General features: G+C 65.9%; 55 protein-coding genes and 1 pseudogene (1 of these 56 running past the window's edge). 23 read left to right on the top strand and 33 right to left on the bottom strand.

The genetic code is table 11. The annotated features are described in order from the left end of the window. Positions 1-132 precede the first annotated feature (132 nt). On the top strand, positions 133-768 hold the full coding sequence (locus tag GOPIP_RS26690) for a GPR1/FUN34/YaaH family transporter (protein ID WP_244421238.1): 636 nt from the start codon (positions 133-135) through the stop codon (positions 766-768). A gap of 111 nt (positions 769-879) precedes the next feature. Here GOPIP_RS26690 and GOPIP_RS26695 read toward each other — a convergent pair. The 3 genes and pseudogenes from GOPIP_RS26695 to GOPIP_RS26705 all read right to left on the bottom strand — a co-directional run. Continuing rightward, a pseudogene (locus GOPIP_RS26695) lies at positions 880-2,550 on the bottom strand (MFS transporter); the annotation flags it as partial. Next, a complete protein-coding gene (locus GOPIP_RS26700) occupies positions 2,547-2,981 on the bottom strand; it encodes a MarR family winged helix-turn-helix transcriptional regulator (RefSeq protein ID WP_006373008.1) in 435 nt (144 codons plus the stop codon). The pseudogene GOPIP_RS26695 and the gene GOPIP_RS26700, both read right to left, overlap by 4 nt. 99 nt (positions 2,982-3,080) lie before the next feature. Further along, positions 3,081-4,538 carry a dihydrolipoyl dehydrogenase family protein gene (locus GOPIP_RS26705; protein WP_006373009.1) on the bottom strand — a complete coding sequence of 486 codons (1,458 nt, stop codon included), beginning with the start codon at positions 4,536-4,538 and terminating at the stop codon, positions 3,081-3,083. A gap of 219 nt (positions 4,539-4,757) precedes the next feature. Here GOPIP_RS26705 and GOPIP_RS26710 point away from each other — a divergent pair, with 219 nt between their 5' ends. The 5 genes from GOPIP_RS26710 (at position 4,758) to GOPIP_RS26730 (ending at position 11,463) form a co-directional block, all read left to right on the top strand. Then, positions 4,758-6,281: an alkaline phosphatase family protein gene (locus GOPIP_RS26710; protein WP_006373010.1), complete on the top strand. Its 1,524-nt coding sequence runs from the start codon at positions 4,758-4,760 to the stop codon at positions 6,279-6,281. A 35-nt stretch (positions 6,282-6,316) separates the two neighbouring features. Further along, positions 6,317-6,553: a hypothetical protein gene (locus GOPIP_RS26715; protein ID WP_006373011.1), complete on the top strand. Its 237-nt coding sequence runs from the start codon at positions 6,317-6,319 to the stop codon at positions 6,551-6,553. A 280-nt stretch (positions 6,554-6,833) separates the two neighbouring features. After that, on the top strand, positions 6,834-8,360 hold the full coding sequence (locus GOPIP_RS26720) for a DEAD/DEAH box helicase (protein ID WP_006373012.1): 1,527 nt from the start codon (positions 6,834-6,836) through the stop codon (positions 8,358-8,360). Positions 8,361-8,468: 108 nt separating this feature from the next. Beyond that, a complete protein-coding gene (locus tag GOPIP_RS26725; RefSeq protein WP_006373013.1) occupies positions 8,469-9,104 on the top strand; it encodes a TetR/AcrR family transcriptional regulator in 636 nt (211 codons plus the stop codon). Positions 9,105-9,117: 13 nt separating this feature from the next. Next, on the top strand, positions 9,118-11,463 hold the full coding sequence (locus GOPIP_RS26730) for an MMPL family transporter (RefSeq protein ID WP_006373014.1): 2,346 nt from the start codon (positions 9,118-9,120) through the stop codon (positions 11,461-11,463). Here GOPIP_RS26730 and GOPIP_RS26735 read toward each other — a convergent pair. The 3 genes from GOPIP_RS26735 to GOPIP_RS26745 all read right to left on the bottom strand — a co-directional run bounded on the left by GOPIP_RS26735 (position 11,455) and on the right by GOPIP_RS26745 (position 13,058). Continuing rightward, a complete protein-coding gene (locus GOPIP_RS26735; protein ID WP_006373015.1) occupies positions 11,455-11,904 on the bottom strand; it encodes an Imm63 family immunity protein in 450 nt (149 codons plus the stop codon). The two genes, GOPIP_RS26730 and GOPIP_RS26735, sit on opposite strands and share 9 nt — an antisense overlap. Before the next feature lie 2 nt (positions 11,905-11,906). Further along, the gene (locus GOPIP_RS26740) at positions 11,907-12,611 is read right to left on the bottom strand and encodes a TNT domain-containing protein (RefSeq protein ID WP_006373016.1); all 705 of its coding nucleotides are present in this window, start codon (positions 12,609-12,611) and stop codon (positions 11,907-11,909) included. 126 nt (positions 12,612-12,737) lie between these two features. Further along, positions 12,738-13,058: a putative quinol monooxygenase gene (locus tag GOPIP_RS26745; protein ID WP_006373017.1), complete on the bottom strand. Its 321-nt coding sequence runs from the start codon at positions 13,056-13,058 to the stop codon at positions 12,738-12,740. A gap of 158 nt (positions 13,059-13,216) precedes the next feature. On the opposite strand from GOPIP_RS26745, the gene GOPIP_RS26750 reads away from it, so the two are divergent. Together GOPIP_RS26750 and GOPIP_RS26755 are read left to right on the top strand one after the other, a co-directional pair. Continuing rightward, positions 13,217-14,644 (top strand): aldehyde dehydrogenase family protein, encoded by a 1,428-nt coding sequence (locus tag GOPIP_RS26750; protein WP_006373018.1) that lies wholly within the window; start codon positions 13,217-13,219, stop codon positions 14,642-14,644. A 159-nt stretch (positions 14,645-14,803) separates the two neighbouring features. Next, positions 14,804-16,054 (top strand): SAM-dependent methyltransferase, encoded by a 1,251-nt coding sequence (locus tag GOPIP_RS26755; RefSeq protein WP_006373019.1) that lies wholly within the window; start codon positions 14,804-14,806, stop codon positions 16,052-16,054. Here the strand turns inward: GOPIP_RS26755 and GOPIP_RS26760 are convergent. The 3 genes from GOPIP_RS26760 to GOPIP_RS26770 are packed head-to-tail and all read right to left on the bottom strand — an operon-like array spanning position 16,017 to position 18,261. Next, a complete protein-coding gene (locus GOPIP_RS26760; RefSeq protein WP_006373020.1) occupies positions 16,017-16,859 on the bottom strand; it encodes an alpha/beta hydrolase in 843 nt (280 codons plus the stop codon). The genes GOPIP_RS26755 and GOPIP_RS26760 overlap by 38 nt on opposite strands. A 2-nt stretch (positions 16,860-16,861) precedes the next feature. Continuing rightward, positions 16,862-17,254, bottom strand: a complete 393-nt coding sequence (locus GOPIP_RS26765; RefSeq protein ID WP_006373021.1) for a hypothetical protein — start codon at positions 17,252-17,254, stop codon at positions 16,862-16,864. A 56-nt stretch (positions 17,255-17,310) separates the two neighbouring features. Then, complete coding sequence (locus GOPIP_RS26770; RefSeq protein WP_006373022.1) at positions 17,311-18,261, bottom strand: helix-turn-helix transcriptional regulator; 951 nt, start codon at positions 18,259-18,261, stop codon at positions 17,311-17,313. Positions 18,262-18,366: 105 nt separating this feature from the next. Between GOPIP_RS26770 and GOPIP_RS26775 the strand changes: the two genes are divergently transcribed. The 4 genes from GOPIP_RS26775 to GOPIP_RS26785 are packed head-to-tail and all read left to right on the top strand — an operon-like array spanning position 18,367 to position 20,089. Next, positions 18,367-18,597 carry a DUF433 domain-containing protein gene (locus GOPIP_RS26775; protein WP_006373023.1) on the top strand — a complete coding sequence of 77 codons (231 nt, stop codon included), beginning with the start codon at positions 18,367-18,369 and terminating at the stop codon, positions 18,595-18,597. Then, positions 18,594-19,001 carry a DUF5615 family PIN-like protein gene (locus GOPIP_RS28535; protein ID WP_081482573.1) on the top strand — a complete coding sequence of 136 codons (408 nt, stop codon included), beginning with the start codon at positions 18,594-18,596 and terminating at the stop codon, positions 18,999-19,001. Before GOPIP_RS26775 ends, GOPIP_RS28535 begins: the two co-directional genes overlap by 4 nt. Then, positions 18,998-19,591 (top strand): TIGR03086 family metal-binding protein, encoded by a 594-nt coding sequence (locus tag GOPIP_RS26780; protein WP_006373025.1) that lies wholly within the window; start codon positions 18,998-19,000, stop codon positions 19,589-19,591. Before GOPIP_RS28535 ends, GOPIP_RS26780 begins: the two co-directional genes overlap by 4 nt. Positions 19,592-19,651: 60 nt before the next feature. Further along, entirely contained in the window at positions 19,652-20,089 is a 438-nt protein-coding gene (locus GOPIP_RS26785; RefSeq protein WP_006373026.1) for a TIGR03668 family PPOX class F420-dependent oxidoreductase, read from the top strand. Here GOPIP_RS26785 and GOPIP_RS26790 read toward each other — a convergent pair. Continuing rightward, positions 20,076-21,065: an LLM class flavin-dependent oxidoreductase gene (locus GOPIP_RS26790; RefSeq protein WP_006373027.1), complete on the bottom strand. Its 990-nt coding sequence runs from the start codon at positions 21,063-21,065 to the stop codon at positions 20,076-20,078. The two genes, GOPIP_RS26785 and GOPIP_RS26790, sit on opposite strands and share 14 nt — an antisense overlap. Positions 21,066-21,222: 157 nt before the next feature. Between GOPIP_RS26790 and GOPIP_RS26795 the strand changes: the two genes are divergently transcribed. Continuing rightward, positions 21,223-22,611 carry an AMP-binding protein gene (locus GOPIP_RS26795; RefSeq protein WP_006373028.1) on the top strand — a complete coding sequence of 463 codons (1,389 nt, stop codon included), beginning with the start codon at positions 21,223-21,225 and terminating at the stop codon, positions 22,609-22,611. 25 nt (positions 22,612-22,636) lie between these two features. Then, positions 22,637-23,245, top strand: a complete 609-nt coding sequence (locus GOPIP_RS29660) for an AMP-binding enzyme (RefSeq protein ID WP_006373029.1) — start codon at positions 22,637-22,639, stop codon at positions 23,243-23,245. On the opposite strand, the gene GOPIP_RS26800 is transcribed toward GOPIP_RS29660, so the two are convergent. The 11 genes from GOPIP_RS26800 to GOPIP_RS26850 form a co-directional block, all read right to left on the bottom strand. Then, the gene (locus GOPIP_RS26800) at positions 23,145-24,908 is read right to left on the bottom strand and encodes a sensor histidine kinase (RefSeq protein WP_006373031.1); all 1,764 of its coding nucleotides are present in this window, start codon (positions 24,906-24,908) and stop codon (positions 23,145-23,147) included. The genes GOPIP_RS29660 and GOPIP_RS26800 overlap by 101 nt on opposite strands. Before the next feature lie 3 nt (positions 24,909-24,911). Further along, a complete protein-coding gene (locus tag GOPIP_RS26805) occupies positions 24,912-25,670 on the bottom strand; it encodes a response regulator transcription factor (protein WP_244421234.1) in 759 nt (252 codons plus the stop codon). 310 nt (positions 25,671-25,980) lie between these two features. Beyond that, entirely contained in the window at positions 25,981-26,529 is a 549-nt protein-coding gene (locus tag GOPIP_RS26810) for a TetR/AcrR family transcriptional regulator (RefSeq protein WP_085949138.1), read from the bottom strand. Positions 26,530-26,618: 89 nt separating this feature from the next. Continuing rightward, positions 26,619-27,296: a TetR/AcrR family transcriptional regulator gene (locus GOPIP_RS26815; protein WP_006373035.1), complete on the bottom strand. Its 678-nt coding sequence runs from the start codon at positions 27,294-27,296 to the stop codon at positions 26,619-26,621. Positions 27,297-27,401: 105 nt separating this feature from the next. After that, positions 27,402-28,922 (bottom strand): class I adenylate-forming enzyme family protein, encoded by a 1,521-nt coding sequence (locus tag GOPIP_RS26820; protein WP_006373036.1) that lies wholly within the window; start codon positions 28,920-28,922, stop codon positions 27,402-27,404. Between the two features lie 109 nt (positions 28,923-29,031). Beyond that, a complete protein-coding gene (locus tag GOPIP_RS26825) occupies positions 29,032-29,964 on the bottom strand; it encodes an N-acetyltransferase (RefSeq protein ID WP_006373037.1) in 933 nt (310 codons plus the stop codon). Positions 29,965-29,979: 15 nt separating this feature from the next. Next, entirely contained in the window at positions 29,980-31,161 is a 1,182-nt protein-coding gene (locus GOPIP_RS26830) for an aromatic ring-hydroxylating oxygenase subunit alpha (RefSeq protein WP_006373038.1), read from the bottom strand. Positions 31,162-31,376: 215 nt separating this feature from the next. Then, positions 31,377-32,606 (bottom strand): cytochrome P450, encoded by a 1,230-nt coding sequence (locus GOPIP_RS26835; protein ID WP_006373039.1) that lies wholly within the window; start codon positions 32,604-32,606, stop codon positions 31,377-31,379. After that, positions 32,603-32,857 (bottom strand): ferredoxin, encoded by a 255-nt coding sequence (locus GOPIP_RS26840; RefSeq protein WP_006373040.1) that lies wholly within the window; start codon positions 32,855-32,857, stop codon positions 32,603-32,605. Before GOPIP_RS26840 ends, GOPIP_RS26835 begins: the two co-directional genes overlap by 4 nt. A gap of 1 nt (position 32,858) precedes the next feature. Beyond that, complete coding sequence (locus GOPIP_RS26845) at positions 32,859-33,728, bottom strand: SDR family NAD(P)-dependent oxidoreductase (protein ID WP_006373041.1); 870 nt, start codon at positions 33,726-33,728, stop codon at positions 32,859-32,861. Between the two features lie 319 nt (positions 33,729-34,047). Further along, the gene (locus tag GOPIP_RS26850) at positions 34,048-35,544 is read right to left on the bottom strand and encodes an aldehyde dehydrogenase (protein WP_006373042.1); all 1,497 of its coding nucleotides are present in this window, start codon (positions 35,542-35,544) and stop codon (positions 34,048-34,050) included. Between the two features lie 241 nt (positions 35,545-35,785). Between GOPIP_RS26850 and GOPIP_RS26855 the strand changes: the two genes are divergently transcribed. Then, on the top strand, positions 35,786-36,550 hold the full coding sequence (locus GOPIP_RS26855) for an enoyl-CoA hydratase/isomerase family protein (RefSeq protein ID WP_050955332.1): 765 nt from the start codon (positions 35,786-35,788) through the stop codon (positions 36,548-36,550). A 180-nt stretch (positions 36,551-36,730) separates the two neighbouring features. Continuing rightward, positions 36,731-37,384: a TetR family transcriptional regulator gene (locus GOPIP_RS26860; RefSeq protein WP_006373044.1), complete on the top strand. Its 654-nt coding sequence runs from the start codon at positions 36,731-36,733 to the stop codon at positions 37,382-37,384. Positions 37,385-37,441: 57 nt separating this feature from the next. Here GOPIP_RS26860 and GOPIP_RS26865 read toward each other — a convergent pair whose 3' ends face one another. From GOPIP_RS26865 to GOPIP_RS26885, 5 genes are read right to left on the bottom strand one after another with little or no spacing between them, the layout of a single operon-like run. Further along, complete coding sequence (locus GOPIP_RS26865) at positions 37,442-38,482, bottom strand: PDR/VanB family oxidoreductase (protein WP_035728914.1); 1,041 nt, start codon at positions 38,480-38,482, stop codon at positions 37,442-37,444. A 40-nt stretch (positions 38,483-38,522) separates the two neighbouring features. Further along, positions 38,523-39,992, bottom strand: coding sequence for an aldehyde dehydrogenase (locus tag GOPIP_RS26870; RefSeq protein WP_006373046.1), 1,470 nt, complete (start codon positions 39,990-39,992; stop codon positions 38,523-38,525). After that, entirely contained in the window at positions 39,989-41,173 is a 1,185-nt protein-coding gene (locus tag GOPIP_RS26875; protein WP_006373047.1) for a thiolase C-terminal domain-containing protein, read from the bottom strand. Before GOPIP_RS26875 ends, GOPIP_RS26870 begins: the two co-directional genes overlap by 4 nt. Further along, positions 41,170-41,613, bottom strand: a complete 444-nt coding sequence (locus GOPIP_RS26880; RefSeq protein ID WP_006373048.1) for a Zn-ribbon domain-containing OB-fold protein — start codon at positions 41,611-41,613, stop codon at positions 41,170-41,172. The genes GOPIP_RS26875 and GOPIP_RS26880 overlap by 4 nt, the downstream gene beginning before the upstream one ends. Beyond that, on the bottom strand, positions 41,610-41,990 hold the full coding sequence (locus GOPIP_RS26885) for a hypothetical protein (RefSeq protein WP_006373049.1): 381 nt from the start codon (positions 41,988-41,990) through the stop codon (positions 41,610-41,612). The genes GOPIP_RS26880 and GOPIP_RS26885 overlap by 4 nt, the downstream gene beginning before the upstream one ends. A gap of 292 nt (positions 41,991-42,282) precedes the next feature. On the opposite strand from GOPIP_RS26885, the gene GOPIP_RS26890 reads away from it, so the two are divergent. From GOPIP_RS26890 to GOPIP_RS26920, 7 genes are all read left to right on the top strand, one after another. Next, positions 42,283-43,458, top strand: coding sequence for an aromatic ring-hydroxylating oxygenase subunit alpha (locus GOPIP_RS26890; protein ID WP_035728915.1), 1,176 nt, complete (start codon positions 42,283-42,285; stop codon positions 43,456-43,458). Then, a complete protein-coding gene (locus GOPIP_RS26895) occupies positions 43,455-44,102 on the top strand; it encodes a PaaI family thioesterase (RefSeq protein ID WP_006373051.1) in 648 nt (215 codons plus the stop codon). The genes GOPIP_RS26890 and GOPIP_RS26895 overlap by 4 nt, the downstream gene beginning before the upstream one ends. Then, positions 44,099-45,289: a CaiB/BaiF CoA transferase family protein gene (locus GOPIP_RS26900; protein ID WP_006373052.1), complete on the top strand. Its 1,191-nt coding sequence runs from the start codon at positions 44,099-44,101 to the stop codon at positions 45,287-45,289. The genes GOPIP_RS26895 and GOPIP_RS26900 overlap by 4 nt, the downstream gene beginning before the upstream one ends. Before the next feature lie 127 nt (positions 45,290-45,416). After that, entirely contained in the window at positions 45,417-47,018 is a 1,602-nt protein-coding gene (locus tag GOPIP_RS26905) for a class I adenylate-forming enzyme family protein (RefSeq protein WP_006373053.1), read from the top strand. Then, entirely contained in the window at positions 47,015-47,857 is an 843-nt protein-coding gene (locus GOPIP_RS26910) for an alpha/beta fold hydrolase (protein WP_006373054.1), read from the top strand. The genes GOPIP_RS26905 and GOPIP_RS26910 overlap by 4 nt, the downstream gene beginning before the upstream one ends. A gap of 100 nt (positions 47,858-47,957) precedes the next feature. Continuing rightward, positions 47,958-48,782: a mycofactocin-coupled SDR family oxidoreductase gene (locus GOPIP_RS26915; protein WP_006373055.1), complete on the top strand. Its 825-nt coding sequence runs from the start codon at positions 47,958-47,960 to the stop codon at positions 48,780-48,782. A 185-nt stretch (positions 48,783-48,967) separates the two neighbouring features. Then, positions 48,968-49,849 carry an esterase/lipase family protein gene (locus GOPIP_RS26920; RefSeq protein WP_244421235.1) on the top strand — a complete coding sequence of 294 codons (882 nt, stop codon included), beginning with the start codon at positions 48,968-48,970 and terminating at the stop codon, positions 49,847-49,849. Between the two features lie 122 nt (positions 49,850-49,971). Here the strand turns inward: GOPIP_RS26920 and GOPIP_RS26925 are convergent, their stop codons facing one another. From GOPIP_RS26925 to GOPIP_RS26955, 7 genes are all read right to left on the bottom strand, one after another. Beyond that, positions 49,972-51,030: an ABC transporter ATP-binding protein gene (locus GOPIP_RS26925; RefSeq protein WP_006373057.1), complete on the bottom strand. Its 1,059-nt coding sequence runs from the start codon at positions 51,028-51,030 to the stop codon at positions 49,972-49,974. A gap of 22 nt (positions 51,031-51,052) precedes the next feature. Continuing rightward, positions 51,053-51,907: a hypothetical protein gene (locus GOPIP_RS26930; RefSeq protein ID WP_006373058.1), complete on the bottom strand. Its 855-nt coding sequence runs from the start codon at positions 51,905-51,907 to the stop codon at positions 51,053-51,055. Positions 51,908-51,972: 65 nt separating this feature from the next. Then, positions 51,973-52,932, bottom strand: coding sequence for an MlaD family protein (locus GOPIP_RS26935; protein WP_006373059.1), 960 nt, complete (start codon positions 52,930-52,932; stop codon positions 51,973-51,975). After that, positions 52,929-53,939, bottom strand: a complete 1,011-nt coding sequence (locus GOPIP_RS26940; protein ID WP_006373060.1) for an MlaD family protein — start codon at positions 53,937-53,939, stop codon at positions 52,929-52,931. The genes GOPIP_RS26935 and GOPIP_RS26940 overlap by 4 nt, the downstream gene beginning before the upstream one ends. Beyond that, a complete protein-coding gene (locus GOPIP_RS26945; RefSeq protein WP_006373061.1) occupies positions 53,939-55,012 on the bottom strand; it encodes an MlaD family protein in 1,074 nt (357 codons plus the stop codon). Before GOPIP_RS26945 ends, GOPIP_RS26940 begins: the two co-directional genes overlap by 1 nt. Next, a complete protein-coding gene (locus GOPIP_RS26950) occupies positions 55,012-56,025 on the bottom strand; it encodes an MlaD family protein (RefSeq protein WP_006373062.1) in 1,014 nt (337 codons plus the stop codon). The genes GOPIP_RS26945 and GOPIP_RS26950 overlap by 1 nt, the downstream gene beginning before the upstream one ends. After that, a protein-coding gene (locus tag GOPIP_RS26955) for an MlaD family protein (RefSeq protein WP_035728916.1) crosses the window boundary here: on the bottom strand, positions 56,013-56,951 show its 3' portion. 60 nt of this gene lie beyond the right edge of the window; the window shows 939 of its 999 coding nt (coding positions 61-999); its start codon lies off the right edge, out of view — the gene reads right to left on this strand; it ends in the stop codon at positions 56,013-56,015. The genes GOPIP_RS26950 and GOPIP_RS26955 overlap by 13 nt, the downstream gene beginning before the upstream one ends.

A 56,951-nucleotide genomic window follows, 5' to 3' on the forward strand; every position in this document is an offset into this window, starting at 1 on the left:
ACTGACCCGCTGACCTGATGGCCAGTCGCGGAACAGGATTGTCGACCAATCATTGTGACCCCGGACACAACGCGCCTACGTTGACGATCGGCATCGCCGATGAATGCCATTCTCTCCGCGAAGGACACCCCCATGACCGACGTTGCACTTGCCCCACCCGATGTGAACACCACCGCCGATACCGCACCGCCGGCGCCCGTGGGCAATCCGGCGACCATCGGCGTCCCGACCTTCATCGTCGGATCGGTGGCACTCGGGATGGTGCTGATCGGATTCGTCCCGGCGACCGCAGTCGGCGCGTCGATTCCGATCATCCTGGCCGCCACCGGAATCGGACAACTCGTCGCCGCCGTGTGGGCATTGTCGCTCGCGCAGAACGCCGTGGCCGCGGTCTTCGGCATCTTCGCCGGATTCTGGCTCAGCTACGCAGCACTCGTGCTCGGTCTCGCCCACAACTGGTACGGCGTCGGAGCCGACAACGCCGTGGCCACGCAGGAGGTGTTCCTCACCTCGTGGGTGGTGGTGATCGTGATGCTGACCTTGGCCACCTTGCGCCTTCCGTTCGCGTTCACCCTGCTCTTCGTCCTCATCGACGTCGCACTGATTCTGGTCCTGGTGGCCACCGCGCACGGTAGTAGCACCATTCAGACGGCCGCAGGTTGGGTGGTGTTCGCCTTCGCCGCGGTCGGCGCCTATCTGTTCTTCGACGCGATGTCGAGTTCCACCGGCGGCTCGGCGCTGCCACTGGGACGTCCACTGCTGTCGTGAGCTCTGGTGTCGTGACCCCCTGCTGTCGTGAGCTCTGGTGTCGTGACCCCTGCTGTCGTCGTCTCCTGTGCGCACGACCTCCGGCGTCGACGTCAGCGTCGGCGCCGTGGGGGCACCGCGTAGCAGTGAGGCGACGGCCGCACAGATCGACAACCCGATCGAGGCGACGAAGACGATGACGAGTCCGTCGTGGAACGGTCCGGACAACAGATCAGGGAAGAACTCGTGACCGGTGAGTGCCTGCTGCTGGGCCGTACTCAGGTGACCGAGCACTCCGGTGCCGGCGAGGAGATGTTCAATCGGATTGACGCCCAACAGCGCCGAGAACAGCGAAGCCACCGGAGGCAGATTGGCGACCTCACCGGCGACCCCGGCGGGCACACCCTGCTGCTGCAATCCCGCTGACATGGTCTCGGGCAGATGCGCGGCGAGGCCCACGATCATCAACGAGAAGAAGACACCGATCGACAGTGCGGTCCCGGAGTTCTGGAAGGTGGCCCGCATCCCGGACGCCACCCCTCGATACCGGGCGGGAACGCTTCCCATGATCGAGGAGGTGTTGGGTGCGGCGAACATGCCGGTGCCGATTCCGTTCAGCGCGATCAACAACGCAAACGCCCAGTACGGGAACACGATCGGCAGGAACAACAGGCCGACGAAACTCGATCCGAAGAGCACCATGCCGACCGTGGCGAAGCCGCGGGCACCGAACCGATCCGAAAGCGCACCGGTCAGCGGGCCGGCGACGAAGAACCCGCATGTCAACGGCAGCATGAAGATTCCCGCCCACAGCGGGGTGTCGGCGAAATCGTAGCCGTGCAGCGGCAACCAGATGCCCTGCAGCCAGATGATCAACACGAACTGGAGTCCGCCCTGCGCCAGCGACGCACACAGTGCCGCCAGGTTTCCGGCGGTGAAAGCCCGAATCCGGAAGAGCGTCAGCTCGATCATCGGTTCGGCCACCCGACTCTCGATGAGACCGAAGGCGATCAACGACACCACGCCCCCGACCAGCAGCGCCACCACGACCGGATTCTCCCAGCCCATGGTGTGATCGCCGTAGGGCTGCAGTCCGATGGTGATGGCGATGAGTATCGCCGAGAGACCGAACGCGAACGACCCGTTGCCCCACCAATCGATCCGCCCCGGATGGCGTTCGCCGTTGTCGCGGAGTTTCCGGTAGGCCCACACCGTGAAGAAGACGCCGACCGGGACATTCACCCAGAACACCGCCCGCCAATCCCATGCGGCCAGCAGACCACCGAGGACCAGTCCGCTCAACTGTCCGGCGAGCGCGGCAACCTGATTGAGCCCCAACGCGAATCCCCGGCGATCCGAGGCGAACGCGTCGGTGAGGATGGCAGCCGAATTGCCGGTGAGCATCGATCCGCCGAGCGCCTGCAGCAACCGCCACGCGATCAGCCAGATCGCCGCGCCGGACGCGTGAAAAGGGTCGAACGACAACAGGATCGACGCGACGGTGAAGACCGCGAATCCCGCGTTGTAGATCCGCACGCGACCGAACATGTCGCCGAGCCGGCCCAGCGTGGTGACGGCCACCGCCTGCACCAGCCGATAACCCATGATCATCCAGAGCAGGAAACCGATGTTCTGTGACGCCAACGGGTCCAGCCCGATACCGCGGAAAATCGCGGGCAACGAGATGATGACGATCGACCCGTCGAGCGCCGACATGAACACCGCGGCAGTCGTGTTCGACAGTGCCACCCACCGATAGCCGGGGTCGTCGGTGACCGTTTTCTCGTCCGTCGGCGCGCTCACAGGGCCTCGGCCACCCGGTCGAGCAGGGGCAAAGCGGCAGCGACGACTCGGATCTCGTCGGCGTCGAGGACCGAGGTCATGGCGGTCGCGATGGCCTGGGTGCGATGGTTGCGCCGATCACCGAGCACCGCACGGCCTTTGGCGGTCAGTCGCAGCACCGCACGCCGACCGTCGGCGGGGTCGGGAGCCTTGGCGACGAGTCCCCCGGAGAGCAACGACGAGATCGTGACCCCCATCGACTGCGGCGTGATCTGTTCGCGGCGGGCGAGTTCGGCTGCGGTGCTCTCACCGTCGCGGTCCAGTCGTGCCAGCACCGTCGTCTCCGGGACACTCGGATCGTCGGGATTGCGATGTGCCCGGAGCCGTCGCAACAGCACGCCGAGCGTGAGCCTCAGTCCCGCCGCGACGTCGAGGATGTCGTCATCGGTCATGATCGACAGCCTAGGCTTATCAGTTTTGGTTGATCAAATGTCTCGTACCGCGCAAACGGGGTATTTCCGACAGCATCCGCGATCGGCGCGTCGAAACCTTCAGTGCACCTGCTCCAGGAGCCGCAGCCATACCTCACTGACCGTCGGATACGACGGCACCGCATGCCAGAGCTGTTGCAGCCGAACCCTTCCCACGACGGCCACGGTTGCCGAGTGCAGTAGTTCGGCGACCTCGGGACCGACGAAGGTGACCCCGACGAGCAGATCGCGGGACCGGTCGATCACCAGTTGCGCATGACCGCGGTAATTGTCGCGTTCGAGCGATGATCCGGCGACCGCGATGTCGAGCGCCGAGATCTGCACATCGATGCCCGCCTCGCGCGCGGCGCGTTCGGTGAGTCCGACGCTGCCGACCTGCGGGCGGGTGAAGACCACCTGGGGCACGGCCCCGTGATCGGCCGAGGCGCGGTAACGGGGGTCGACGAGATCGGTGCCGTCGGCACGGGCCGCGATCACCTCACCGGCCACCCTGGCCTGGTACTTGCCCATGTGGGTCAAGGGCGCACGTGAATTCACGTCGCCGACCGCATAGAGCCATGAGTGCTCGCCGACGGTGAGATGGTCGTCGACGTCGAGCGGTTGGTGCGGATCAATGCCGAGGACCTCGAGACCGAGGTCGGTGGTCGCGGGTGTGCGACCGGCGGCAACGATGATCTCGTCCACCTCGATCTCGTCGGTCACCGCGCCGTCGCGCCCGGCGATGCGCACCCGGACCGGCCCACCGTGGCGCCGACCGTATCCGGTGTCACGGGCGTCGTCCCTATCCACCTCGGCGAGCGTGGCGCGCAAGCGCACGTCGACGCCGCGCTCGGACAGTGCGTCAGCAACCCGTTGTCCGGCAAAGGGTTCGGCATTCGCCAGGAGGCGATCCCCGCGGACCAGCAGGGTGACCGCGGCGCCGAGATCAGTGAGCCAGGTCGCCGCCTCGCACGCCACCACGCCGCCGCCGAGGATCGCCACCCGGCGCGGTACGTCGAGCATGTTGGTGGCGTCGCGGGAAGTCCAGGGCAGCGCGGCGGCCAGGCCCGGGATCGGCGGGATGGTGGCGGTACTGCCGGTCGCCAGGACCACCGCCCGGCGTGCGCGCAACCGCCGGGTGCCCTCGGCGCCGCTCACCTCGACCTCCCGATCCCCGACCAGCCGCGCGTGTCCACGGATGACGTCGATGCCGGCCGACCGCGCCCACTGCACCTGAGAGGCGTCGTCGCGGTGGGAGGTGAAGTCGTCACGCCAGGCGAACAGCGCGCCGCGGTCCGGGCTCATCGACGCCAGCGACGGACGAGCACCGGGAAGACCGGCAGCCCCGTCCAAGGCGGCACCCGCCCCGAGCAACGCCTTACTGGGCATACATGCCCAGTACGAGCACTCCCCGCCGACGAGTTCGTGGTCGATGATCGCGGCGGTGCGGTCGCTTCCGCGGATCGCGTAATCGGCCGCGTTTTCCCCGGCCGGTCCGCCGCCGATCACCAGGACGTCGTAGGTCGCTGTCGTGGACATCCCTCCACCGTAGGCGCGTCGGGATGCGGGATTCGACAACTCCGGCAATCCCGGCGACGCGCATCCCCGAACCCCCCGACGGGCTAGGGTGCTGAGGGGATTCGCGGGCATCACAGCCGATTCACCCACCGTTCGCGTGGGTCGGATACTGTCCGCGGGTCACAGCGGGGCGCACCCTGCCCCGTGGGGAGTTCGCGACGAGGAGATGTGGGTTCATCGATGTTTGCAGGACTGGGTCGACGTGAATTCCTGAGACGGGTCGCCGCGACCGGCGGCGGCGCACTGCTCACCTCGTGGGCCGCACCGATCATCGACAAGGCCTATGCATCGGCCGATCCCGGCGGGACCGGATCACTCGCCGACATCGAGCACATCGTGCTCTTCATGCAGGAGAACCGCTCGTTCGATCACTACTTCGGAACCTATTCCGGCGTACGGGGTTTCGGTGAAGCATCCCCGGCCTGGAAGCAGTACGGCTGGGCGCCGGGAAAAGGTCCGACGCCCAGCGGCTACACCATGCCGTTCCGGCTCGACACCACCGCGGGGGCCAACCTCGACGGCGAGTGCATCAACGACCCCGACCATTCGTGGGCCGGCCTGCACCAGGCCTGGAACGGCGGCCGCAACGACGGCTGGCTCCCGATGTCGATCAAGTCGGTCGGCCCCGACAACGCCCCGGCGTTGATGGGCTATTACGAGCGTGAGGACATCCCGGTCCACCGCTCGCTCGCCGAGGCCTTCACCCTGTGCGACGGCTACCACTGCTCGGTACTCGGACCCACCGACCCCAACCGCCTGTACTGGATGAGCGCAACCCTCGACCCGGAGGGCCGCCACGGTGGGCCGCTCCTCGAAACCCCCACGCTCATCCCCAAATTCGTCTATTCGTGGCGCACCATGCCGGAGAACCTCCAAGAGGCCGGGGTGAGCTGGAAGATCTACAACAACAAGGACTTCGGGCCGGTCTCGTCGGTGATCCTCGACGGCATGATGGGCTGCTTCAAGCAGGCCCAGGACCCGAATTCCGAACTCGCCAAGCGCGGTATCGCCCCCACCTACCCCAACGACTTCGCCGCAGACGTCAAGGCCAACCGCCTGCCGAAGGTCTCCTGGGTGATCCCACCGGCGATGGAATGCGAGCATCCGGCATTGCCCGCCGCCCTCGGCGCCGTCGGCATCGTGCAACTCCTCGACATCCTCACCTCCAATCCCGCGGTGTGGGAAAAGACCGCGCTGATCATCAGTTACGACGAGAACGGCGGCTTCTTCGATCACGTCACCCCGCCGACGGCACCTCCGGGTACCGCCGGCGAGTACGTGAGCGTCGGCGATCTCAACCGGTTCCCGGCCGCCAAGGGCATCCGCGGCCCCATCGGCCTCGGCTATCGCGTGCCCTGCTTCGTGATCTCGCCCTACAGCCGTGGCGGACTCGTGGCCTCGGAGACCTTCGACCACACCTCGCAGCTGAGGCTGATCGAGAAGCGGTTCGGCGTCGACGTGCCCAACCTGACGGCGTGGCGCCGTGCGACCGTCGGCGACATGACCTCGGCCTTCGACTTCGGCAGTCGGCCGAACTCCGCACGACCACACTTCGGCGACCCCAATCCCGACGCGCAGAACGCCCTGCTGCAGTGCGGTCCCAACATCGCGGCGGGTACCGCCGGGCACGGCCGGCCCTACCCGGTCCCGCCGAATTCGATGCCGCGCCAGCAGCCGGGAACCCGACGAGCACCGACCGGGTGACCGTCGCCGCGGGATGACCGTGATGTACTCGGACCATGATCGGTACGCGTGATCAGGGCCGCTGTCCGCAGGTGCTCGCAATGAGTAACGGCGCCGTCGCCGGGCTCACCATCGGCATCTCGGTGTATGCCGCAGCGATCCTCATCGCCGTCGGCCTCGGCATCAGCGCCGCACGTCAGGGCCGTCGCCGTACGGCCATCGCGTGTGCGGTCGTCGTCGGGGTCCTCACCGTCGCGGGAGTGATCGTGGCCGTCGCGAGCAGCGTCGCCTGAGACGCGTGTGACCGGAGGTGACTCGCGCCACGATTCGCCCGTTCTCGCCGCAACCGTGTAGCGTTGGTCAACGAATGACCCGCCCAGCGCGGAGTCAGACGTCGTAGAACGACTGTTTTCGGCGGTCCCACCCGGGCCTACTGGCCTGCCGGTCGGAGAGAACCGCCTCGATCACTCCACTTCATACGGCGAACGAATGCGCGGACCCGCGCGTTCGCCATCCCTCTCGCGGATGTGGGTGATCCCTGCGCCGTGAGACTGCCCGAAAGGCACCACACGTATGACGACATTCGCATCCCTCGGTGTACCCACCGCACTCGTCGAGGTACTCGCCGCCGACGGCAAGACCGAGGCGTTTCCCATCCAGGCCGACACCCTGACCGACACCCTCGACGGTGCCGACGTCCTCGGCCGTGGCCGTACCGGCTCCGGCAAGACCCTGGCCTTCTCCATCCCGCTGGTCGCCGGCCTGGCCGAGATGGAGGTCACCCGCACCCCGGGTGCACCGACCGGACTGGTCCTGGCCCCCACCCGTGAGCTGGCCACCCAGATCGCGACGGCCATCGAACCCCTCGCAGCTGCGCTGAGCCTGCGCGTCACCACGATCTTCGGCGGCGTCAGCCAGAAGCGTCAGGAAGACGCGATGCGCCGCGGCGCCGACATCGTTGTCGCCTGCCCCGGCCGCCTGGAAGACCTTGTGCAGCAACGCATCGTGCGTCTGGACAACGTCGAGATCACCGTGCTCGACGAGGCCGATCACATGGCCGACCTCGGCTTCCTACCCGCCGTCACCCGCATCCTCGCGGCCACCCCCGCCGACGGACAGCGGATGCTGTTCTCGGCCACCCTCGACAACGGCGTCGACAAACTCGTCAAGCGATTCCTGAACAAGCCGGTGATGCACTCGGTCGACGACTCCTCCTCGCCCGTCGAGCAGATGACCCACCACGTCTTCGAGGTGGCGGGCGCCGGCGACAAGACCGCATTGATCAACACCCTCGCTTCCGGCACCGGCCGACGAATCCTGTTCACCCGCACCAAGCACCAGGCCAAGAAGCTCGCGAAGAAGCTGACCGCCGACGGCATTCCCGCGGTTGATCTGCACGGCAACCTGTCGCAGGCACAGCGCGACCGCAGTCTGGCCGCCTTCGGCAACGGCTCGGTCCGGGTGCTCGTCGCCACCGACGTCGCCGCACGCGGTGTGCACGTCGACGGCATCGAGCTGGTCGTGCACGTCGATCCGCCGGCCGAGCACAAGGCCTACCTGCACCGCTCGGGTCGTACCGCGCGTGCCGGCAACGCCGGTGACGTCGTCACCGTGTGCCTGCCCGAGCAGCGCCGGGACCTGCGTTCGCTGCTGCACAAGGCGAAGATCCAGGTGACCCCGCAGCGTGTGGACGCCGGCTCCGACGCCGTCGTCACCCTCGTCGGCGAGCGGGCCGCCCATGTCACGCCCGCCCCCGAGCAGCCCGCGCCGCAACGGCAGGCGCGCGGACCGCGTCGATCCGGCGGCCAGTCCGGCGGACGCAACCGCGGTGGCACCCGCGCCGGCAGTCGCGACGGTGGCGGCCACAGCGGCGGCCGTGCGCGCAGCGAGCAGTCCGGCGGCCAGAGCTCACGGTCACGCTCGGGCAACGGTCACCGGTCGGCGACCGGCCACCCGGAGTCGAGCACCCCTCGCACCGGAACCGCCGCGCGGTCCGGTGGGGCCCGCAGCCGCGACGGACAGAGCAATGCACGGCGCGGCAACGGCCGCAACGGCAAAGGCCAGGTCGCACGTCGACACACCTCGTCGTCGGCTCGCTGATCACACTCGCGTGACCCGCGTCACCTGCGGGTCGCGGCGAGACAAGCCCCTCATAATTGCACGGGTCTGCAACATTGCAGGCCGTGCAATTTCCGTACGGTGGGAGTCATGCGATCCTCCGGCCTGCGTGAGTCCAAGAAGGCGGCCACCCGCCTCGCCCTCGCAGAGACCGTCCTGACCCTGGCCACCCGCGACGGCATCGACGCGGTGACCATCGACGCCGTCGCCGCCGAGGTCGGGGTGTCGGTGCGTACCTTCCACAATTACTTCACCAGCAAAGAGGACGCCCTCATCGCGTTTGTCGGTGTTCTCCTCGACCGCATCGACAACGGCGTCCGGGCCCGCCCGCAGGGCGAATCACTCTGGGATTCCCTGAGATTCGCAATGACCGAGATCGCCACCGACTCCGACACCGACCCGGAGGCGCTGGTCACCCTGCTGCGCCTGTTCGACACCGAACCCGCACTGACCGCGCACTCCCGCAGCATCGATCTCGGCGCCTCGATCGACACCCGACTGTCGGAGATGATGGCTGCCCGCGGCGCCGACCCCGAGACCCTGCAGCCCCACCTTGCGTTCACCACCGCACTGTGTGCGGCGCGGACCGCGCTCGAATTCTGGTCGGCGCACCGCGACACGGGGCACCACTCCGCCCGCGAGATGCTCGACGCCGCTTTCGATCAGCTGGGAGCCGGCACGGCACAACAACTTCCGATCACATCCCCGAGCTTGTCCAACAACTGAGGAGTTTTGTTCCGTGGCAACATTCCTGTCCCGGGTGGGCCGCTGGGCCTACACCAACCGGTTCAAGACCATCGCAGTGTGGATCTTGGTGCTGATCGCACTCGGTGTCGGCGCGGCGTTCCTGTCCAAACCCACCACCGAAAGTTTCTCGATCCCGGGCATTCCGTCCGAGCGGGCGCAGAACCTCATGGTCGAACGCTTCCCGGACAAGCCGAAATTCGGTGACGACGTCAGCGTGACCTACGTGGTGGCCACGCCCAAGGGCGCATCGCTCACCGACCCGCGATACGCCGACGCGGTGCAGCGCATGCTCGACGAGCTCAAGACCGTCGAGAAGGTGAAGAACCCCGACAAGCTCATCAATCCACTGCAGGTCTACGGCACCCAGGCCAACCCCGGGCCCATCCGTCAGCAGCTGATCGCCTTCCAGGAGAAGACATTCGGCGCCACCCCCGAGGCCGCTGCGGCCACCGTGGCGGCCGGCGCCCCGGTCAACGCCGACGCCACCGCCGTGCAGTTCGGGGCGGGGTTCGATGTCTCGGCCGCCGCGGATGTCACCTCGTCGATGCACGACGCGATGGACAAGGTCGCCCAGACCGGCCGCGACGCCGGCCTGACCGTCGAGATGAAGGGCACCGCCACAAGCGGATTCAAGCTCAGTGAAACCTCGGAGATCATCGGTATCGGGATCGGCGCGATCATCCTGATCCTGACCTTCGCCTCCCTGGTCGCCTGGGGTATGCCGATTCTGACCGCGATCATCGGTGTCGCCGTGGGCATGCTCGGCGTATCCATCGCCACCGGCTTCTTCGACCTGAGCCAGGAAACCCCGGTGCTCGCGACGATGATCGGCCTGGCCGTCGGAATCGACTACGCCCTGTTCATCGTCTCGCGCTACCGGCATGAGATACACAAGTCGGCAGATCGTGCCGAGGCCGCCGGACGCGCGGTGGGCACCGCCGGCTCGGCGGTGGTCTTCGCCGGGTCGACGGTGGTGATCGCGCTCGCCGCGCTCGCCGTGGTCAACATCCCGTTCCTCACCGCGATGGGCATCGCCGCCGCGGGCACCGTCATCGTGGCCGTGCTGGTGGCGTTGACGCTGCTACCCGCGATCCTGGGACTGTTCGGCAGCAAGGCCTTTGCCGGCCGCCTGCGTTTCCTCAATGCCCCCGACGTCACCGGCGAGGAGTCGGTGCGCGTGCACAACGGGCAGCGCTACGTGCGGCGGGTGGTGGATCATCCGCGCGTGATCACCGGTGTCATCGTCGTGCTGCTGATCCTGCTGGCCTTACCGCTGGTGGGACTCAAACTGGCGTTGCCCAACGACGGCACCTCGGACCCCTCGACCACCCAGCGACAGGCCTACGACCTCGTCGCCGACGAGTACGGACCCGGCTACAACGGCCCGCTCGTCCTCGTGGTCGACGGACGCGGCGTCACCGGTGAACCCGAACGCGTGCAGGCCTTCGATCGCCTCGTCGATCAGGTGCGCTCCACCAACGGTGTGGCACACGCATGGATCGCCGCCGACGGCATCAACAAGGCCGGCGACACCGTCGAGATCTCCGTGATCCCCTCCAGCGCAGCCGATTCGGACCAGACGCACGATCTGGTGACCCACCTGCGCGACATGGAGTCCGGTGTCGAGAAACGTACCGGACTGACCTACGGGGTGACCGGGCAGACGGCGATCGAACTCGACGTCTCCGACCGGTTGTCGAGTTCACTGATCCCCTACGTGCTGATCGTGGTCGGTCTGGCCTTCCTGATCCTGATCGTGGTGTTCCGCTCGATCCTGGTGCCGCTGGTCGCCGCACTCGGGTTCCTGCTGTCGGTCGCGGCCACCTTCGGTGTCACCGTCGCGCTGTTCACCGACGGCTGGGGCGGCATCGTCAGCAATCCGCAGCCGCTGGTGAGCTTCTTGCCCATCATGTTGGTGGGAATCGTGTTCGGCTTGGCGATGGACTATCAGGTGTTCCTGGTGACGCGCATGCGGGAGGCCTACGTACACGGCGCCGACGCGAAGCAGGCGGTCGTCGTCGGCTACCGGCACAGCGCGCGCGTGGTGGCCGCGGCCGCCGCCATCATGATCTCGGTGTTCGCCGCATTCATGTTGCAGGACATGCAGTTCATCAAGGTGATGGGCTTCGCACTCGCCATCGCCGTGGTCTTCGACGCGTTCATCATCCGCATGACGCTGATGCCCGCCGTACTCACGCTGCTCGGCGACAAGGCGTGGTGGCTGCCGCGCTGGCTCGACCGCATCCTGCCCAACATCGACATCGAGGGCGAACAACTCGGTGCCGGCACGGCACCCGATGACGAGCCCGAACGCGAACCCGTCAGCACCTCACGCTGAATCCTCCGCCGACGGCAACCCGCCGAGCACCGCGGCGTCGGCGCCACGCGAGATCAACTCCGCTCGCGTGGCGTCGAGCCATTGCCGGGCCCACCGTCGGTCGACCGATCCGAGTGCGTCGTACTGTTCCTGCCATGCCGCACGCCGGAAGTCCGGCGTACCCGGCTCGTGGAGCCGGTGGGCCCGCATCTCGGCGATCTGCTCGGCGACGATCCGCACGAACTCCTCACGATCGGTGGCCACCCGATCGGAAATGACCTGTCCCCGTTCCCGGCTCATCAGATGCCAGGAGCCGTCCGGCGCCTGCCAGCAGGACGGGAAGCCATCGTCGCGCACGAATCCGAGTTCCGGCACATCACCGGGCCGGGCGTCCATCCGGCGCGCGAGGTCTTCGATGCGTGCGCGCGTCTCGTCGTCGAGCAGGTTCGGCGGTCGGGTCACCGCTACTGCGGTCCCGGAAAGGTCTGTTGCAGGTAGCCCGCGCATCGCAGCCAGAAGACGTTCACCGTCGCTCCGCACTCCTCGTCCTTCGGTGTGACCACCAGCAGGTCGGCCACCACCTCGTATTGCAGGCCGAGGCTGGGCTGCTCGAATACCGGGGCGATCTTGCCGCTGTAGACCTTCATGGGCTTGAGCACCGTGTAGTCGTGGTAGTTGCACGATTCGGGGTAGTCGCCAACCAGGTTCACCGGGGGCAGGCCACGCTTGGCGTAAGGTGTCCCCTCGGGCGCCAAGAAGTTGCCGTACTCGCTGCCATAGCGGTCGATTCGCGTTCCGGGCGACAGGGTGAACTCACTCTTGATCGGATTGCCGTTGCCGTCGAGCACGTAGCCCTGCTTGTCGGGCCAGTTCCAGGTGTTCTTTTCGACATTCCACCACTTCTCCAGGAAAGATGTGGCGTTGAGCTTTCCGAATCGGTGGTAACCGACCAATTGCGGACCCACCGGAGCCTTGTTCGACAGCGTTTCGGGTCCGAGTCGCTTGTCTCCGTTGAACAGTTCTTTCGAGCAGCCGTGCGTGATCCCCGGAATATCCCAGCCGGATGACCCGAGATCGAGTGAACCAGGTGCGGCAGAAGCAATTCCGCCTCCGGAAAGCACCAGGGCCACAGCAAAGAAAGCGGACAGAACGAGCCTGCGATACACCATTCCCGCGCCTTTCGAGAAAGCGCCCGTCACCGTAACGAGCTGCGAAGATCCTAACCGGATGTCAGGATCTTCACAGCACAAGGACAGAATGCGACCTCGGCCGAGGCGAAATACCCCCGAACCGACTCAGTCGACTTTCATCTCCCCCAGTTCCGACCACTCATCCTGATCGACGGTGGTGTTGATGATCTTCGGGGTCTCGGCGAGGTACGCCGGCAACTCGGCGGTGGCCTTCGCGAAGTGATCGCTGTTGACGTGGGCTCCCGCGGCGTCGTCGTCGAAGGCCTCGATGAGGACGTAGGCGTTCGGGTCGTCGATGCTGCGCGACCACTCGAACCAGCGATTGCCCGGTTCGGAGCGCGTGGCCTCGGTGAATTCCTTGCTCAGCGACGGCCAGGAGTCGGCGTATTCGGGCTTGATCTTCCAGGTGGCGACGATATGGATCATGAGGATCAGCCTAGGGCGCCAACCGGCCGTTCGGTGCGTCGATCCGTCTCGTTCTGAGACAGTTCACCTGCGCTTACCGACCGCTAGCTCGGGCGCCGTCCGGGAGGGATACTGTGGGGTGGAACACACACGGGCATCAGCCCCGAGACGGAGGACACATGCGCGAGATCACCAAGTTCTACATCGATGGCCAGTGGGTCGAGCCGACCGAGCTGAATCTCATCGACGTGATCAACCCGGCCACCGAGAAGTCGGCGGGTCAGGTCGCACTCGGCACGGCCGCCGACGTCGATGCCGCCGTCGCTGCGGCGAAGCGGGCCTTCACCACCTGGGGCGTCACCTCCGTCGAGGAGCGCACCGCCGTACTCAACGCCATCGTCGCCGAGTATCAGAAGCGCATGGACGATCTGGCCGCGGCGGTCACCGAGGAGATGGGCGCTCCGGCCGGGTTGTCGAAGGCTGCTCAGGTACCGATCGGGCTGGGTCACCTCATGACCGCCGCGGCGACCCTGCCCACCTATTCGTTCGGTGAGGACCGCGGCAGCCACCGCATCGTCAAGGAACCGGTCGGCGTGTGCGGATTCATCACTCCGTGGAACTGGCCGCTCAACCAGGTGATGTGCAAGCTGGCCCCGGCCCTGGCCACCGGCTGCACCGTCGTGCTCAAGCCGTCGGAGATCGCGCCGTTCAGCGCGGCCATCGTGGCCGAGATCATGGACGCCGCAGGCGTTCCCGCCGGTGTGTTCAATCTCGTCAACGGTGACGGGCCGGGGGTCGGTGTCGCATTGTCGTCGCACCCCGACGTCGACATGATCTCCTTCACCGGTTCCACCCGGGCGGGCATCGAGGTCGCCAAGAACGCGGCCCCGTCGGTCAAGCGCGTGGCGCAGGAACTCGGCGGCAAGAGCCCCAACATCATCCTCGACGACGAGGACTTCGCGAAGAACGTCGCCGGCGGCATCGCGACGATGATGCTCAACTCGGGACAGTCCTGTAATGCGCCGAGCCGCATGCTCGTTCCCAACTCGCGGCTCGACGAGGTCGCCGAGATCGCCAAGGCCACCGGTGCCGACCTGACCGTCGGTGATCCCAACAGCAGCGTCCGGCTGGGCCCGGTGGTCTCCGAGGCCCAGTTCGACAAGATCCAGGGTCTCATCGAGCGCGCGATCGACGAGGGCGCCAACGCCGTCATCGGCGGGGCGGGTCGACCGGACGGTCTGGAGACGGGCTTCTATGTCAAGCCGACCGTGTTCACCAACGTCACCAACGACATGGAGATCGCCCGCACCGAGGTCTTCGGACCGGTGCTGGTGGTGATCGGTTACGACTCGATCGACGAGGCCATCAAAATCGCCAACGACACCGAGTACGGCCTCGCCGGCTACGTGTCCGGCAAGGACCTCGACGAGGTGCGTCGTATCGGCGGGGCGATCCGAGCCGGATCGATCTCGCTCAACGGCGCGCAGGTCGACCCGGCCGCCCCGTTCGGCGGCTACAAGAAGAGCGGCAACGGCCGCGAGTGGGGCGGCGACTACGGCTTCGAGGACTTCCTCGAGGTCAAGTCGCTGCTGGGCTACAGCGCCTGACCCATCGGGCACAGCGTCGCATGGCGGCGCCTCGGGTACCGCCGACAGCGCTCGCCATCTCGGGGGGCGCCGTCGGCGGACAACTGCGGCCCGTAACGACCCATCCGCTCCGCGGCGGGCGGCGAACAACGGGTGACCGACCCCATCCGAGGAGGCCCCATGACCGTCGCCGCATCGCTGGCACGCGTGATCGAAGACCGGATCGGCGGCGACCTGCCGATACATCTGACCGCGTGGGACGGCAGCACCGCCGGCCCCGACGACGCACCCCACGTCGTCCTCTACAGCCGGGATGCGTTGCGGCGCATGCTGTGGCATCCGGGCGAACTCGGTGCGGCGCAGGCCTATGTGACCGGCGAACTCGACGTCTCCGGCGACCTCGACGAGGCGCTGACCCACCTGTGGGCGGCGGTCACCGAGCGCGGTCTCGGGCCGATCCGTCCGACACCCCGTCTGCTGTTCGACCTCGCCCGACTCGCCGTCACCCACCGGCTTCTCGGCCTGCCGTTGGCCCCGCCCGCAACGCAGGCGCGGGTGCGCGGGCGACTGCATTCGCGTGCCCGGGACCGGGCCGCGATCAGCCATCACTACGACCTGTCGAACGACTTCTACGCGTTGCTCCTCGACGAGCACATGGCGTATTCGAGCGCGTTGTGGACCTCCGACGATCCCGGATACTCGCTGGCCGATGCACAAGCCGACAAGCTGGATCGGGTGTGCCGCAACGTCGGGCTGGACCAGCTCGAGCCGGGAGCCCGCCTCCTCGACATCGGATGCGGGTGGGGTTCGCTGTCGCTGTATGCAGCCCAGCACTATGGCACTCGCGTCGTCGGTGTGACGATCGCCGCCGAGCAGAAACAGTTCATCGACGCCCGGATCGCCGAACGCGGCCTCGGCGACCTGGTGGAGATCCGCGTGCAGGACTACCGCGAGATCCCCGACACCGGCTTCGATGCCGTCGCCTCGATCGAGATGGGCGAACATGTGGGGCAACGCAACTACCCCACGTACGCGAAAGTGTTGCACGACAAGGTGATCCCCGGCGGCGGCGTGTGCATCCAGCAGATGTCGCGACGCGCCGGACACCATCCCGGTGGTGGCCCGTTCATCGAGTCGTTCATCGCCCCCGACATGTACATGCGTCCGGTCTCGCAGACGGTCGGCATGCTCGCCGACGCCGGGCTGCACGTCACCGACATCCGGCACATGGGCCAGGACTACGTGCGCACCGTCGACGCGTGGTACGAGACGTTCGAGAAGAACCAGGCCGCCGTCATCGACCTCGTCGGCGAGGAGATGGCGCGGGTGTGGCGGCTCTACCTCGTCGGCGGGCGCATGGCCTTCCGCGACGGCCGCATGGACGTCGAGCAGATCACGATGCGCCGACCCGCTGGGCCAGCCAACGCGTGAGAGTGCCGATCACCTCGTCCTTTTCGGGCTCGTTGAAGATCTCGTGACGCAACCCGTCCCAGATGATCAACGTCTTGTCGGTCGACGACGCCAACTCGTCGACGAGCCGGCTGCCGTCGGGGTTGGTGAGCGTGTCCTCGCTGCCGTGCATCACCAGCACCGGCATCCGCAGCGAGGGCAGCCGCGCGGGAAACGACTGCATGGTCGAGACCATCTCGGCTCCGAGACGGGCGGGAATCTTGCCGCGGTGCACCAGCGGGTCGGACTCGTAGTCGGCGACCACCGCCGGATCACGGCTGATGCTGCCCGAGTCCAGGGCCAGGGTCGGCAAGGTGGGAGCGATCTTGCCCACCAGCTTCGACACCGCGATCAACGGACCGGGCAGATCGTCGCCCGGCATGATCGCCGCCCCGGACAACACCAGTCCGGCAAGGGCTTCGGGGTGATCGAGCGCGTAGTCCAAGGCGATACACCCGCCCATGCTGTGACCGATCAAGAAGGTCGGCACGCCGTCGATCGCCGTCTCGGAGATCACCCGGGCGAGGTCGTCGGTGTACTGGCTGAACCGGGTGATGCGCATCCGCGCCCCACCGGATCGCCCGTGACCGAGGTGATCGGGAACGGCGACGAGATACCCGGCCCCAGTGAGTGCATCGACGACGTGCCGGTAGCGGCGGCCGTGCTCACCCATCCCGTGTGCGATGACAACCAGGGCACGCGGCTCACCTGCAGCCGGCCGGTACAGGTCGTAGACGATCGTCTCGCCGTGCGCCCCGCGGAACTGCCGTTCTTCGGCTGCCGACATGGTCACCCCAGCCCGATCCGCGACATCACGCTGCGTCCGGCCGATTCGATCGCGCCGAGCGGCTTCAGCGCCGTCTCACCCACCGCGACAAGCACTTCCACCCTGCCGACGACCTTCTCCAGACGGGCGACGACGTCGGCCATCCGATCCACGGTCGCATCGACCATGTTCAGGGTCGTACTCAGCTGACCCAGCGTGGAGTTGAGCGATTCGATCGTGCCGTCCAGGTCGGACAGCGTGCGGTCGAAGCCGTCGAGCGCCGAGCCCAGGTCGGTCAAGATCGTGTCGACCTGCTCGACGGTCACATCCGCATTGAGCGCGGCCTGCGCCAGCTTCCGGATTCGCTGACGCTCACCGGGACGCGCCCCCACCCCATGCACACCTTTGTCTGCCATGGCGTCATTATCGCTGTTCGCGCGAGGTACAGGGGGCAAATACGGGCACCCGCAGCTCAGATGTGCACTGCCGCGAGTCGCTGGGCGCGTTCTGCCAACTCTCGTCGGAGCGCAATCGGCTCGATCACCGACAACTCGATGTCGAAGGACAGCGACCACAGGATCCGTGTCGCGCGTGCCCCGTCGCCGAAGTGCAGCGTCACGCGCACCCCGCCGGCTGTCGCGGTCGCGTCGGAGTCGGGTTCCACGGACAGGACTGATACCGGTCCGCGCGTCAGGGCCTCCACCGATTCCGGTGAGCACTCGACCGTCACGTCGAGCGGGGTGAAGCGCGAGCGGAACGCATCCCTGCGCCGTTCCCACACCTGCTCCAGATCGACGGTGTCCGCACGGTCGGCGGGCTCGTCGAGAAGGCGCACCTCCGACATCCTCGAGATCCGGTACATACGTTCGGCCCCTTGGGAGTTCGCGACCAAATACCAGGAGTCACCGGCGACGATCAGCCCGATCGGATCGAGAACGCGTTCGGCGGGCTCGGCTCCGGGCCGCCGATAGACCACGGCAATCCGCCGGCCTTCGACGACGGCCTGTTGTACCGGCGGCAGCGCATCGAGGTCGTCGGCCGCTTTCACGAATCCGTCCGGGCGCACCAGGATTCGACGGGCCGCGTCGGCCACCTGCCCGCGGTGCGCATCCGGTAGGGATGCCTCGAGTTTGCGTTTGGCGCGCGCCGCCGCCGGCGAGTCGATTCGTCCTCCGCCGGAGAGCAGGGCGATCGATTCGTGCAGCGTCAGTCCCGAGAGGTCCGTCCGATATCCCGGAACCAACGCGAATCCGCCATGGCGGCCCCGTTCGGAGTAGACCGGCACACCGGACAACGACAGCGCCTCGATGTCACGGAGCACCGTGCGCTCGGAGACCTCCAGTTCCGTGGCCAGATCGGCAGCGGTCATCCGGCCCCGTGATCGCAACAGCATCAGGACCGACAACAACCGCTCGGCGCGCATGGGGAAAGTCTGTCAGGAAATCACGACAGAAGGTGTCAGCTATTGCCATCGTCCTATCCATGCGAGCCTCTGTGTGCGCGATCCACGACGGTTACCATTGGTGCCATGTCTGAACTGGGACGAGTCGTCAGCGATCCGGAGATCTGCCACGGACAGCCCGTGATCCGGGGGCTGCGCTACCCCGTGTCCATGCTTCTCGATCTCCTGGCGTCTGGGATGAGCCGGGAAGAGATTCTCGCCGACTATCCCGACCTCGAGGCCCAAGATCTGGTCGCCGCCCTTGAGTTCGGCGCGCTCACCGCAGGTGGCCATCCAGTTCCGTTCGACGCAGCGTGAGGTTCTTGGTCGACGCGCAGTTGCCCGCACGCCTGGCCGACCTACTGAACCGAGCCGGGCACGAGGCCATTCATTCATCAGATCTTGACGACGGCAATCGGACAACCGATCAAGAAATCTGCAGGCGAGCCGACCTTGAACACCGCACCGTCATCACCAAGGACCGCGACTTCCGCGACACCCATTTGCTCAGCGGCACACCACGATCAGTAACCTCCGCAGTGATTGCGCATCTGACATCTGTCACTGCCCCGGCCGGCATCGGTATGCGGCGGGTCAGACCGACAACAACCGCTCGGCGCGCATGCGAGAAGTCTGTCAGAAAATCACGACACAAGGTGTCAGGTATCGCGGGTTCACTGGTCCTCACCAGCCCGAAGAACCCGAAAGGACCTCCGTCATGACCAACACCCAGCCCACAGATCCCCGGCCCTACTACACCGCGGCCACCCAATGGGTCGGCGACCTGCTCGCCCACGTTCGCGATGATCAGCTCGACTCCCCCACACCGTGTGACGACTTCGACGTCCGCATGCTCGCCCGACACCTCAACGGCACTGCCCACCGGTCGGTCGCGCTCGCCGCCGGCGACGATGTTTTCGCCGTACCCAGCATCGACGAACACCACGATGCCGCCACCTATACCAACGCGACCGACCAAGCCGTGGCGCTCTGGTCGGATGACGCGAAACTCGTTGCACCGGTGCGGGTTCCGTGGGGCGAGGTTCCCGGCGCCGGAGCGCTGTGGGGCTATGTCAACGAAACCCTGGTCCACGGCTGGGACCTCGCCGTGGCCACCGGCCAGAACGCCGAGACCGAGCCGGCACTTGCCGAGACCACACTCGCGGTCGCACGGCAATTCATCCCGGCCGAGATCCGCGCCGACGACGAGGTGCCGTTCGACGCCGTCGTCGAACCCCGCCCCGAGGCGGGCGCCACCGAACGGTTGGCGAACTGGTCGGGGCGTGAGTCCGAGTCGTGGACGCGTGCCTGATGATCACGCCGTGCCTGACGATCCGCACCGCCACGTCGAAAATGTGCGAGCGTAGACCTCATGTCCTTCGACAACGCCTACGTGCGGGCATTCGCCGCGGCGCGCGTGGCTCGTCTGGCCACCGCGCGCGCCGACGGCACACCGCATCTGGTGCCCATCGTCTTCGCACTCGATGACGAGCGTCTCGTCACCTGCGTCGACCACAAACCCAAACGCTCCCAAGCTCTCAGACGCCTGGCGAACATCGAGGAGAATCCCCGGGTGTCGGTGCTCGTCGATCACTACTCCGACGAATGGGGGGAGCTCTGGTGGGTACGGGTGGACGGTCACGCGGTCGTCGTCGACGCCGCCACCGAGGAGGGCTCGACGGCGATCACCGCGTTGGCGGGGAAGTATCCGCAGTATCGCGAGCACCGCCCACACGGCGCGGTGATCATCGTGACCGGTCTGCGCTGGCACCACTGGTCCGCGCAGACCGGCGCCGTCAGCCCGCGTTGACCTTGGGCATGATTTCTTCGGTCAGTCGCTTCAGATCGTCCATCGTCTTCGAGGTCGGGACATCCCGGAACGGCGGCCACAACAGCGGCATCGTCATGCCGGCGTCCCGGTACCGCTTGAGGATGTCCTCGATCTGCTGGGCGGTTCCGGCAAGCAGATTGGACGCCTTGCCCGCCGGTGTCTGGTCGGTCGGCTCGTCGGTGATCACGAACCAGATCATGCTGCACATGTCGAAACCGTCCGGGAAGTCGTGTCCGAGTTCGTTGAGCTCTCGACCTATCTCACCCTTCCACCTCGCGATGTCCTCCGGCGAATCCTGGATTCCGATCCAGCCCTGCAGTCCGTACTTGGCGATACGACGCGCCGAACGCTTGGGGTCCTTGAGTCCGGAGAAGTAGATCGGCGGTCCGGGCTTCTGGATCGGCTTGTGCCCGAAGCCCGACAGCGGGAAGTCGGCGAACTCACCGTGGTACTCGAACAGGTCGTTGGACCAGATGCCCTGCATGATCTCGATCGTTTCCCGCACATGCCCGTGCCGGCGCGGAAACAGGTGGGAGACGCTGGCTGCAGCGAATTCCTCGGGCATCCAGCCACTTCCGATGCCCACGTTGAGCCGTCCGTTGGACAGATGGTCCTGGGTGGCGAGCTCGGCGGCCAGCACGCCCGGCGAACGGTACGGGGTATCGATGATGCTCATACCGATCCGCACCTTGCTGGTCTTGGCGGCCAGCCACGGAATCAGCGGCATTCCCTGGAACCACTTGCCGCGTGAGATGACCGGTAACCCATTGGGTAGATCGGCCATCATCCCGAACGGATACTCCAGTTCTTCGCGGTCGGACGCCTCGGGCACGACGATGCGGTCGAGGGTCCACACCGAATCGAAATCGAGGTCCTCGGCCAACGCGGTGAGGTCTTCGAGCTCCTTGACGGTCACCTCGTCGCGGAAGTTGGGGAGATAGAGAGCGAGCTTCATCGGTCGGCTCCTGATCATTGGCGGTCGGTGGTCGCAACAGCGGTACACCCGCGACGCTAGTGGCGAATGCTCAACCCACCCTCAACGCTGTCTCAACAGATCCTCAACAGGTGGCGGGTCCACCTCCACCGACGTTGCGCCACACTATCTTCGAGCCATGAATGAGCGGCCTGACGGCTCCACCGAGCCACCACCCGGGCATGAGGCAGGGGTACTGTGGGCTCCGTCGGCCGAGCGCATCGAACGCTCCGCCCTGCGTGCCTACCTGGACTGGCTGGAGCGCCGCGAGTCGCTGCAGTTCGCCGATCACGACGCCCTCTGGGACTGGTCGGTCGCCGACCTCGACCGATTCTGGACGTCGATCGTCGAGTACTTCGGTGTCGAGTTCTCGACCGGCCCGACTCGCATTCGCACCGCCGATCCCATGCCGTTCACCCGCTGGTTTCCCGGCGCCACCCTCAACTGGGCTCAGCGGGTGTTGTCCCGCGGAGCCGGCGACGACGTCGCGCTCGTGTGCGTACACGAAGGCGATCAGACAGCCCACGAGATCGGTTTCGCCGAGCTCCGCCACTCAGTCGGCGCCTTCTCCACCTGGTTGCGGCGTCAGGGGGTTGGGGTGGGCGACCGAATTGTCGCCTACCTGCCCAATACCGAACACGCGGTGATCGCGGCTCTCGCCAGCGCAGCAGTCGGTGCTGTATGGTCCTGCTGCTCACCCGATTTCGGCACAGATGGCACTGTCGGCCGACTCGCACAGCTCGAGCCCACGGTGCTGATCACCGTCGATGGATACCACTGGAACGGCCGGGTGGTCGATCGCCGCGACGTGGTGGCCCAGCTGCGCATCGACCTGCCGACGGTGCGACACGTGATCACCGTGCCGTACGTGTTCCCCGCGCCCGACACCGACACCGCGGTGCTCTGGGACGATGTCCTCGCCGAGCCGGGCGAGCTCACCTTCGAGCAGGTCGAATTCTCACACCCACTGTGGGTTCTGTTCACCTCCGGCACCACCGGCTCACCGAAGGGGCTCGTCCACGGTCACGGCGGCATCACTCTCGAGAACCTCAAATGGTCCGGTCTGTATTGCGGTGTGCGACCCGGCGAGCGCATGTTCACCTACACCTCCACCGGATGGGCGCTGTGGAACATGCAGCTCGGCGCACTCACCCAGGGCGCGGGCATCGTCCTCTACGAAGGCAGTCCGAGCCATCCGTCCGGCGCGGTGTGGCAGGTGGCGGCGCGGACCCGCGCGGACGTGATGCTCCTCGGTGCAGCAGTCGTGACAGCCTCCATGCACAGCGAGGCCGCCGCCCGCCACGACCTCGACCTTAGCCACATCCGGCAGGTGATGGTCAGCGGGTCGGCACTGGGCGCGGAGGGATATCACTGGCTGATGCGCACCATCGGACCCGAGGTACATCGACTCGACCAGTGGCGGAACCGATATCGCCGGTTCGTTTGTCGGGTCGAACGAATACTCCCCCGTTCGGGTCGGCCGCATCGGCGGCCGCCTGGCCGGGGTCGACTGCGCCGCATGGGATGACAACGGCGCGCCCGTTGTCGGCGAGGTGGGCGAGCTGGTCGTCACCGCGCCGATGCCGTCGATGCCGGTTCATCTGTGGAACGACCCCGACGCCACGCGCTATCTCAACACCTACTTCGACATGTGGCCGGGCGTGTGGCGGCACGGCGATTGGACCACGGTGCACTCCGACGGAAGCGTGGAAATCCATGGACGCTCGGACGCAACACTGAATCGTCACGGGGTTCGCCTGGGCAGCAGCGATTTCTACGATGTCCTCGACGGGATCGCGGCGGTCTCCGAGAGCCTGGTCGTCGGCGTCGATACCGCCGACGGCGGCTACTGGCTGGGCATATTCGTCGTCCCCGCAACCGGATTCGACGTCACCGATACGCTCCGACATCAGATCGCCGACACGTTGCGTGACCGATTGTCGCCACGCCACGTCCCCGACGAGATCGTCGCAGCGCCGGCCATACCGCACACACTCAACGGCAAGAAGCTCGAGGTGCCCGTCAAGAAGTTGCTCGCAGGACGCTCGCTGGAGCAGGCGATCAACCTCGCATCGGTCGACGATCCGGACGTCGTGCGGTGGTATGCGCGGTTTGCGAGCGAGCGGCGGGCCGTGTGGAACCGACCGGCAGCACCACGGTGAAGACCGCGCCGCCCGTGTCGGCGTTGGCCCCGGTGACCGTTCCGCCCATCGCGCGCACCAGTCCATGCGTCAACATCAGCCCCAGGCCGTAACCGCCGACGGGCGCGCCGGCATCCTCGGTGTCACGTGCCCGGGCGAACGGTGTGAACAGTCGCGGGAGGTAATCGGTGGGGATCCCCGATCCGTCGTCGACGATCTCGATGATGACCGACTCGGCGGTGGTCGCTGTGCGCACCTCGACGACACCCTCGCGTCGGCCGTAACGGATGGCGTTGCCGATGATGTTGAGCAACACCTGATTCAGGCGCCCCCGATCGGCCAGCACCACGGCACCGGACGGTACCGCCGACACACACGTGACTCCCCGGTCGGCTGCTGCCGCAGCCAACATCGGCAGGATCTCATCCAGCGACTCGGCGATGTCCACGGATTGGACCGACAGCGGTAGCACACCCGCCTCGGCCCGACTGATGTCGAGGACGTCGGTGACGACGCGCAGCAGATGGTCCGCGGCGACATTGATCCGCGACAGTGCTTCTCCGCGACGCTCGGCATCGAGATCGAGCGTGGTGAGCAACTCGGTGAAGCCCGTGATCGCCTGCAGCGGTGTGCGCACCTCATGACTGACCGACGCCAGCAGATCCGACTTCGCGGTGGCATGGTCTTCCGCGGTCTGCCTGGCGATTTCGGCCTCGAGTCGCGCTGCTCGCTCCGACTCCGCGGCCAGTCGCTCGGTGAGGTCGACGAGGTTGAGGACGAGCTTGGCCGGTTGGCCGTCTCGGCTTCGGACAACCGAGATCGAGGTCTCGACCGGCCGAGAAGCACCATCCCTGCGATGCAACTGCAGCTGCTGACGCGTATGCGTGTGCTGCCGTGCGACGCGACTCGCCGACCTGCGCTCCCGCTCCGTCCCGTCCGCGGAAACGAGGCCCCCGGGGATCACCGAATCCAGTGCACTGCCCATCAATTCGGTTGGCTCGTATCCACTGACCGCCACGAATGCCGCGTTCACTCGCTCGATCGTGCCGTCGAGGTCCAGCAGCGCCTGGCCCGCCGGATTCTCGTCGAAGGTCCGGCGGAACAGTTCTTCACTCTCGATGAGATCGCCGAGTAGTCGTCGGTGTTCGATGGCCACCGAGGCGAGATAGGTGAATCTGTCGACCAGACAGCTTTCTCTCGCATCGGGATGATGCGGAGTGTCGTGGTAGACGGCGAAGGTTCCGACCGTTGTCCCCGCCGGATCGGCGATCGGTGACGACCAACACGACCGGAGACCGGCCTGCTCCGCGGCATGCCGATAGTCGACCCATCGTTCGTCGGTGCGCACATCGACGGCGATGATCGGGATGCCGAGGTGAGCGGCGGTACCGCACGACCCGGCGCGCGGCCCCGGCGGCAGGCCGTCGATCGCGGCGAGATAGGACGTCGGGAGGCTCGGTGCGGCACCGTGTCGTAGCACGGATGCTTCGGCGTCCACGAGCAGGACCGAGCACCTCGCTCCCGGGATGAGCTCCTCGAGCGCACCGATGATCGCGGTCAGGGTCTCCGACAGCGGGGCGTCGGCCGCGACGAGCTCCAGGACCTCGGCCTGCCGCTGCACCAATACCGGATAATCCGACGGCGACAGTTCGTCGTCGGGTCCCGGAACCCGGCTCCCCGACATCGATCAACTCGGCCCGGAGGTGGGATCGAACTGATACCCCACACCCCGCACCGTTCGGATGAGTGAATCGGTGCTCGCGTGTCGGAGTTTGGTGCGCAACCGATGCACATGCTCGGTCACGGTCGGCTCTCCCAGCCACTCCCCTGTCTGCCACACCGAGTCCAGCAACTGGTGGCGGGTGAACACCTGACGCGGATTCTGAGCGAGGAACGCCAAGAGGTCGAACTCCTTGGCGGTGAGCATGACTCGCTCATCGCCGATGGTCACCTCACGGCTGACGACGTCGATCACGAGTTGTCCGATCTGCAGCACGGGCGCGGACGTCGTCGGGCCGGCCCGGCGGAGCAACGATCGGACGCGTGCAGCCAGTTCACCGGGAGAGAAGGGTTTCACCAGGTAGTCGTCGGCACCGAGGTCCAAACCACCGATCCGATCGGACTCACCGTTGCGCCCGGAGAGGATGATGACCGGCACATCACGCGGCGTCCCGGCACATCCGGCGCGGATCGCCTCGAGTACCGCCAACCCACCCACGGCCCGCAACGACAGGTCCAGTACCACCAGCAGCGGAACCTCACGAGACATGACCTGCAGTGCCGATGCCCCGTCGTCGGCCTCCACCACCGCGTATCCGGCATCGCAGAGCTGCCATCGGACCACGGTGCGAATGCCGTCGTCGTCATCGACGACGAGGATCCGCTGCTTCGCGGACGCCGTATCGATCACCCGCGCCGAAGCCGTACCGCTCGCTGGATCGTCCACGTTTCGAGACTAAACAGCCGGCACCGGCCTGTGCGGTGAGAACGGGAAAGCAGTCGAATGGGAACCCGCAGCATCCTGGGCACCGACACCCGCGTCGGTTCGGCGCGAGCGGGAATACCGCGCGCCTCCACCGGCGTTGATGCCATCGACGGTCCCAGAGTCTGCCCCGGGCCCCACCCCATTTGCCGCTTCGAGCGGCCGTTTGCCGAGAGGCGCATTGTCTGGGGCCGTCGCTCTCACAGAGACCGTGCCCGGACCGCCGACCAGCGGTCCGGGCACTGTGCTGTGGCGATGTCGGTGGTTCGGGCGGTCATTCCGGAATCAGCGACGGCACCAGGAATCGGCGCACCTTCTCCTGCAACCGTTTCAGTGCGTCGTCGGAACCGTCTGTCTGGCTGATGTAGGCGATCTCGATCTCGGCAATCCACTCGCAGAGCAGTCGCACGTCGACGTCCTTGCGCATCTCACCGAGCATCTGCGCTTCGGTGAGGATGGGAGCCCAGAGTTCGTAGGTGAGGTCGATGGCGGTTCCCGAGCGCCACAGCAGTTGCGTCGAGAGGGTCATCTCCTCCGGCGAGACGAGCAGATGCACCATCGGATCACGCCGACCACGGCGCACATTGTGGCCGATTCCCTCGACGATCTTGTCCTCGAGTGTCCGGCAGTTCGCGATGTAGGACCGTGCGGGTTCGATGTTCATCCGCGCGCGACGGGTCACCGAGGCCATGATCAGACTCTCCCGGTCGGAGAAATGCCGGTACACCGTGGCGCGCGACATCTTCGCGGCACGGGCCACATCTTCCATCGTCGTCTTGGTGATGCCGAATCGCTCGAAACACATCTCGGCCGCGCCGAGGATGGTGTTGGCGACCTCGTCGACCCCAGTCCCGGATCCTCCAGACCCGGACCCTGCAGACCCGGACCCTGCAGCCCCGGAACCGGTCGCGCTCAGGACCGGACCTCGGTGACAGCGTCGGAGGAGGGTGCGCCGGACGCGACCGGACCGGAGGCGACCGCAGCTCCGGGCGCGAAGGCGGGCAGGACGAAGTTGCGCAGCATCTCACGATGTGCCGGGTCGTCGGGCCGATCGAAGTCCAGCCGGCCGACGAGGATGAATTGCACCAGCGCAATCCATTCCGCGATCTTGTCCTTGTCGAGGTCGGAGCGGATCTCACCGCGCTCGATCGCCCGGTCGATCACCGGTCCCCACATCTCCGCGGTGAGCCTGGCTGCGAGTCCCGAACTGCCGACCAGCGGTTCGGCCATCTGCATGTGTTCGGGACTGACCAGGATGCGTACCAACGGATCCTTGCGTCCGCGATCGACCAGGTAGATCAGGCCCTCGACGAGCTGCTCGGAGAAGGTCGGCATGTCGAGGAGGAATTTGCGGGCCTTGACGAACAGCATCCGCGATCGGCGTTCGATCAGTGCCGCGATCAAGCTGTCACGGTCCCCGAAGTATCGGTATACGGTGGGCCGCGAGACCCCGGCCTCGCGGCCGATGTCGTCCATGGTCGTCTTGGCGACACCGTACCGTTGGAACACACGCTCGGCGGCGACCATGATCTGCTTGCGGGCTTCGTCCACATCCTCGCTGAGGACGTTGCCCGTCTTCCTGCGCGCCACGTCAGCCTTTCGTCCCTGGTATCCGAACCTCCACGATACAAGAGACGCAACCTGTCGAATGTCTGCACACTCCCCGCACCCCCGATGGGGTGAGAGGGGCGCCGATCAACGCACCTTGGAGAACCTGGTGTCGACGTCCTTGTACTCGTCGCGAATGACGGTCTTGGCGATCTTGCCGCTGGGCAGACGCGGCAGCGGATCCTGGCGGACGACGACGTATCGGGGCACCTTGAAGTCGGCCAGCACCTTCTCGCAGTGCGCGACGATCGCCTGGGCATCGACGTCGTTGGAGACGGTGACGATGGCTGCCGGGGTCTCACCGAACCGGTCGTCGTGGGCGGCGATGACCGCGACCTCCTCGACGCCGTCGATCGCCATGATCGCCATCTCGAGTTCCACCGGCGAGATGTTGATCCCGCCGGAGATGATCAGGTCCTTGAGGCGGTCGACGAACTTCACCCGGCCGTCGGAATCCATCACGCCCAGATCCCCGCTGTGCAGCCAGCCGTTCCGAAGGGCAGCGGCCGTGGCCGCCTCGTCGTTCCAGTACCCGGGCGTGACCCCTGGCCCACGGACGACGAGTTCGCCCTCCTCACCGGGTTGCGCGGGTTCACCGTCGTCGTTGAAGACCGTGACCTCGGTGAAGATGGACCCGGTGCCACACCGGTCCGGGAACTCGAGTGCCTCGGAGCGGATCGTCGCGGTCGCCACGCCGCCGGCCTCGGTCATCCCGTAGATCTGACGCAGCAGCACACCCTTGTCCGACCAACGCGTGAGCAGATCGGTGGGGACTGCCGCGCCACCGACGATCGCGGTCTTGATCGAGGAGAGGTCGGCAGTCGCGAATTCCGGTGCACGCGAGAGCGCTTCGAAGATCAACGGCACACCGAAGATGGCGTTGACCGAGTGCTTCTCCAACAGCGCCACGGCGTTGCTCGGGTTCAGTTCGGGCTCGATGATCAGCTTCCCGCCCAGCACGGTGGTGATGAGCAGTCCGTAGACCAGACCGGGAGTGAACGCCAGTGGCAGCACCAGCAAAGTCGTTGCGCCGGGCCGGAATCCCTCCTCGGTCAGGGTGTTCTCCAGCACGATCGACAACAGCGTCCGGTTGGTCAGGATGACCCCTTTGGACAGGCCGGTCGATCCGCTGGTGAACAGCACGGTGGTCGGTTCCTCCGGCTCGAGGTCGACGCGGAACCGGTCCGCCTCGCCCGACCGCAACCGCTGCAGCTCGTCGTACCCGACGACGTCGAAGGATTCGCCGATCGCCGCGGTGTCCTCGGCGAGCTGCTCGAAACCGGGTGCAACGATCACGAGTCCGATACCTGCGTCGTCGGCGATCTTGCGCAGTTCGGCCGGCTTGTATCGGCTGTTCAGCGGGACGAGCACACCACCGGCCTTCAGCACGGAGAGTGCGGCCACCGGCCATTCGAGCGCGTTCGGGCCCAGGACACCGACCCGATCACCGCGGGATATCCCATGATCGTGGACGAGCGCACGGGCCACCCGGCTCGTCCAGTCGCGGAGTTGGCGATAGTTCAGCTCGGACTCGGTGAACACCAGCGCGGTGGCATCCCCCTTGGTTCGCGCCCACCAGTCGAGGGCTGCTCCGATTGTCGCGGTCATGTGAGTCTCTCTGCTTCCGCCCGGCGGGTGACCGGGGTGTGGACGGGCTGGACGTAGTCTAAAGCCATTAGGATAATTCGGACACGGTTTTCGCTGATCCCGCTCTGGGTCAGCGCAATTCGTAACGCACGTCGGTCCGATCGTGCTGGAATCCGAGGAGTCGGCATACCCCGACGAGGTCGTCGTCGGTGGATTCGACGTGGATCTGGATCGCGTGGAGCCCCGCGTTCGACGCCACCGACGCCGCACCGAGCAGCACGGCGGTGATCTCGGCTCGATCGCGTGTCTGTGTCGACAGATGACGCACCGGTGCACACCGCCCGTATTCCTCGGAGTCGAGTGCGACGAGGCCGAGATCGACGAGGCCGCAGATCTGCCCGTCCTTACGCAGGGCCAACACCTGCCGCTGGATGCCGTCGCCGCCGAGGGTTCCGGCCAATGCGCGGGCTTCGGCGGCCTGGCCACCGGACTCCAATCGATCGGCATAGACGAGCACGTCGGGGGCATCTTCGACCGACAGTGCGTCGAGCGACCGTTCGGACTCGGTGCCGTCATGCGGCCGGATCAGTTTCCACACGCGCCGGGTGCGCGGGATGAGATTGCGATCGCCGATCCGCCCGGACGCCGGATGGTTCCCCCGCGCCCACGCCTGGACCCGATGGATACCGCTCCCGAGCCATCCTTCCTCGGCGGCCAGGTTCAGCCCGGCCTGTTCCAGCAGCAAGGTCATGATCCCGATGGACCGGAGGTCCGGATCGATGACGACGGTTGCGTCCCACCACTGTTCGCCCCGATCCACGAAGCGGATCATCCCGGCGATCCGTTCCGGGTCCGGTGGACCGTCGAGCGTATTGGGGCGCGGAAGCATCCAGATGACCAGATTGCGAACGTGATCCGGCTCGGCCGTCCGTGCCAGCACGTCGTCGGGATCGATGGTGTTGTACTCGGGCTCGGCATCGTAGGCGGCGGCCCGCTCGAGGAGTCCACGGAGTTCGGCGGCCTCCGACTCGTCGAAACCGTCACGCCATTCGTACTTGATCATCGTCGCACCGACCGGCTATGCGTTGTCGGCGCGACCCTGCGCGACCAGCTTCTTCGTTTCACGGCGGAACACCTGATTGGCGATCTCGTTGCGGCCCAGCAGCATATCCCCTGCATCAGCACTACCCATGCCGACCTGCGAATGGCGCAGCAGCGGGAAGTCCTCGTTGTGCAGTACCGCGAGCAGGATCTCCCAGTTCTTGTTCCACAACCGATCCCACTTCTCCGGCGGCATACCGCTGTCCTCGATCGTCGGGACGATCAGTCGCTGCTCCATCCGGGACTTCGTCGGATCGCTCGGGTGTGGCCGGAAGGTCAACAGCTGGAAGTGATCCGGCTGTCGCAACAGCGTGCTGTTGGGGAGCAGGAAATGCGTCTCGGTGACGTATTTGTCGAGATTGGCATCACCCGGATCCTCCTCGAGGAACCTGTCGATCGACTTGCGCGGCGCGATGAACCGGCAGTGGCGACCGAAGTCCTCGAACGCCATCACGTTGGTGTGGATGATCTTGCCTGCGGTGTTCGGGTGCGCGTACTGGATGTGGTAACCGTCCAGGAACGCGTCCTGCATGATCTTCCAGTTGGTCGGCTCGTCGAATCCCGCCGCGCGGAAGCACACCGAATCCTCGAGGCGATACTCCGACAGGATGCCGTCGATCTCGGGACCGAGCCAGTCGGCGACGTCGATCTGCGCCTTGGCGTTGTCGACGACCCAGATGAATCCGTGCCGCTCCTCGGTGGGGATCTCGATGAGCCCGTGCTCACTGCGGTCGATGTCACCGAAGGTCGAATCGCGGGTGATCGTTCGTAGCTTGCCGTCGGGATCGTAGGACCACCGGTGGTATCCACAGGAGAAGATCCGGCACCGGCCCTTCTCGCGCTCCTCGAGCATCGCACCACGATGGCGGCACAGGTTGACGAACGAGCGCACACTGCCGTCCTTCTGCCGCACGACGATGAGGTTGTTGCGCGGCATCTGCACGGTCATGAAGTCGTGCGCCTTGGCCAGCTCCGAACTGTGGGCCACAATCGAGGGCACCCGGCCGAAGATGTAGTCGCGCTCCTCCTTGGCCAGGACGGGGTCGGTGAACTCATCGGGCTCGAACGCGATGATCTCCTCGAACTTGTCCGTCGTCTCGTTGCGCAGCAACTCGAGCGCACGCCGGATGCGATCCTGGCGCGGAAGCGAAGTAGTCATGGCAGGTCCTCCGAAAGGGCTGTCGTAGGCCGGACGGGACGGGTGAACGGTGTCGTCCCGCAGTCACCTAAACCTACAACAAGAAGGTTTATGGGGCAAGGATGGTGCCTGATGGCGAGGTCGCCGGCCGCAGGGCGTGCGCACGCTGGGTGATACCGACCCGCAGCGTGACGACACCCGGGTGATAAGGCCGGCGACCCGTCATCCGGTGCCGGTCAGCTCTGCGGGGTGAACCGGATCGGCATCCGCACGCAGCCACGCACCTGACTGGAGTGGAAGATCGGCGGATCGGATTCCACCAGCTCGTAATCGGGAATCCGACGATGGATCTCCTCGAGCGCGATCGTCAGCTCGATTCGCGCAAGATGCGATCCCAGGCAGCGGTGCGGGCCGCCACCGAAGGACAGATGCCGATTGGGGCGACGGGCGATGTCGAGATCGTCGGGGTCCTCGAACTCCGAGGAATCCCGATTCGCCGAGCACAACATCAGGATCAGCTGTTCGCCTTCCTTGATCTGCATGCCGCCCAAGGTGGTGTCCCGCGTCGCGCGACGGCCGGGGACGACGGCGGCCTCGATCCGCAGGATCTCTTCCACCGCGGTCGGGATCATCGCCGGGTCCTCGATGATCTCGCGCCGCTGTTCGGGATTGTTGACCAGGTGCACGATCGCCCAGGCCAACGATCCCTGGACGGTGTGGAGTCCGGCGACGAGCAACAGGAAGAACATGCGGTTCAGTTCTTCGTCGGTGAGCAGGCGCAGCCCGTCTTCCATCTCGACCTCGGTGTGGATGAGCTGCGAGGTGATGTCGTCGCCGGGATCGGCGCGCCGTTCGTCGACCATCTTCTGGAAGTACCCGAGCATCTGCATGCCCGCGATCGCGCGCGCCTCCAACGATTCCTGTTCGGTTCCACCGGGTTTGCCGAACAGCACCACATTGGTGGCGTCGGTGAACAGTGGTGCGTCCGACACCGGCCAGTCCATGAGTGCCAGGAAGATCCGGGCCGGCAACTCGTGGGCGAACGACTCGACGTATTCGGTCTCACCCTTGTCGGCGAATCCGTCGAGCAGGTCGTTGACGACCTCACGGATGTCGTCGGACAACTTCTTCATCCGGGCGGGACCGAACAGGGGCTGTAGAGCCTTGCGATATCCGGTGTGCTCGGGCGGATCGAGTTCGATCGGGATGAACTTCCCGAATGCCTCGTTGGTCACCAGATTGTTGGGGTAGCTGGAGAATGTCTCCGCATCGCGGAGCACCTCGTGGATCTCCTGATAACGCGTGACGATCCAGTGGCCCCCGTATGCGGTCGAATAGACCACGGGTCCCTTGGCGGCCAACTCGGCCGCCTTCTCCTGGAAGACATCCACGGGTGTGGCGAGATCGGGTGCGTACACGTCGAAGTCGACGGTCACGTCCTCTCGCGATCGTTGCGCTGTCGTCATGACTGCTCCTCGGGGCTGTTGTCGGTGGGGTTCGCGACGTCGGTCAGGGTCAGCGCACGCTCCGGGCACAGTCCGACCGCTTCGGCGGCCTGAACCACTTCTGCATCGGTGAGCGCGCGATCCGGGACGATCGGGTCGCCCTGGTCGTCACAATCGATCAGTTCGGGCGCGGCGCCGTAACACAGTCCGTGTCCGGCGCAGGCACTGCGATCGACCACCAGGGTCTGCGAATGCGTGGCTGTCACGGCCATCTCAGGCGTTCGGGTTCTTCTGGTTCAGGTCTTCTTCGAACCACATGCCCACGCGGTTGAGCGTTCCGCCGTCGGTGGAGCCGATCGTCGCACCCGAGATGTAGGCCGAATCATCGGAGGCGAGGAACAATGCGACCTTCGCATTGTCGAGCAGTGACGGAGGACGGTTGAGCTTCAACGGGATCGGCGACACGTAGGGATCCCACGGACCGGCGACCTCCTCGTAGGACTGACCCACGACGGGCGATCCGGGCGGCATCAGGAAGTTGGGTGACATGCCGTGGGTGGGCGCCAAGGCGTTCACCCGGATTCCGTACGGACCGAGGTCCAGGCTCAGGCCGCGGACGAAGCCGTTGACGCCGGCCTTGGTGGCGCTGTAGAGCGCGATGTCGTGGTAGGCCACCAGCGACGCCGCCGACGAGGTGGCCAGGATGGTGCCACCACCATTGGCCTTGAGCGCCGGCACGGCCGCCTGCGCGGTGTAGATGACGCCGGTGAGGTTGACCCCGAGGACGTGCTGCCAGTCCTGTTCGGTCAGATCCTCGAAGAGCACGCTCTCGCCACCGGCGACGGTGGGAACGCCTCCGCGCGAGACGATTCCGGCGTTGGCCCAGGCGATGTCGAGCTTGCCGAACTTCTCCACGGTCTCGTTGACGGCGGCCACGATCTGATCCTTCTGGGCCACATCCGCGGTGATCGCGATCGCTTCGCCACCCTGCTGCTCGACCAGCTTGGCGGTCTGTTCGGCACGGTCACCGTCGATGTCGACGACGGCGATCCGAGCTCCCTCGGCCGAGAAGAGTTGGGAGGACTGGCGTCCCAGCCCCGAGCCGGCACCGGTGATAAGCGCGACTTTTCCTTCGAGTTTCATCGTGGGAATCCTTTGTTTCGAGAACGGACGAGCGGGTAGAGCAGTGACGTCCGCGGTATCGGCTGTGACGCGCGCCACCCTGCGTTCGAATGTAGGCGGTTTTACATGAGACGTCAAGCGACATTTGTCAGCAGCTTGGAATCGCGTATGTCGTTGCGCGGATCTGTGTTTCGCCGAGAGCCAACCCCGAGCGTGCATAAATGGAAACGGCCGGCCGTGACAGGGGACGTGCTGTCACGGCCGACCGGGTCGGAGGGGTTGCGCAGCCGTATCGCTACGGTGCGTCGGGTACGCGTATTCGGTTAGTGGACGTGTTCGGTCACTGGGCGGGCGCGGGGGCCGGCAGGTGGACGGTCTTGGTCTCGAAGAACTCGTCGAGTCCCTCGGGTCCGCCCTCGCGCCCGACGCCGGACTGCTTGTAGCCACCGAACGGCAGGGTGAAGTCGATGACCGAGGTGTTGACGTTGACGGTACCGGTCCGGATGCGCTTGGCGACCTCGAATCCGTGCTCGACGTCGGCGGTGAACACCGCGCCCGACAGGCCGTAGATCGAGTCGTTGGCGATCGCGACAGCATCATCCTCGTCGTCGTAGGTGATGATCGAGATCACCGGACCGAAGACCTCCTCCTGGGCGATGCGCATGTCGTTGCGCACGTTGTCGATGATCGTCGGCTCCACGAAATACCCATGATCGAAGCCGCGGCCGCCGCCGTGGACGACCTCGCCGCCCTCGGCTTTCGCGGTCTCGATGTAACTCTCCACGCGATCGCGCTGACGCTGCGATGTCAGCGGACCGAGGAAGTTCGTCTGCTCCCACGGATTACCCATCGGGATCATGCCCAGCGCCGCCTTGTACGCGGCCACCACCTCGTCGTGCCGGGCCCGGGAGACCAGGACTCGCGTCAGCGCGATACAAGCCTGACCCGATTGCATGCACCCACCCATCGGCACGTTGGCCATCACCGTCTGCAGATCAGCGTCGTCGAGGATGATCGCCGCGGACTTCCCACCGAGTTCGAGCGAGACCTTGGCCACCCGGTCACCGGCGAGACTCATGATCCGACGACCGACGGCCGTGCTGCCGGTGAAGGTGATGTGATCGACCTCGGGATTGGTGACCAGTTGTTCGGACACCTCGCGGTCGGCGGCGAGAACGCTCACCACCCCTTCGGGAATCCGTCCCTCGGCGACCAGCTCGCCGATCACGTCGGCGAACACCGACGGCGACAGGCATGCCTCCGGCGAGGTCTTGAGCACCACCGAGCATCCCGCCGCGAGTGCGGGAATGACCTTGAAGGCGATGGTGCCGATCGGGCCGTTCCACGGAATGATCACGCCCACAACGCCGGTGGGCTCCTTGAGGATTCGGGAAACACCGCCATCGGCGCGGGTACGTTCCTCGACGAGCGCCACCTTGCGCGCTTCGGCGGCCACCGCGCGGAACAGGCCGATCGTCATCTGCTGAGTCATCGCACTGACCGGAAGGGTCACCCCGACCTCGACGATTCCGAGGGTGGTGAGTTCCTCGGTGCGCGCCTCGAGCCGGGTGGCGATCTCATCGATGACGTCGGCGCGCTCGGTGATCGGGGTGCTCGCCCACGTCCCGTCGTCGAAGGAGGCCCGCGCGGCATCCACGGCGCGTGCCATGTCGTCGGCAGTCGCGGCGCGTACCCGGGCGGCAGTGCGTTCGGACCAGGAATCGACGACGTCGATCCATTCGTCACCGGATGAATCGACCCACCGTCCGCCGATGAAGACCTGCTCGCGGTCCTCGATGGTCGCGAGCTGATCGGCGGGGAGTTCTGTGGTTGTCATGTGTGGCTGCTCCTCGAGAGAGATCGGTGCGAGGTGGCGCGGTGAACGGTGTCCGGCCACCGGCGACCGGCTGTCACGGCGAGGTGGATTCGGCCTGTGAAGCGGGTCACAGATGTAGAGTAGTAACCGAAAGCCGTTAGGTCAACAGATGACACTATTCGTATTTTGTATCGCGCTTGATAGCAGCTCAGAGGCCCTACCGGCGCCAGCACGGCTTCGAGTCGAGGAGGACTGCGTGGCGATGGATGATCGGGAGCCGGATGATCAGGAGCCGGATGATCAGGAGTCCTGCACTGTCATCTTCCGTAGCGCCGACGGTGTCGGCGTCATCGAGGTGAACCGGCCACACGTCCGCAATGCCCTGGATCGGACCGCGCAGCGCGAGTTCGACGCGGCGCTGCGGGCCGCCGAGGCCGACGAGTCGCTGCGCTGCCTGGTGTTGACCGGGGCGGGTGGGCGTGCGCTGTCGGCGGGGTGGGATCTCAAGGAGCTCGCCACGCTGCCCCCGGAGAGCGAGTCGGCACTGCTGCGCGAGCGCGAGGAGTGGTTGTGGCGATGGTTTTCCACGCCGCTGCCGACCGTGGCCGCGATGCGTGGGGCTGCCCATGGCCTCGGCGCCTATCTCGCGGTGTGTTCGGATCTGCGGGTCGGTGGACCGGGTACGCGATTTCGGATCACCGGTACGTCGTACGGATATGCCAGTCTCACATGGCTTCTGCCCGATATCATCGGGCACGCTCACGCCACCGACGTGCTGTTCACCGGTCGCGTTCTCGACGGGACCGAAGCGCACCGGTTGGGTCTGTTCTCCCGCTATGTCGCCGACGACGAGATCCTCGCCACCTCGGTGGCGCTCGCCGAGCAGGTCGCCGCACTTCCCGGCGCGGGTGTTCGCGACGCGAAACGCCTGATGCGCGAACACCGCACGTGCGCGCTGCGAGAGCGCTACGACGCGGAGAACCGTCTGCTCGCCGCCGACCCCCGCCCTGCTCGCGACCTGTTCTGAGGTGTCCATCGCGTTCTCGGGTATCGCCTGCCGGCATACCGCTTCGGATGTGTCGAGGGTCGGCGTATCGACGGTGTTGGGTTTGGTCAGCCCACCGGAGGAATCTAGGCTTGAGAGGGTCTACTCGGAAAACCTACTCCGGGCAGATTAACCACCCCCGGACGTTCGGAAAGGAATTCGATGGCGCGCCCGTCCAATCCGCTGATCAGCCGTTCTGCCGCGGTCACGGCGTCGATCGAGATCATCGACTCGGAGGGACTCGACGCGTTCAGCCTTCCCCGCCTGGCCAAGCATCTCGGAGTGCGCGCCCCCTCGCTGTATCACCACTTCTCCGACAAGAACGAAATCCTCACCGAGGTCGCCCGCTACATCGCCGGTACGTCGGTGAAGCGGCCGCGTATGCGTCCCGGACCCGGCTGGCCGGAGTTCTTCGTCTCGCTGGCCCTGAACTTCCGACAATCGATCCTGCGGCACCGCAACGCCGCCCCGGTGCTGTTGCAGCATCTGCCGCGCGATCTGTTCGTCTCCACCTACGAGGAGACCGCGCAATTCCTCCTCGATTCGGGTGTCCCCGTCGAATTGCACGTGCGCATCCTCGACGGGATGGAAACCCTGGCGATCGGCGCGGTCCTGATGGAGGCGATGCGCCGGCCCAACACCAAGTCCACGATCTTTCCCAACGTGGACAAGAACTCTCAGCCGCTGCTTGCCGAGGCACTCGCCGCCAATGATCTGACGCAGAAGCAGTTGTTCGAGGCCATGGTGCGCAGCTTCCTGCACGGCATCATCCGCGACCATGATCTCGAGCGTCCGGACGAGGCCAAGTCGGCCTGACGCCACGAGCCGTGGCCGTGCGCTCGGAGAGACGGGTGACCTCGGTGGTCGGCGTCGTCAGAGATCGAGGACGAGCCGCGATGAGCAACTGCGCGAGACACAGACCATCATGCAATCGTTCTCGGCCTTCTCCTCGTCGCTGAGCACCGAGTCGCGGTGGTCCGGAACACCGTCGAGTACCGCGGTTTCGCATGTGCCGCAGGTGCCTTCGCGGCAGGAGAAGTCATGGTCGATGCCCTCCCGCAACAATGCATCGAGGACGGTTTCGCCTTCGCCGACCCGGATCTCCCGACCACTCTGCGCGAGCTCGACCTCGAAGGCCGCGCCGTCGGTCCCGTCGGCGGTCTGGGCCTTGGGCGCAAAGCGTTCGACGTGGAGTTCCACGTCCGGTCTTGTGTCGCAGAGCTTCTCGATCGCGGTGAGCAACGGTTCGGGACCACAGCAATAGACGGTTGTACCCACGCGTTGGTCATCGAGCGCGTCGGCGAGCGGCAGCAGTCCGTACTCGTCCTCGGGCCGCACTGTCACCCGGTCGCCGTACTTGTCGACGAGATCCTCGGCGAAGGCCATCCCCTTGCGCGTACGCCCACCGTAGAGCAGCGACCACTCCGCGCCGGCGTCGTCGACCTGCGCGATCATCGGGATCAGCGGCGTGATCCCGATGCCGCCGGCAACGAACAGATATGACGCCGCATTCACCAGTGGGAAATGGTTGCGCGGGCCCTTGATCTCGACGGTGTCGCCCACCGCGAGCACGTCATGGACACGCTCGGAACCTCCGCGGCCCGATGGTTCACGCAGCACGGCGATGCGCAGGTGGTCACCATCGGCGACCGATCCGCACAGTGAGTACTGACGGATCAGGTCGGCGCCGAGGATCAGGTCGATGTGCGAGCCGGGATCCCATTCGGGGACCCTCGTCGCGCCGTCTGCTCCATTGCTGTCTGCCGAGTGGCCGTCTGCCGTATCACCCGGAGCGCGTGTGGGGTTGGCCGCCGCCAGGGTCAACGCGACCACATCGGTGGCCACGACGTCCTTGGCGGCCACCACCATCGCGTGGTGCTCGTGAGAATTGGTGTGCTGCAACGAGAATTCCATTTCCTGTCGAGCGGTCACCCGGGCAGTGAGGCGAGAGCCGCTATGTCGAGAAGTACACGGACTTGGTGGACCGATACGGCGCGAGACCTTCCGGGCCGAGTTCTCGACCCAGTCCCGACGCCTTGACTCCCCCGAACGGCGCCGCGAGGTCGAGGGCGTAGTGATTGACCCCGACGGTGCCGGTCTGAATCCGCGCGGCCAACGCCAGCCCGTGGTCCTCGTCAGCGGTCCAGACGGTGCCCCCGAGTCCGTACTCGGAGTCGTTGGCGATGGCCACCGCGTCGTCGTCGCCGTCGTACGGGGTGATCGTCAGCACGGGACCGAAGATCTCCTCCTGTGCGATCGTCGCCGAGTTGTCGACGCCCTCGAACACCGTGGGCTCGACGAACCAACCGAGCGGCTGGTCGGCGGGAGCCCCGCCGCCGGTGGTGATCCGATATCCGGCAGCGCGTCCGGCGTCGATGTAGCCGAGCACCCGATCCCGTTGCCGCGCACTGACCAATGGACCGATGGCGGTGGCCTTGTCGAGCGGGTCGCCGACCGGCAGGGCGCGCACCGTGTCGGTCACGACGTCGACGACCTCGGCGTATCGCGAACGCGGTGCGAGGATTCGGGTGCTCGCGTGGCAGGTCTGACCGTTGTTCACCAGCGACACCTCCAGCAGATGCGCGGCGAACTGTGCGAGGTCGGCGTCGTCGGCGACGATGGCCGCCGATTTGCCACCGAGTTCGAGCGTCACGGGTCGCAGCAGCGCACCGCAGGTGCGACCGATCTCCCGACCGGCCGCCGTCGACCCGGTGAAGGCCACCTTGTCCACGCCGGGGTGCGCAACCAGGTATGCGGCGGTGTCACGTTCTGCGGGAACGATGTTGAGGACTCCGGCGGGCAATCCGGCATCGTGTGCGGCATCGGCGAACACGTAGGCGTCCAGCGCCGTCTCCGGCGCGGGTTTGAGGATGACGGTGCACCCGGCCGCGAGCGCCGGGGCGATCTTCATCGCCGCGAGGGGTTGCGGGTAGTTCCACGGGGTGATCGCCGCGACCACCCCGACGGGCTCGTGTCGAACCACGGTTCGCCCGCCGAACGAGCTCGGGCGCACGTCGGCGGCCTCGTCGGCACGGATCAGGTTCGCGTAGTAGCGCACCATGGCCGCGGGCCCGAACCCGTTGACCGACTTCGAGAGTGCGATCGGCATGCCGTTCTCGCGGCTGACCAGACGGGCGGTGTCACGGGCACGGGATTGCAACGCCGAGGCGAATCGCTCCAGTAGTTCGGCGCGCTCACCGCCGGGCATGGCCGACCAGGGGCCCGCCGAGGCCGCGCGCGCCGCGGCCACCGCGGCGTCGATGTCGGCAGGAGAACCCAACACCGCAGAGCCCACGGACTTCTCGGTCGCCGCCTCGATGACGTCGGTGACCGTCGAGGCCGACGACGGCTCGACCCATCGCCCACCGATGAACAGTTGCCTGCGGTCGAGCACGGGCTCCGACTCCCGATCGGTGATGCTCACAGCACGTCCTCGTGGGCGAACAGGACCGAACTGACCAGCGGGGCCATCGGTCCACCGATGAACAACGACGTCCGCGCTCCATCGACCTGATTGGTCGAGGTACCGCGAATTTGACGGACCGCCTCCACGGCCAGGTTCAGACCGTTGACGAAGGCATCGGCCAGGTTGCCGCCACTGGTGTTGACGGGCAACTTGCCCTGTGGCGCCGTCAGGTTCTCCACGGTCATCACGCTGCCGGCCGCCTCGCCGGGCGGGCAGAGCCGATGGTCGATCAGCGCGGCGACGGCCGGACCACTGAAGTTCTCGTACACCTGCACCACGTCGACGTCATCGGGACCGAGACCAGCTGCGGTCCACAGGCGTTCGGCGACACCGGGTTTCCCGTTGTTGGCGGGACCGAACCCGGCGGTGGAGTACTGGGCGTCGTTGTCGATGCGCTCGCAGTATCCACCGGGGGCGCCCTGCGCACCGGCGAGCAGATAGGCGGGGTCCGAGCGGAGCTCTCGTGCCCGCTCGTCGGCGACGAGGACCAGCGCGACCGCGCCATCGCTTTCGCGGGAGCAGTCGTAGAGATGAAACGGCTCCGCGATCAACCGTGACCCGTCGTAGGTGTCGGCGTCGAGCGGCCGGCCGTACCCCTGCGCGGTCGGATTCTGTTGTGCGTGCTGATAGGCCGCGAGCACCAGGGATCTCATGGCTTCTCGCGGCACGCCGTCGTGTTCGAGCATGCGCTGGGTCCGCATGGCGCAGATCTGGGCGGGCGAACCGACCCCGTGGGCCAAGAAGTGGGAACCGTAGTGGTATTTCGCGTATCCGAGCCGACCGGTGTCGGCTTGCGACATCGCCCGGTAGACCACCACGCACTGGGCCTGACCGGTGGCGATGGCGGTCACAGCATTGATGAGTGCGGCCGCGACACTACCGCCGCCACCTCCCCACATCATGTTGGACCAGCGCAACTCGTCGATCATGAGCGCCGCACCGAGGATCGGTCCGTCGTTCGACCCCCCGGCGTAGGAGACGAAGCCGTCGATCTCGCGCGGGGAGACCCCCGCATCCGAGCACGCATCGAGAATCGCGCGAATGGTCATCTGCTGCTCGGTGTACGGCGATTCTCCGCGCTTGTAATGCATTTCGGCGACACCGACCACCGCGGCGGCGCCTCGCATCGACACACTCATCGTCGGTCACCTCCCTCGGTCTCGTCACGTCGCCAGCGCAGTAGCGGCCACGGTTGGGTCTCGTCGCGCTCGAAGAAGCCGTGTACCGGCTCACCGATCCGGGGTGCCCGGTCGAGGTCGTCGACGAGCAATCCGAGCACTCGTCGGCCGCCGGCATGGGGAAGTTCGACGAGCACACTGATGTAGGGCAACCGATCGCGCAGTTCGTCGATGTAGGGGTACCAGCTACGGCTCCAGCTGTAGACGGTGCCGCTCGGCTCGACGGATTCGAATTGCAGATCGAATCCGTAACACGCACTGCACACCGACTGGGGTCCCCAGATCCACGTGCGACAGTCGTGACAGCGTTGCAGACGGAGCTCACCGGCGAGCAGACCGTCCCAGTACTGCTGGTCGTGGCCGTCGGCGGCCGGCCCCCACGGGGGCGCTGCCGTCGTCATCGCAAACCCCCCTCGACGCTGCCGCTCGTCGGCGACTCGGCATCGGCCGCAGTGAAGTCGGCCGCAGTGAAGTTGTCCGCACTGAAGTTGGCCAGGGCCACCGCCTGCCAGGAATCGTCACGGCGCTCCCAGACCGATCGCAATCCGATGATGCCGTCGACACCACGGTAAACGGCCTCGCCCACCATCCGATCACCTTCGGACCGGACGTCGACGATCTCGAAGCTCTCGACCTCTCGACGCGGAACCGTGACACCCTCGAAGATCGTGTCCAGGGTCGCCGGCGCGATGTCGGCCACCGCGGCCGCCATGTCGCCGGCCACCACGTGGCCGACGTGGCGCTCGTACAGTTGCCGGAAGTCGTCGATCTCGGTCACCGCATCACTCCTCACCGCCGACGTGGACGCCGGCACCATCTTCTGCCATTAAACCTTACGGAGTTAGTTTTACTGCGTCAACCGCGCCCGGCCGCGACCTCCTGGCTCCATGTGTGTGCTGAACCACATCTCCGACGAGAAGGGCCACGGGAATCGCAGGGCGCCCATGAACATCATTTCGGCTGTACATGAACATTTTTCGCGCCTGGCGCACCTCGGCGATCCACGATCAAACTAACGTCATTAGACGAGACAGTAGACATCATTTGTTGCATGTGGCATTGTGGCCGCCATGGAACGCGAAGAGAAGATCCAGCTGACCAAGCGGCTGATCGCCCATGTCGACCACGATTCGACCGATTACGCTGACGACCTCCTGCGGGTTCCGTTCTCCGTCTTCGACGATCCGGAACTGGCGCGCAAGGAACTCGCGGTGGTGCGTCGATTCCCGCACATCGTGGCCCATCTCGACGAGTTCGAGAAGACCGGCAGCTTCGTGACGACCGACCTGATGGGTACGCCGTTGCTCCTCGTGAAGCAGTCCGACGGCACCATCCGCGCGTTCTCCAATGTGTGCCGTCACCGCGGTTCGAAGGTCGAGTTCGCCGAGTCCGGGTGCAAGCGGGTGTTCAGCTGCCCCTACCACAATTGGGCCTACGGCAAGGACGGCGCACTGCGCGGGATGCCCCATGCCGAAGGTTTCGACGGGATGGACCGCACCGAGTACGGACTCGTCGAGTTCCCTTGCGAGGTACGCCATTCGCTGGTCTGGGTGGTCCCGACGCCGGGTGCCGACCTGGACATCGCCGCCACCCTGGGGCACAAGCATGATGCCGAGGTCGCCGACACCGGGATGACCACGTCGTATCAGGTCCGCAAGGAGACCTGGCGGCTCGGGATGAACTGGAAGATCGCCGTCGACGGCGTCCAGGACTCCTATCACCTGTGCCAGTTGCACACCAAGACGGTGTGCAACTACCTGGAGGGCAACATCACCGCCTTCGACATGGTCGACCGGTCGTGGAGGCTGGTCGTGGCGCGCAAGTCCATCACCGAGGTGCGCGACGCCGACCCCGACACCTACGACGTCCGTGATTACTCGTTGGCGAATTACACCGTGTACCCCGGCACCATGCTCGTCACCGAGCCGAACCATTTCGAGGTCTGGACCATCGTCCCCGACCCCGACGACCCGAATGTCTCGTACTGCACCATCCGGCTGCTCTCGCCGACGAAGCCGCAGACCGCCCGAGAGGAGCGGATTCTCGAGAAGAACTGGGATCTGTTGATGGAGACGCTGCACGACGAGGACTGGTTCGTCACCAAGACCATCACCGACAACGCCGCCAACGGCCAGGTCGACGAACTCATCTACGGGCGCAACGAACTTCCCGGGCAGGTCTTCCACACGATGGTCGCGCGCGATGTTGCCGCGCTGGCCGCCCCCGTGGGAGAGCCGGTCGCGTGACGCCAACGCCCTCCTCATCGCCGGCTGCGGCTCGGCTCCAACCCTCCTGGCAGGACCAGCTGCAGCCGACCACCCCGGGGGCCGATGAGTTCGCCGAACTCACCGAAGCTGTTGCACTGCTTGCAGAATCGTTCACCCGGAGCGATCCGCCGCCGGAGGTGGCCGCCGTGCTCGCCGCGCGCATCCGTGACATCGCCGCCGTGCTCGCCGACCACGAGGTCGCCGAGGACGACCAGCCCGGCGGGAAGCTGTGGGATCGCCCCGGACGCGGGCAGATCCTGACCCCGGCGCTGCATATCGACGAGGTCACCGCGGAGGCGGTGCGTGCCCGGTTCACCCTCGGTCGCTTCCATTCCGGTCGCGATGCGCTCAACGGCGGCGTCACCCCGATGATCTTCGACGAGGCGCTGTCACGACTGGCCAATGCGGGCGGGCGCCCCTGGGCGCGCACCGCACATCTGGCCGTCGATTACCGCGCTCCCGCACCGCTGCACCGGGAGTTGTCGGTGACAGCGGAACTCCTCGGCGAGGACGGTCGCAAGCGCTGGATGCGCGGGGAGATCCGCGACGGCACCACCCTGCTCGCCGAGGCCACCGGACTCTGGATCGTCCCACGTCCACCACAACCGAGAGACCACACATGACCGGTTATTCGCTCCTGAACGGGGTACGCATCCTCGAGGTCGCGCAACTCGCTCCGTCCTCGCTCGGCGGCCATTTGGCCGACCTGGGGGCCGAGGTGATCAAGATCGAGACGGGCCCGCTCGGCGATCCGGTTCGCGTCGGCGGCAGTCGGACCATCGGCGACGACGACGGCCCCGCCTTCATGCATTTACGGTGGAACCGGGGCAAGAGGTCCGTCGAGCTCGATCTTCGTTCCGAACAGGGCAAGCGCGACTTTCTCGATCTCGCCGCCCGCAGCGACGCTGTCGTGGAGGGGATGCGCGGCGGCTATCTGGACTGGCTCGGCCTGGGGCTGCCCGAACTCCGCAAGGTCAATCCGCGCATCGTCCTGTGCAGCGTCTCGGGTATGGGCACCGACGGTCCCTACCGGACCCTGGGCACCGGCGGCCCTGTATTCGACGCGTTCGCCGGTCTGCGCGAGGTCAACACCCCGACCGATGAGCCACCCACCGACGGGATGGCGGGTTCGCGGACCCCGCCCATCGCGATGTACGCACTGGGCGCCTACGGTGCGATGGCCCTGTTGGCGGCTCTGCACAAGGCCACGGCGACCGGCGAGGGCAGTCACGTCGAGGTCGCCGGAATCGACATCGCCGCCGCGTGGATGCCGGATCTCGTTGACGCCGAGCTGAATCGAGATGCATCGACGGCACGGTCGACGTGGCTACCCGACGGGCGGCTACCCGATTGGCCCCGTCTGGAGGCCTATCGCACCGCCGACGGCGAGGCCATTCTCTTCGGCTCACATGTCGAGAAGTTCTGGCACCACTTCTTGCGAGCGGTGGACCGCGAAGACCTGATCGACGTCGATCTCACCCACGTCGACGACGGCGCCGCCGACCGCGCGAATCTCGTCTGGCGTGAACTCACCAGAATCTTCGCCACCCGCACGCGCGCCGAATGGATCGAGGTCTTCCTCGAGCACGGCATCGCCGGCGGCCCCGTCAACAGCGTGCGCGATCTGCTCGACGACCCGCACTTCCGGGCGCGCGAGACCACCTACACCGTCTCTCATCCCACCGCCGGGCAGCTCGAATTCCTCCGGAGTCCGGTGCGGGTGCACGGCGAGAAATTCGCGCCCGCACTGCCTCCCGAGGTCGGCGCCGACACCGCAGAGGTCCTCGCCGAACTCGTCGACCGCGGATGACCGGCGGTTCGCATCCCGAATCTGCGCAACCATTCCGCCCATAACCTATCTATGTTAGTTTTGAGCCACCTCATGTGAGTGGCGTCACACACAGCGGTCCGCCCGGACCCAGGCAGGAGCCAGCCCGATGAACCTCGCAGAACTCACCCGCTACTGGGGCAAGACGCGACCCACCCAGGACGCCATCGTCTTCGAGGGACGGACCCAGAGTTGGGCGGAGGTCGACGCCATCACCGATGCCCTCGCCCGCGGGCTCGCCGCACGGGGAGTCGGCGCGGGCGACCGGGTCGGCCTGCTGATGCTCAACCGCCCCGAACTCGCGCACCTGATCCTTGCCGTCGTCAAACTCGGTGCAATCGGCGTCCCGTTGAACTTCCGGCTGACCGGCCCCGAACTGGTGCCGATGATCACCGACAGCGCGCCGCGCGTCATCATCGTCGAGGAGCGGTTCGCCGGGTTGCTCGACGTGGCGGCCGACCATGCCGACTTCGAGGTGTTCTCGGTGGACGGCACGAGCCACCGACCCTATGACACGTTGATCGACTCCGGGCGCGCACCAGTCGTCGATATCTCGCCCGACGATCCCGCGTTCATCTGCTACACCTCGGGGACCACCGGCGTGCAGAAGGGTGCGCTGATCACCCATCGCAGCGCGATGACGCCGGGAATCTCGCAGACCATCAGCTTCGGCTTCACCAGCTCCGATCGTGTGATGTGTTCGGCTCCACTGGTGTTCACGGGCTCGCTGCTGTCGATCTTCGTCCAGCTGGTCCTGGTGCCGGGGGCGACCATGGTGCTGTTGCGCGAATTCGATCCCGAGATCGCCCTGGACACCTTCGAACGGGAGCAGGTCACCGCCACCACCACCGTGCCGGTCATCTGGGAGCGGATGGCCGCGCTCCCCGACTTCGGACGCCGCACACTGGCCGAGTTCACCTTCGCCGGCACCGGCGGGGCACCGGTGAGCCCGGATCTTCTCGAGTTCTATCGAGAACACGGTATTCCGCTGATCCAGGTGTACGGACTGACCGAGGCGTCCGGAATGGTCTCCACACTGAGTTACCAGGATGCCCTGACGCGCCCCGGTTTTGCCGGTCTCGCGCTGGTCGGTACCGAGGTGCGGATCGGCGATCCCGGTACGACGACGCCGGCCGGCGAGGTCGGCGAGATCCTCGTCCGGGGCGAACACGTGATGCGGGAGTACTGGGCGAAGCCCGAGGCGACCGCGGCCACCCTGACCGACGGCTGGTTGCGGACCGGTGATCTCGGGCTCCAGGATGAGCAGGGATTCCTCAAGATCGTCGACCGCAGCAAGGACATGCTGATCTCCGGTGGGATCAACGTCTATCCCGCCGAGATCGAGAAGACGCTGCACGCGATCGACGGTCTCGTCGACTGCGCGGTGATCGGGGTCAAGGACGAGACCTGGGGCGAGGTGCCCATGGTGGTCTTCCACAGCGAGCGGGAACCCGCCGCGGTGATCGCCGACATCGCCGCGGTCTCCGAGGTGAATCTGGCAAAGTTCAAGCGCCCCAAGCACGCCGTCGCATTGGACGAGCCACTTCCGCGCACCTTCTCCGGAAAGCTCGCCAAACCGACGTTGCGCCAACGCTTCCCCGGCGTTCCCGCGTCCGCGGTTCCCATCTCCCCGGTGTCGGCCACCCCGGTTGCCGTCACCCCGGAACCCCAGCCGCCGGCGCCGGTCGGGGGAGAAACGGTGACGGCGTGAGGGCACAGAGCCTTGCGGGACAAGGCGTCACGCTGCGCGCGGACGTGTGGCAGCCGGAGCAGACGGGCATACGTGGGAGTGTGCTGTTGCTCCACGGGGGTGGCCAGACCCGGCATTCGTGGCAGCGCACCGGTCGTCGGCTGGCCGAACACGGGTGGAGCGCCTATGCCGTCGACGCCCGGGGCCACGGGGAGAGCCAGTGGGCCGACGACGGGGACTACAGCATTGCCGCGCATGCCCGCGATGTCGTCGATGTTGCCGAATCCCTGTCAGAACCACCGGTTCTCGTCGGCGCATCGCTCGGTGGGATGGCCTCGCTGATCGCGCAGGCCACCAATCCCGGACTGGCTCGTGCGCTGGTACTCGTCGACATCACACCGCGCGCCGAGCCGGAAGGACTCGCGCGCATCCATTCCTTCATGCAGCGCGGGCTCGACGGCTTCGATTCTCTCGAGGACGCGCTGCACGCGGTCGCTGCCTACAATCCCCACCGCAGACGTCCACCTCGCATCGAGGGACTTCGCAAGAACCTTCGGCAGCGCGATGGCCGGTGGTACTGGCATTGGGATCCGCGCATCCTCACCCACCGCGAGAACAGCCCTGAACAAGCCGCCGCCAGAGAAGGTCACGCACGCGAGGCGGCACGTCGGATCGACGTCCCGACGCTACTGATCCGGGGCGCCCAGTCCGACGTCGTCAGTGATGCCGGAGTCCGCGAATTGCTCGAGCTGATTCCCGGATCCACCCACCTCGACGTGTCGGGTGCGGGCCATATGGTCGGCGGCGACGACAACGACGTGCTCAGCGAAGGACTGCTCGACTTCCTCGACACCCTGTGACACCCGATTTCCGGGATTCCCGTTTTTGGCCAACCCCGACACCCGAAATCCGGGTGCCCCACACCGATCCGAACGACGTTCGGGCAAGAGAGGAAAGATCATGACACGACTCGAGGGCAAGGTTGTCTTCATCACCGGAATCGCTCGCGGCCAAGGGCGTTCGCATGCCGTCCGGATGGCGCAGGAGGGTGCTCGGATCATCGGCATGGACATCTGTGACCAGATCCCGACCGTGTTCTATCCGATGGCGACCCGCGAGGATCTCGCCGAGACCGAGCGGCTCGTGAAGGAGGCGGGCGCGGAGATCGTCACGACCGTCGGCGACGTGCGCAAGCGCGAAGACATCGAGCGCGCACTCGATCTCGGGATCGAACAGTTCGGGCGGCTCGACACGGTGATCGCCAACGCGGGCATCATGCCCGTCATCGGCCCCGGCGACCAGCCGCAGGCCTGGCATGACGCCGTCGATGTCATGCTGACCGGCGTGTGGCAGGTCCTCGACGTGACCGTGCCCCGGCTGGTGCAGCAGGGCACGGGCGGGTCGATCATCATCACCAGCTCCGCGGCCGGGCTGACCAGCATGGGCCTCAACACCTTTGCCGGACAGGCCGGGTACACGGCGTCCAAACACGGCGTCGTCGGATTGATGCGCCTGTACTCCAAGCAGCTGGCCAAGGACTCGATCCGGGTGAACACCGTGCACCCGACCGGCGTCAACACCCCGATGGTCGCCAACGCCGAGTACGGCGAGTTCGTCAACACCCACCCCGAGGTGGCCAATGACGAGGCTTACAAGAACCCGATGCCGGTCGAACTCATCGAGGCGGTCGACGTGAGCAATGCGATGGTCTTCCTCGCCTCCGACGAGGCGCGCTACATCACCGGGATCACGCTGCCCGTCGACGCGGGGTACAACAACCGCTGAGCATCAGCTTCTCCTCCTGATTCGACGACGCTCTGCTACCTAATGGGTATAGGTTGACTGCGCACGAACGTCCACCCTCCCCATCCGAAGAGAGCCGAATCATGGTGACCTCAACCCGATCCCCCGATCCCGTGACCCCGCGTCGCCAGACGCCCCTCATGAATGCCAGTCGGAGACGCCCGCTCATGGCCGCCGGTCGTAGACGCGCGGCCATGGTCGGCGCCGGGGCTTTGGCCGCACTGGCATTGGTCGGTGCGGTCAGTGCGACCGCCGCCGCCGATCCGCTTGCCACCACCGGACCCGCACAGACCGACTGGACCACCGCACTGCGGCTGTCGATTGCGCAGCCCAACCTGGTGCCGCCCGGTATGAACGATCCGAACTGTCGGCCGTCGGCGGCACATCCGCGGCCGGTGGTTCTGCTCAACGGCGCGTTTGTCAACAAGTACGGCATCTGGGCGAGGTTGTCGCCCATGCTGGCCGCGGCCGGCTACTGCGTCTATGGGCTCGACTACGGCACCACGATCCCGGGGCCCTTCCATCAGATGGGCGATGCCCGCTCGTCCGCCCGGGAGATCGGGGACTTCATCGACGGCGTGCGCCGTCACACCGGTGCCGATCAGGTCGATCTCGTCGGCTACTCCGAGGGCGGATTCGTGCCGTTCTACTACCTCAACGAGCTCGGCGGCGCATCCCGGGTACACACCTTCGTGGCGGTGGCGTCACCGATGCGTGGGATGAGTTTTCATGGGGCACTGGAACTTCTGTCGCGGACGCCGGCGACGCGCCAGCTGCTGCAGGCAGCTCTCCCCGCCGCCATCGACGGCACCAAGGGCTCTGCATATATGCAGGAGATCAGCCGCCACGGGCTGACCCGACCGAACGTCACCTACGTCACCATCAGTTCGCGCGACGACAGTGTCGTGGCGCTGAACGAAACCCAGTTGCCGCCGGGGCCCAACGTGACGAACATCGTGATCCAGGATCTCGACCCTCGGACCTCGGCGTTCCACGGCGCCATCACCTACAACACCGTGGCGCTGGACTCCGTGTTGCGCGCTTTGTAGGCGGTGGAGACACGGCGGGTTACATGACGGCGGGTCACAACACGACGGGTTACAGACGGCGGGGTACGACATGACGGGGCACAACACCCCTCGTGCCGTACCCCGTCGTGTCGTCACCCCGACTATCGGCCGCCGATGGGTATCGGTGCCGTGTCCGCGACATCGGCGCCGTGGGCCTGTGCCTGGGCGCGGATCTCGTCCTCCTGCGCCATCGATTCACGGATCGCGCGCTGGGCGTTGTCCGGCAACGACGGCAACAACTCCAACACCCGCTGACGATGCCGCCCGACCGCCTTGCGTTCGGGCATACCCGGATTCGGTTGGACCTGCGGGATGATCTCGGTGAAATCGTCCTTCGTGCCACCACCGGAAATCCCGGCCGCCGCCATCGCCGCCTCCTGCGCAGCAACCGCGTCGTCCTTCTCCTCCGACATACCGATCGGACCGAACCGATCACCGGAAAGGAACTGCTTGACCACCGGCTGCTCCGAAGTCAACAACTGCTCCCGCGGACCGAACATCACCAACTCCTTGCGGAACAACATCCCGATGTTGTCCGGAATCGTCCGAGCGATGTTGATGTTGTGCGTCACGATCAGAATCGTCGCATCGATCTGCGCATTGATATCGATCAACAACTGCGAAATATAAGCCGTACGCACCGGATCCAAACCCGAATCCGGCTCATCACACAAAATGATCTGAGGATCCAACACCAACGCCCGCGCCAACCCCGCACGCTTACGCATACCACCGGAGATCTCACCCGGCAGCTTGTCCTCCGCACCGGCCAGACCGACCAAGTCGATCTTCTCCATCACGATGTCGCGGACCTCGTTCTCCTTCTTCTTCGTGTGCTCACGAAGCGGGAACGCGATGTTGTCATACAAACTCATCGACCCGAACAACGCACCGTCCTGGAACAACACGCCGAACAACTTGCGGATCTCATACAGTTCCTTCGCCGAACACTGCGTGATATCGGTGCCATCCACAACCACCGACCCCTGCTCCGGATGCAACAACCCGATCAACGTCTTCAAGAACACCGACTTACCGGTACCCGACGGACCCAACAACGCCGACACCTCACCCTCCGGCAAGGTCAACGACACATCACGCCAAATATTCTGCGAACCAAACGACTTGGTGAGGTTGGCGACGCTCACTTCGACACCCATGATGGATTTCCGTCCTGTCGTCTCAGTTGCCGGGCGCCGGTGCCGAGCCGGCAGGCGCGGGGGCAGCGGGAGCCGGGGATGCGGGAGCCGACGTCGCTGCGCCACCCGGGGCGGTGCCCGCCGGAGCGTTGCCACCCGAAGCGTTGCCATCGTCACCGGTTCCGAGATTGGTTCCGATGCCGCTGATCTCGCTGATCTGCCAGTTCTGGTTCGGGTCGATGGTCACCTTGTAGGTGGCGGTCGATTCGATGCCGTCGGGAGCCTGGGCGTTCTTGGTCGTCACGTTGACGAACGCCACCACCTGGTAGGTGCCATTGTCCTGCGAGACGACCTTGGCGGCGATCGGCTCAGCGGTCGAGGACCACTGCAGCGGCACGATGAGCTGCTCCATCGACTGCGAAGCCTTGCGGAGGCGGTCGGCGAGTTCCGGAGTGGTGTTCTGGGTCAGTCGTGTGCGCCAGTCGTCGGGGTTCTGGTAGTTCATCTGGGCTGCGCCGGTGGCGTAGTCGAGGGCGACCTTCTCGGCCCGAGCGCTGTTCGCCGTGGCCGACTTCATGTCGTCGACCTGCCCGGAGACCGTGACCAGTCGCCAGCTCAGTACGGCGATGACGGCGACCACCACCACCGCCAGCACCCCGAGCGCGAGGGTGCGCATCGATACTGATCGCGCACCGAGACGACCGGTCTTCGACGGCTTCTCGTCCTTCTTCGGCTCATCCGTCTTCTCAGTGGTTTTCGCGTCGCTCGTCGTGCTGCCGGTGGAGTTGCTGTCGGTCGTGGCCGTGTCCGTCGTGGCCGTGCCGGTCGTCGCACTGTCGGTGGTGTCGGTGCTCTCGTCGGCGATGCCGTCCACGGAGTCCTTGGTTGCTGAGGTCATGGGTGGGTCTCCTTCGTCAGGTGTGAGATCGTGCGTGCGCTGTGGCGCCGGTGGGGTCATCGGTGCTATCGCCCCCCTGCGGGCACGTGGATCGTCAGGGCGCCGTTCGGCTGCGTCGAGGCGAGCATCTGGTCGAGGACGCGGCCGAGGTCGACCGTGCGCAACGAGGCCGCCCCCGCTCGCGCCGCCGGGAGCAGGTTCACGCCGATCACATTGAGGTTGGCCGAATTCTCGTCGAGGAACTTCTGGAGTTCGGCGAACAATGGGCTCGCACCGTACTTGACGCCGTCGTAGAGCGGTCCACCGAGGACCACCGCATCACGCACCGAGGCGAGCAGCCCCTCGAATCCCACCCCGAAGCCGTTCATCAACGGTGTCGTCTGCCGCAGCAGATCGGGGATCGGTCCGGTCCGCATGATCAACGGCTGCAGGGTACTCAGCAGAGACACCATCGCATCGGACTGCTGGGTGAATTCGTCGGCGAACAAACGGCCGGCGCGGTTGAGACTGCCGATCACCTCCTGACCTTCGGGAAGTCCGGTGTTGAGCTCACCGAAAACCCGTTGTACCTCTTGCGGATCGACCTGGTTGAGGATGTCGGTCAATCGCTGTGAGAGTTCTTTGAAGGTGGTGGGCACGGTGACCTGCTGCGGATCGATCCGGGCATTGTTCTGCAGGTACGGACCCGCCGTGCTGTTCGGGAGCACCGCCACATAGGCCTCGCCGAGTGCCGAGAGATTGTCCACCCGGAACGCGCTGTTGGCAGGAATGTGGTCGGAATCGGGGTAATCCCAGGTGATCACGGCACCCGAAGTGGATTGACTGATGTCGGTGACGTGCCCGATCTCGATGCCCCGCAACAGTACTCGCGATCCCACCAGGAGACCGTTCGTGTCGGGCACGGTCATCGAGGCATGCCGGGCACCGGGCGAGGCGATGTGCAGACCCACGTTCAGGATGTAGGCGATCGACAATCCGGCCAACACCAGCATGGCCAGGACCGACACACGTGTCTTGGTGATCATCGGATCGCTCCCAACATGCGCAGCAGATTCTTTGCGTCCCCGATGAGTTGGCCACCATCGCCGCCGGACACCGAGGTCACGTTCACCGACGGATTCTGGGCGAAGGGCAGCAACGTGCTCTGCAGGAACTCGGTCAGTTCGGCGCCTGCATCGGGCGCCTCGTCCCACATACCGCGGCCGGCCATCGTGGTCGCGGCGACCGAACGCAGCATCGGGATCAGCCAGACACCACCGATGAAGATCGAACCGACCGACGGCAGGAGCGTACTGATGTGTGCCACCACCGATGTCGCCACGCGATCCCAATAGTGGGCGGCCTCCGGCCCGAACACCCCCGCGATCTGCGGTGCCACCCGCCCGAACATCAGCGACGTCTGGTTCATGCCGTCGATCAGGCGGTCGAGCTCATCGGTCTGACCGGCCAGGTTATCGAGGTCCTTGGCCACCGTCGTCGACATGCGGCGCACATCGGGAATCGAGGGCATCGTCTTGTTCAACGTGGCCATCGTGTCCTGCGCCTTCTGGATACTGCCGCCGTTGACGAAGTAGGCCAACACGGCGATCGTGTCCTCCAGCGTGGGCGGGGAGGTCGTCCGGGCCAGCGGCACCACTCCCCCGTCCTGCAGGTAGCCGCTGTTGTCGGGACCGGCGGCCGGTGGCGTCAACGCCAGGTAGGTGTCACCGAGCAAGGTGTTCTGCCGGATGATCGCCTTGGTGTCGGCGGGCACCCGGGTGGAGTCGCTGAGGCCGATTTTGACGTCGACACCGTTGGCCGATTCCGACGTGCTCTCGACGGTGCCGATCCGAATGCCGTTCATCATGACGTCGGCGCCCGCCGGGAGGTTCAGGACACTCGCGAACTGCAGGGTGACGTGGTAATCGGTGCTGACTCCGGCCCGCACCGACGGTAATCTGTTGGGGCTCAAGGACGAACATCCTGTCGCCGCGGCCATGATCGTCACCGCCAGCACGAGGGCGAACACGGTGGTGAGGTGTCGTCTGGTCATCACTGGCCCGCCTTGTCGAGCAGAAGTGTGAAGAGGTTCATCGTGGTCGTCCGTCCCGCGTCGCAACTGACCCGCAGTGCCGAGCACTGCGCAGCCGAAAGTGCCACTCCCGGAGCACGATACGGAACCGACAGTCCACCCGCTGACTCCTGTTGATTCAATGCAGCGGAGATGGAAGGCACCATCGCATACAACTTCTGCAGATCCGGTGCGCGTGCTGCCGCCAGCGCGATGAGGTCCTTGACCGGTCCTTGGACGATCGGCCAGATGATGGAGCCATAGTTGCGCTGGATGTCGTAGATCGTGGCCACGGTCCAACCGACACCCACGTCGAACTTGGAGACGTCACCGAACAGGGTCGTCCCCTTGGCCGCGACCGTCGGCATCTGGTTGAGGATCGACATGATGGACCCCCAGTCCTGCAGTGCATTCTGGGTCAGCGGAGCCATGTTGGCGATCGCCGAGCCGATGTTGGCGACGAAGTCGTCGGGGCTCCTCGCCGCGGCCGAAGCGTGTTCGAACATGCTGTTCGCGGTGTTGCCGGTTCCGGCGAGCGCCTTGTCGATGCCGTCGAGCGACCCTTGCAGATCCGGGCTTCCGTTGTCCGACAACGACTTGAGGAAGTCCGAGGCCGAGCCGGTGATCTCGGAGATGCTCTTGGGGGTGAAAGAGTTCTCCTTGGAGATGCAGTGTCCCGCCGTCAGCACCGGGCCGCTACGGTAGTTGCCGACCAGTTCCACGCTGCGATCGGCCAACAGTGACTTGGATCGGGTGACCGCCTGGACATTCGCCGGGTAGGAACGGCCACCGTCGAGCGAGAACGTCACCCGGACATGGTCGCCCTGCGCCTCGATCTTGGTGACCTTGCCGACCCGATATCCCATCTGGGTCACCGGGTTTCCGACGTACAGACCGATGGCATCGGGGAGATCGGCGCAGAAGCCGTCGCCACCCGCGGAACCGTCGGTGTCACCGGAGTTGGCCGAACCGACACCGACCGCGAGCACGGTGGCCGCGACCGCGATCACCGCGGCGATCGACAGGCCGACGAGCCCTCTTCGACGAGACATCATCAGCAGTCCTTCCCCGGTACCGGGATGCAGAGGTTGTTCAGATCGACCGTGCCGCCGCCGAGTTGACGCATCCCGTCGGGACCGATCCACTGCGCCAGCCGATCCCGCAGGCTGAGTAGACCGTCGATCGCCGGCCCCATCTGCTTCTGCCAGGCGAGGATCGCGTCGCGGATCGCATACACGTTCTGGCGCACCAGATCCGAGTGCTCGAGATAGAACTTCTCGAAGGGCATCAGCCGCGAGAGAATCGATCCGAGCAACTTGTAGGTGTAGTTGAAGCCCGCGGAGTTGTTGTTGTAGGTCGTCACCACCGTGTCGATCTTGTTGATCAGGTCGAACACGAACTCCCGATTGGCGTTGAAGGTCTGCAGATACTCCTGGGCCAGAGCGGCGATCTGATGGACCTGGGTGCGCTGCTGGTCGAAGACGGTGGTGATCGAGTTCATGCCGTCGACGATCGAGCGCAACGAGGTCGAGTTGCCTTGCAGGGCTTGGGCAACCTGGGCCAGGTTGGCATTCACGGTCGACGCTTTGACGTCGTCAGTGACCTTGGGTGCCTGCTGCAGGACATCACCGATCGAGTAGGGAACCGAGACCCGGCTCGTGGGAATCGTCGCGGCGGTCTCGGAGCGGCCGAGCGGGATCAGCGTGACCGCGTAACCGCCGACCGGGGTGAGCATGCGGACCTCGATCCGCGACAGGTCTCCAACCCACGTGTTCTTGTCGATGCGCGCATCGACGGTGACCGCGTCCTGCCCGATGCTGATCGAGGACACCTTTCCGACGCTGACGCCGGCGACGCGGACGTCGGCGCCGGTTTCGATCGCCGACGCGTCGGTGGTCTCGAACGAGATCGTCTTCTGGTCCGGTGGCCGGATGTAGATGATCCCGAGTACCCCGAGGACCACGATGGCCAGGACCACCACACCGATTCCGAGGAGTGCGTCGCTGGAACCGAACCGATTCAGCCACGAACCCCGACGTGCCGAACTCCGTTGTGTCACTTTGCGCACAGGACCACCTCGCTACCGCTGAGAAGCACTTGCACGTCGGAGGGCAGTTGCGCGCGCCCGTTGGTGCAATGGGTGTTGACCGCGCCGCGTGTCTGGGTGGTCTTGAGTCCCGCCAGGGTGTTCGGCATGAGCGTGAACGAATTCAGCGCGTCGGTCATCGTGTGGAAGACATGGGTCAGCAATACGTCGACATCGAGATCCGGGCTGACCCCGAGCGAGGCGAGGATCTGCTCGATGGGTTCGAGTAGCGCCGGACCGTAGGTCGCGGTCTTCGGGAACTCGCCGAGCACCTTCATCGCGTTGTCGATCGGCTTGTTCACCGCCTGCATGAAGGCCAGCACATACTGCGATCGTCCGCCCATCGAGTCGGAGATCCGACCCATGTTCTGGGCGAGGGTCGAGATGACCGCCTGCCGGTCCTTGGCGAAATCGGCGAGCTTCTGGGTGCTGTCGAGCATCGGTCCCAGTCCGGAGCCGTCACCCTGTAACAACGCGATCGCATTGGCACTGAACGCGTTGATCTGATCGCTGTTCATGGTCGCCAGCACCGGCTGCAGGCCGTTGAACAGTTGGGTGATGTCGAACGACGGAGTCGTCTTGTCGGCGGCGAGATGGGTCACCGGCTTTCCCGGTGTGTCGCCGGACTCGACGTCGACGTACCGCACACCGGTGAGGTTCTGGTACTTGATCGCGAGCTTGCTGGTGTCGGTCAGCTTGTGCTGGTCGTCCATCGTGAAGGACACGTGGACCACCGGCGGGCCGTCGGCGCTGCCCTGCTGTAGATCCACACCGGTGACCTTGCCGATCCGCATCCCTCGCGTGCGGACGTCTCCGTTGACATGCAATCCCGATGCGTCGGTGAAATCGGCTGTGTAGGTGTCGGTTCGGATGTTGTCGACCGGGTTGCGCATCGCATTGACGACCAG

The sequence above is a fragment of the Gordonia polyisoprenivorans NBRC 16320 = JCM 10675 genome (assembly GCF_000241325.1).
GTDB classification, from domain to species: Bacteria; Actinomycetota; Actinomycetes; order Mycobacteriales; family Mycobacteriaceae; genus Gordonia; species Gordonia polyisoprenivorans.

Excerpts from the sequence above, each read along its gene's own strand:
- GOPIP_RS26765 (WP_006373021.1), bottom strand. The coding sequence starts at position 17,254 with ATGGCAGACAAAGGTGTGCATGGGGTGGGGGCGCGTCCCGGTGAGCGT.
- GOPIP_RS26850 (WP_006373042.1), bottom strand. The coding sequence starts at position 35,544 with ATGACAACCACAGAACTCCCCGCCGATCAGCTCGCGACCATCGAGGAC.
- GOPIP_RS26875 (WP_006373047.1), bottom strand. The coding sequence starts at position 41,173 with ATGAGTGTGTCGATGCGAGGCGCCGCCGCGGTGGTCGGTGTCGCCGAA.
- GOPIP_RS26710 (WP_006373010.1), top strand. The coding sequence starts at position 4,758 with ATGTTTGCAGGACTGGGTCGACGTGAATTCCTGAGACGGGTCGCCGCG.
- GOPIP_RS26745 (WP_006373017.1), bottom strand. The coding sequence starts at position 13,058 with ATGATCCATATCGTCGCCACCTGGAAGATCAAGCCCGAATACGCCGAC.
- GOPIP_RS26690 (WP_244421238.1), top strand. The coding sequence starts at position 133 with ATGACCGACGTTGCACTTGCCCCACCCGATGTGAACACCACCGCCGAT.
- GOPIP_RS26795 (WP_006373028.1), top strand. The coding sequence starts at position 21,223 with ATGAATGAGCGGCCTGACGGCTCCACCGAGCCACCACCCGGGCATGAG.
- GOPIP_RS26845 (WP_006373041.1), bottom strand. The coding sequence starts at position 33,728 with ATGAAACTCGAAGGAAAAGTCGCGCTTATCACCGGTGCCGGCTCGGGG.
- GOPIP_RS26860 (WP_006373044.1), top strand. The coding sequence starts at position 36,731 with ATGGCGCGCCCGTCCAATCCGCTGATCAGCCGTTCTGCCGCGGTCACG.
- GOPIP_RS26905 (WP_006373053.1), top strand. The coding sequence starts at position 45,417 with ATGAACCTCGCAGAACTCACCCGCTACTGGGGCAAGACGCGACCCACC.
- GOPIP_RS26865 (WP_035728914.1), bottom strand. The coding sequence starts at position 38,482 with ATGGAATTCTCGTTGCAGCACACCAATTCTCACGAGCACCACGCGATG.
- GOPIP_RS26945 (WP_006373061.1), bottom strand. The coding sequence starts at position 55,012 with ATGATGTCTCGTCGAAGAGGGCTCGTCGGCCTGTCGATCGCCGCGGTG.
- GOPIP_RS26720 (WP_006373012.1), top strand. The coding sequence starts at position 6,834 with ATGACGACATTCGCATCCCTCGGTGTACCCACCGCACTCGTCGAGGTA.
- GOPIP_RS26760 (WP_006373020.1), bottom strand. The coding sequence starts at position 16,859 with ATGTCGGCAGCCGAAGAACGGCAGTTCCGCGGGGCGCACGGCGAGACG.
- GOPIP_RS26830 (WP_006373038.1), bottom strand. The coding sequence starts at position 31,161 with ATGACTACTTCGCTTCCGCGCCAGGATCGCATCCGGCGTGCGCTCGAG.
- GOPIP_RS26790 (WP_006373027.1), bottom strand. The coding sequence starts at position 21,065 with ATGAAGCTCGCTCTCTATCTCCCCAACTTCCGCGACGAGGTGACCGTC.
- GOPIP_RS26925 (WP_006373057.1), bottom strand. The coding sequence starts at position 51,030 with ATGGGTGTCGAAGTGAGCGTCGCCAACCTCACCAAGTCGTTTGGTTCG.
- GOPIP_RS26880 (WP_006373048.1), bottom strand. The coding sequence starts at position 41,613 with ATGACGACGGCAGCGCCCCCGTGGGGGCCGGCCGCCGACGGCCACGAC.
- GOPIP_RS26915 (WP_006373055.1), top strand. The coding sequence starts at position 47,958 with ATGACACGACTCGAGGGCAAGGTTGTCTTCATCACCGGAATCGCTCGC.
- GOPIP_RS26770 (WP_006373022.1), bottom strand. The coding sequence starts at position 18,261 with ATGCGCGCCGAGCGGTTGTTGTCGGTCCTGATGCTGTTGCGATCACGG.
- GOPIP_RS26930 (WP_006373058.1), bottom strand. The coding sequence starts at position 51,907 with ATGACCTCAGCAACCAAGGACTCCGTGGACGGCATCGCCGACGAGAGC.
- GOPIP_RS26920 (WP_244421235.1), top strand. The coding sequence starts at position 48,968 with ATGGCCGCCGGTCGTAGACGCGCGGCCATGGTCGGCGCCGGGGCTTTG.
- GOPIP_RS26800 (WP_006373031.1), bottom strand. The coding sequence starts at position 24,908 with ATGTCGGGGAGCCGGGTTCCGGGACCCGACGACGAACTGTCGCCGTCG.
- GOPIP_RS26935 (WP_006373059.1), bottom strand. The coding sequence starts at position 52,932 with ATGATCACCAAGACACGTGTGTCGGTCCTGGCCATGCTGGTGTTGGCC.
- GOPIP_RS26890 (WP_035728915.1), top strand. The coding sequence starts at position 42,283 with ATGGAACGCGAAGAGAAGATCCAGCTGACCAAGCGGCTGATCGCCCAT.
- GOPIP_RS26825 (WP_006373037.1), bottom strand. The coding sequence starts at position 29,964 with ATGATCAAGTACGAATGGCGTGACGGTTTCGACGAGTCGGAGGCCGCC.
- GOPIP_RS26740 (WP_006373016.1), bottom strand. The coding sequence starts at position 12,611 with ATGGTGTATCGCAGGCTCGTTCTGTCCGCTTTCTTTGCTGTGGCCCTG.
- GOPIP_RS26940 (WP_006373060.1), bottom strand. The coding sequence starts at position 53,939 with ATGACCAGACGACACCTCACCACCGTGTTCGCCCTCGTGCTGGCGGTG.
- GOPIP_RS26700 (WP_006373008.1), bottom strand. The coding sequence starts at position 2,981 with ATGACCGATGACGACATCCTCGACGTCGCGGCGGGACTGAGGCTCACG.
- GOPIP_RS26775 (WP_006373023.1), top strand. The coding sequence starts at position 18,367 with ATGTCTGAACTGGGACGAGTCGTCAGCGATCCGGAGATCTGCCACGGA.
- GOPIP_RS26705 (WP_006373009.1), bottom strand. The coding sequence starts at position 4,538 with ATGTCCACGACAGCGACCTACGACGTCCTGGTGATCGGCGGCGGACCG.
- GOPIP_RS26840 (WP_006373040.1), bottom strand. The coding sequence starts at position 32,857 with ATGGCCGTGACAGCCACGCATTCGCAGACCCTGGTGGTCGATCGCAGT.
- GOPIP_RS26715 (WP_006373011.1), top strand. The coding sequence starts at position 6,317 with ATGATCGGTACGCGTGATCAGGGCCGCTGTCCGCAGGTGCTCGCAATG.
- GOPIP_RS26725 (WP_006373013.1), top strand. The coding sequence starts at position 8,469 with ATGCGATCCTCCGGCCTGCGTGAGTCCAAGAAGGCGGCCACCCGCCTC.
- GOPIP_RS26750 (WP_006373018.1), top strand. The coding sequence starts at position 13,217 with ATGCGCGAGATCACCAAGTTCTACATCGATGGCCAGTGGGTCGAGCCG.
- GOPIP_RS26785 (WP_006373026.1), top strand. The coding sequence starts at position 19,652 with ATGTCCTTCGACAACGCCTACGTGCGGGCATTCGCCGCGGCGCGCGTG.
- GOPIP_RS26820 (WP_006373036.1), bottom strand. The coding sequence starts at position 28,922 with ATGACCGCGACAATCGGAGCAGCCCTCGACTGGTGGGCGCGAACCAAG.
- GOPIP_RS26780 (WP_006373025.1), top strand. The coding sequence starts at position 18,998 with ATGACCAACACCCAGCCCACAGATCCCCGGCCCTACTACACCGCGGCC.
- GOPIP_RS26855 (WP_050955332.1), top strand. The coding sequence starts at position 35,786 with ATGGATGATCGGGAGCCGGATGATCAGGAGCCGGATGATCAGGAGTCC.
- GOPIP_RS26755 (WP_006373019.1), top strand. The coding sequence starts at position 14,804 with ATGACCGTCGCCGCATCGCTGGCACGCGTGATCGAAGACCGGATCGGC.
- GOPIP_RS26835 (WP_006373039.1), bottom strand. The coding sequence starts at position 32,606 with ATGACGACAGCGCAACGATCGCGAGAGGACGTGACCGTCGACTTCGAC.
- GOPIP_RS26900 (WP_006373052.1), top strand. The coding sequence starts at position 44,099 with ATGACCGGTTATTCGCTCCTGAACGGGGTACGCATCCTCGAGGTCGCG.